Source organism: Bradyrhizobium sp. UFLA01-814 (assembly GCF_046718885.1).
In the GTDB taxonomy this organism is placed as follows: domain Bacteria; phylum Pseudomonadota; class Alphaproteobacteria; order Rhizobiales; family Xanthobacteraceae; genus Bradyrhizobium; species Bradyrhizobium elkanii.
Genome location: NZ_JAQOSR010000031.1, coordinates 1 through 56,541, shown reverse-complemented (window position 1 = coordinate 56,541; position 56,541 = coordinate 1). Strand labels below are relative to the sequence as shown.

At 65.1% G+C, this 56,541-nt stretch carries 52 protein-coding genes (1 of these 52 only partly in view); 18 read left to right on the top strand and 34 right to left on the bottom strand.

Annotated elements, in window-relative coordinates; genetic code table 11:
• A protein-coding gene (locus PMN64_RS12315; RefSeq protein ID WP_411780887.1) for a DUF6537 domain-containing protein crosses the window boundary here: on the bottom strand, positions 1–853 show its 5' portion. 50 nt of this gene lie to the left of the window's left edge; only the first 853 of its 903 coding nucleotides appear in the window; the start codon lies at positions 851–853; the stop codon falls past the left edge of the window.
• Positions 850–1,518, bottom strand: coding sequence for a Crp/Fnr family transcriptional regulator (locus tag PMN64_RS12310; RefSeq protein ID WP_028339105.1), 669 nt, complete (start codon positions 1,516–1,518; stop codon positions 850–852). The genes PMN64_RS12315 and PMN64_RS12310 overlap by 4 nt, the downstream gene beginning before the upstream one ends.
• A 319-nt stretch (positions 1,519–1,837) precedes the next feature.
• On the opposite strand from PMN64_RS12310, the gene PMN64_RS12305 reads away from it, so the two are divergent.
• Positions 1,838–2,950, top strand: a complete 1,113-nt coding sequence (locus PMN64_RS12305) for a cyclic nucleotide-gated ion channel (RefSeq protein WP_304497554.1) — start codon at positions 1,838–1,840, stop codon at positions 2,948–2,950.
• Between the two features lie 11 nt (positions 2,951–2,961).
• Positions 2,962–3,747 carry an enoyl-CoA hydratase/isomerase family protein gene (locus PMN64_RS12300; RefSeq protein ID WP_411780886.1) on the top strand — a complete coding sequence of 262 codons (786 nt, stop codon included), beginning with the start codon at positions 2,962–2,964 and terminating at the stop codon, positions 3,745–3,747.
• Between the two features lie 169 nt (positions 3,748–3,916).
• Here the strand turns inward: PMN64_RS12300 and PMN64_RS12295 are convergent, their stop codons facing one another.
• Both PMN64_RS12295 and PMN64_RS12290 read right to left on the bottom strand, forming a co-directional pair.
• Positions 3,917–4,351: a DUF6157 family protein gene (locus PMN64_RS12295; protein WP_411780885.1), complete on the bottom strand. Its 435-nt coding sequence runs from the start codon at positions 4,349–4,351 to the stop codon at positions 3,917–3,919.
• A gap of 14 nt (positions 4,352–4,365) precedes the next feature.
• Entirely contained in the window at positions 4,366–5,010 is a 645-nt protein-coding gene (locus PMN64_RS12290) for a glutathione S-transferase family protein (protein WP_411780884.1), read from the bottom strand.
• Between the two features lie 82 nt (positions 5,011–5,092).
• On the opposite strand from PMN64_RS12290, the gene PMN64_RS12285 reads away from it, so the two are divergent.
• Positions 5,093–6,100, top strand: coding sequence for a helix-turn-helix transcriptional regulator (locus PMN64_RS12285; protein ID WP_411780883.1), 1,008 nt, complete (start codon positions 5,093–5,095; stop codon positions 6,098–6,100).
• Positions 6,101–6,188: 88 nt separating this feature from the next.
• Here the strand turns inward: PMN64_RS12285 and PMN64_RS12280 are convergent, their stop codons facing one another.
• The 9 genes from PMN64_RS12280 to PMN64_RS12240 all read right to left on the bottom strand — a co-directional run bounded on the left by PMN64_RS12280 (position 6,189) and on the right by PMN64_RS12240 (position 15,932).
• Positions 6,189–6,599, bottom strand: coding sequence for a hypothetical protein (locus PMN64_RS12280; protein ID WP_028339111.1), 411 nt, complete (start codon positions 6,597–6,599; stop codon positions 6,189–6,191).
• A 75-nt stretch (positions 6,600–6,674) separates the two neighbouring features.
• Positions 6,675–7,388: a nitroreductase gene (locus tag PMN64_RS12275; protein ID WP_411780882.1), complete on the bottom strand. Its 714-nt coding sequence runs from the start codon at positions 7,386–7,388 to the stop codon at positions 6,675–6,677.
• Between the two features lie 98 nt (positions 7,389–7,486).
• Complete coding sequence (locus PMN64_RS12270; RefSeq protein WP_411780881.1) at positions 7,487–8,737, bottom strand: acyl-CoA dehydrogenase; 1,251 nt, start codon at positions 8,735–8,737, stop codon at positions 7,487–7,489.
• A gap of 116 nt (positions 8,738–8,853) precedes the next feature.
• Positions 8,854–10,101: an acyl-CoA dehydrogenase gene (locus tag PMN64_RS12265; RefSeq protein WP_411780880.1), complete on the bottom strand. Its 1,248-nt coding sequence runs from the start codon at positions 10,099–10,101 to the stop codon at positions 8,854–8,856.
• Positions 10,102–10,218: 117 nt separating this feature from the next.
• Positions 10,219–11,346: an acyl-CoA dehydrogenase family protein gene (locus PMN64_RS12260; protein ID WP_411780879.1), complete on the bottom strand. Its 1,128-nt coding sequence runs from the start codon at positions 11,344–11,346 to the stop codon at positions 10,219–10,221.
• 132 nt (positions 11,347–11,478) lie between these two features.
• A complete protein-coding gene (locus tag PMN64_RS12255; protein ID WP_411780878.1) occupies positions 11,479–13,347 on the bottom strand; it encodes an AMP-binding protein in 1,869 nt (622 codons plus the stop codon).
• 41 nt (positions 13,348–13,388) lie between these two features.
• Complete coding sequence (locus tag PMN64_RS12250; RefSeq protein ID WP_411780877.1) at positions 13,389–14,195, bottom strand: enoyl-CoA hydratase/isomerase family protein; 807 nt, start codon at positions 14,193–14,195, stop codon at positions 13,389–13,391.
• 203 nt (positions 14,196–14,398) lie between these two features.
• Positions 14,399–15,157, bottom strand: coding sequence for an SDR family NAD(P)-dependent oxidoreductase (locus tag PMN64_RS12245; protein ID WP_016847447.1), 759 nt, complete (start codon positions 15,155–15,157; stop codon positions 14,399–14,401).
• A 46-nt stretch (positions 15,158–15,203) separates the two neighbouring features.
• The gene (locus PMN64_RS12240) at positions 15,204–15,932 is read right to left on the bottom strand and encodes a TetR family transcriptional regulator (protein ID WP_035631022.1); all 729 of its coding nucleotides are present in this window, start codon (positions 15,930–15,932) and stop codon (positions 15,204–15,206) included.
• Between the two features lie 111 nt (positions 15,933–16,043).
• Here PMN64_RS12240 and PMN64_RS12235 point away from each other — a divergent pair, with 111 nt between their 5' ends.
• On the top strand, positions 16,044–17,216 hold the full coding sequence (locus PMN64_RS12235; RefSeq protein WP_411780876.1) for an acetyl-CoA C-acetyltransferase: 1,173 nt from the start codon (positions 16,044–16,046) through the stop codon (positions 17,214–17,216).
• Positions 17,217–17,404: 188 nt separating this feature from the next.
• Positions 17,405–18,949 (top strand): acyl-CoA synthetase, encoded by a 1,545-nt coding sequence (locus PMN64_RS12230; RefSeq protein ID WP_411780875.1) that lies wholly within the window; start codon positions 17,405–17,407, stop codon positions 18,947–18,949.
• Between the two features lie 85 nt (positions 18,950–19,034).
• Here the strand turns inward: PMN64_RS12230 and PMN64_RS12225 are convergent, their stop codons facing one another.
• Positions 19,035–19,541, bottom strand: coding sequence for a hypothetical protein (locus tag PMN64_RS12225; protein WP_411780874.1), 507 nt, complete (start codon positions 19,539–19,541; stop codon positions 19,035–19,037).
• 104 nt (positions 19,542–19,645) lie between these two features.
• Here PMN64_RS12225 and PMN64_RS12220 point away from each other — a divergent pair, with 104 nt between their 5' ends.
• From PMN64_RS12220 to PMN64_RS12205, 4 genes are all read left to right on the top strand, one after another.
• Entirely contained in the window at positions 19,646–20,800 is a 1,155-nt protein-coding gene (locus tag PMN64_RS12220; protein ID WP_411780873.1) for an alpha/beta fold hydrolase, read from the top strand.
• A 177-nt stretch (positions 20,801–20,977) separates the two neighbouring features.
• Positions 20,978–21,949: an iron exporter MbfA gene (mbfA, locus tag PMN64_RS12215; RefSeq protein WP_028339122.1), complete on the top strand. Its 972-nt coding sequence runs from the start codon at positions 20,978–20,980 to the stop codon at positions 21,947–21,949.
• A 99-nt stretch (positions 21,950–22,048) separates the two neighbouring features.
• On the top strand, positions 22,049–23,521 hold the full coding sequence (locus PMN64_RS12210; protein WP_411780872.1) for an amidase: 1,473 nt from the start codon (positions 22,049–22,051) through the stop codon (positions 23,519–23,521).
• Positions 23,522–23,641: 120 nt separating this feature from the next.
• Positions 23,642–23,995 carry a nuclear transport factor 2 family protein gene (locus tag PMN64_RS12205; RefSeq protein ID WP_411780871.1) on the top strand — a complete coding sequence of 118 codons (354 nt, stop codon included), beginning with the start codon at positions 23,642–23,644 and terminating at the stop codon, positions 23,993–23,995.
• A 156-nt stretch (positions 23,996–24,151) separates the two neighbouring features.
• Here the strand turns inward: PMN64_RS12205 and PMN64_RS12200 are convergent, their stop codons facing one another.
• The gene (locus PMN64_RS12200; RefSeq protein ID WP_018269116.1) at positions 24,152–25,240 is read right to left on the bottom strand and encodes a Zn-dependent alcohol dehydrogenase; all 1,089 of its coding nucleotides are present in this window, start codon (positions 25,238–25,240) and stop codon (positions 24,152–24,154) included.
• A 53-nt stretch (positions 25,241–25,293) separates the two neighbouring features.
• Positions 25,294–27,078 carry an acyl-CoA dehydrogenase family protein gene (locus PMN64_RS12195; protein ID WP_411780889.1) on the bottom strand — a complete coding sequence of 595 codons (1,785 nt, stop codon included), beginning with the start codon at positions 27,076–27,078 and terminating at the stop codon, positions 25,294–25,296.
• Positions 27,079–27,149: 71 nt separating this feature from the next.
• Here PMN64_RS12195 and PMN64_RS12190 point away from each other — a divergent pair, with 71 nt between their 5' ends.
• Both PMN64_RS12190 and PMN64_RS12185 read left to right on the top strand, forming a co-directional pair.
• Entirely contained in the window at positions 27,150–27,851 is a 702-nt protein-coding gene (locus PMN64_RS12190; RefSeq protein WP_028339127.1) for an SDR family NAD(P)-dependent oxidoreductase, read from the top strand.
• 195 nt (positions 27,852–28,046) lie between these two features.
• Positions 28,047–28,877 (top strand): enoyl-CoA hydratase, encoded by an 831-nt coding sequence (locus PMN64_RS12185; protein ID WP_026191961.1) that lies wholly within the window; start codon positions 28,047–28,049, stop codon positions 28,875–28,877.
• Between the two features lie 294 nt (positions 28,878–29,171).
• On the opposite strand, the gene PMN64_RS12180 is transcribed toward PMN64_RS12185, so the two are convergent.
• Positions 29,172–29,795, bottom strand: a complete 624-nt coding sequence (locus tag PMN64_RS12180; protein WP_411780870.1) for an N-acetyltransferase family protein — start codon at positions 29,793–29,795, stop codon at positions 29,172–29,174.
• Positions 29,796–29,864: 69 nt separating this feature from the next.
• The gene (locus PMN64_RS12175) at positions 29,865–30,068 is read right to left on the bottom strand and encodes a DUF1127 domain-containing protein (protein WP_028339130.1); all 204 of its coding nucleotides are present in this window, start codon (positions 30,066–30,068) and stop codon (positions 29,865–29,867) included.
• Positions 30,069–30,186: 118 nt separating this feature from the next.
• Between PMN64_RS12175 and PMN64_RS12170 the strand changes: the two genes are divergently transcribed.
• The 4 genes from PMN64_RS12170 to tcuB all read left to right on the top strand — a co-directional run bounded on the left by PMN64_RS12170 (position 30,187) and on the right by tcuB (position 35,322).
• The gene (locus tag PMN64_RS12170; protein ID WP_411780869.1) at positions 30,187–31,086 is read left to right on the top strand and encodes a transcriptional regulator GcvA; all 900 of its coding nucleotides are present in this window, start codon (positions 30,187–30,189) and stop codon (positions 31,084–31,086) included.
• A 276-nt stretch (positions 31,087–31,362) separates the two neighbouring features.
• Positions 31,363–32,673: an MFS transporter gene (locus PMN64_RS12165; RefSeq protein ID WP_411780868.1), complete on the top strand. Its 1,311-nt coding sequence runs from the start codon at positions 31,363–31,365 to the stop codon at positions 32,671–32,673.
• Between the two features lie 128 nt (positions 32,674–32,801).
• Entirely contained in the window at positions 32,802–34,202 is a 1,401-nt protein-coding gene (tcuA, locus tag PMN64_RS12160) for an FAD-dependent tricarballylate dehydrogenase TcuA (protein WP_411780867.1), read from the top strand.
• Between the two features lie 16 nt (positions 34,203–34,218).
• A complete protein-coding gene (gene tcuB / locus PMN64_RS12155; RefSeq protein ID WP_411780866.1) occupies positions 34,219–35,322 on the top strand; it encodes a tricarballylate utilization 4Fe-4S protein TcuB in 1,104 nt (367 codons plus the stop codon).
• A 39-nt stretch (positions 35,323–35,361) separates the two neighbouring features.
• Here tcuB and PMN64_RS12150 read toward each other — a convergent pair whose 3' ends face one another.
• From PMN64_RS12150 to PMN64_RS12135, 4 genes are all read right to left on the bottom strand, one after another.
• Positions 35,362–35,874 carry a class I SAM-dependent methyltransferase gene (locus PMN64_RS12150; RefSeq protein ID WP_411780865.1) on the bottom strand — a complete coding sequence of 171 codons (513 nt, stop codon included), beginning with the start codon at positions 35,872–35,874 and terminating at the stop codon, positions 35,362–35,364.
• A gap of 114 nt (positions 35,875–35,988) precedes the next feature.
• Positions 35,989–36,402, bottom strand: coding sequence for a Rieske (2Fe-2S) protein (locus tag PMN64_RS12145; RefSeq protein ID WP_050403872.1), 414 nt, complete (start codon positions 36,400–36,402; stop codon positions 35,989–35,991).
• A 53-nt stretch (positions 36,403–36,455) separates the two neighbouring features.
• A complete protein-coding gene (locus PMN64_RS12140) occupies positions 36,456–37,565 on the bottom strand; it encodes an amidohydrolase family protein (protein ID WP_411780864.1) in 1,110 nt (369 codons plus the stop codon).
• Positions 37,562–38,638: an amidohydrolase family protein gene (locus tag PMN64_RS12135; RefSeq protein WP_411780863.1), complete on the bottom strand. Its 1,077-nt coding sequence runs from the start codon at positions 38,636–38,638 to the stop codon at positions 37,562–37,564. The genes PMN64_RS12140 and PMN64_RS12135 overlap by 4 nt, the downstream gene beginning before the upstream one ends.
• 173 nt (positions 38,639–38,811) lie before the next feature.
• Here PMN64_RS12135 and PMN64_RS12130 point away from each other — a divergent pair, with 173 nt between their 5' ends.
• Positions 38,812–39,294, top strand: a complete 483-nt coding sequence (locus tag PMN64_RS12130) for a CinA family protein (protein ID WP_028339138.1) — start codon at positions 38,812–38,814, stop codon at positions 39,292–39,294.
• 284 nt (positions 39,295–39,578) lie between these two features.
• On the opposite strand, the gene PMN64_RS12125 is transcribed toward PMN64_RS12130, so the two are convergent.
• The 3 genes from PMN64_RS12125 to PMN64_RS12115 all read right to left on the bottom strand — a co-directional run bounded on the left by PMN64_RS12125 (position 39,579) and on the right by PMN64_RS12115 (position 43,587).
• The gene (locus tag PMN64_RS12125; protein WP_411780862.1) at positions 39,579–40,889 is read right to left on the bottom strand and encodes an HlyD family type I secretion periplasmic adaptor subunit; all 1,311 of its coding nucleotides are present in this window, start codon (positions 40,887–40,889) and stop codon (positions 39,579–39,581) included.
• Positions 40,886–42,637: a type I secretion system permease/ATPase gene (locus PMN64_RS12120; protein ID WP_028339140.1), complete on the bottom strand. Its 1,752-nt coding sequence runs from the start codon at positions 42,635–42,637 to the stop codon at positions 40,886–40,888. The genes PMN64_RS12125 and PMN64_RS12120 overlap by 4 nt, the downstream gene beginning before the upstream one ends.
• Positions 42,638–42,786: 149 nt before the next feature.
• The gene (locus tag PMN64_RS12115; protein WP_028339141.1) at positions 42,787–43,587 is read right to left on the bottom strand and encodes an acyl-CoA thioesterase domain-containing protein; all 801 of its coding nucleotides are present in this window, start codon (positions 43,585–43,587) and stop codon (positions 42,787–42,789) included.
• 109 nt (positions 43,588–43,696) lie between these two features.
• Here PMN64_RS12115 and PMN64_RS12110 point away from each other — a divergent pair, with 109 nt between their 5' ends.
• Positions 43,697–44,605: a LysR substrate-binding domain-containing protein gene (locus PMN64_RS12110; protein ID WP_411780861.1), complete on the top strand. Its 909-nt coding sequence runs from the start codon at positions 43,697–43,699 to the stop codon at positions 44,603–44,605.
• A 1-nt stretch (position 44,606) separates the two neighbouring features.
• On the opposite strand, the gene PMN64_RS12105 is transcribed toward PMN64_RS12110, so the two are convergent.
• The 7 genes from PMN64_RS12105 to PMN64_RS12075 form a co-directional block, all read right to left on the bottom strand.
• Positions 44,607–45,584 (bottom strand): ABC transporter ATP-binding protein, encoded by a 978-nt coding sequence (locus tag PMN64_RS12105; protein WP_304497581.1) that lies wholly within the window; start codon positions 45,582–45,584, stop codon positions 44,607–44,609.
• The gene (locus PMN64_RS12100; RefSeq protein ID WP_411780860.1) at positions 45,581–46,993 is read right to left on the bottom strand and encodes an amidase; all 1,413 of its coding nucleotides are present in this window, start codon (positions 46,991–46,993) and stop codon (positions 45,581–45,583) included. The genes PMN64_RS12105 and PMN64_RS12100 overlap by 4 nt, the downstream gene beginning before the upstream one ends.
• Complete coding sequence (locus PMN64_RS12095) at positions 46,990–47,199, bottom strand: hypothetical protein (RefSeq protein ID WP_028339145.1); 210 nt, start codon at positions 47,197–47,199, stop codon at positions 46,990–46,992. Before PMN64_RS12095 ends, PMN64_RS12100 begins: the two co-directional genes overlap by 4 nt.
• Complete coding sequence (locus PMN64_RS12090; protein ID WP_411780859.1) at positions 47,196–48,269, bottom strand: ABC transporter ATP-binding protein; 1,074 nt, start codon at positions 48,267–48,269, stop codon at positions 47,196–47,198. The genes PMN64_RS12095 and PMN64_RS12090 overlap by 4 nt, the downstream gene beginning before the upstream one ends.
• Before the next feature lie 3 nt (positions 48,270–48,272).
• A complete protein-coding gene (locus tag PMN64_RS12085) occupies positions 48,273–49,160 on the bottom strand; it encodes an ABC transporter permease (RefSeq protein ID WP_193375416.1) in 888 nt (295 codons plus the stop codon).
• A gap of 2 nt (positions 49,161–49,162) precedes the next feature.
• A complete protein-coding gene (locus tag PMN64_RS12080) occupies positions 49,163–50,116 on the bottom strand; it encodes an ABC transporter permease (RefSeq protein ID WP_411780858.1) in 954 nt (317 codons plus the stop codon).
• 196 nt (positions 50,117–50,312) lie between these two features.
• Complete coding sequence (locus PMN64_RS12075) at positions 50,313–51,965, bottom strand: ABC transporter substrate-binding protein (RefSeq protein ID WP_411780857.1); 1,653 nt, start codon at positions 51,963–51,965, stop codon at positions 50,313–50,315.
• Between the two features lie 209 nt (positions 51,966–52,174).
• Between PMN64_RS12075 and PMN64_RS12070 the strand changes: the two genes are divergently transcribed.
• Positions 52,175–53,782 (top strand): ABC transporter substrate-binding protein, encoded by a 1,608-nt coding sequence (locus PMN64_RS12070; RefSeq protein WP_411780856.1) that lies wholly within the window; start codon positions 52,175–52,177, stop codon positions 53,780–53,782.
• 145 nt (positions 53,783–53,927) lie between these two features.
• Here the strand turns inward: PMN64_RS12070 and PMN64_RS12065 are convergent, their stop codons facing one another.
• On the bottom strand, positions 53,928–56,162 hold the full coding sequence (locus tag PMN64_RS12065) for a CHASE2 domain-containing protein (RefSeq protein WP_411780855.1): 2,235 nt from the start codon (positions 56,160–56,162) through the stop codon (positions 53,928–53,930).
• Positions 56,163–56,260: 98 nt separating this feature from the next.
• Positions 56,261–56,541 (bottom strand): type I secretion C-terminal target domain-containing protein (locus PMN64_RS12060; protein WP_411780854.1); only part of this gene is annotated, 281 nt, incomplete at its 5' end.

Genomic DNA, 56,541 nt, shown 5'->3' with positions numbered 1-56,541 from the left:
GCGCTGCCTGCCGCGGATCGGGCAGGATGGCGGCGCGCGCTTCCGCAATGGCGTTGGCAAGATCGGGAAGCACGAGCACGCCGTCGAAGGTCGGCTTGGCGAGCCCGTCGATGATCACGTGCCAGTCCGCGATGCCCTGGCGGTAGGGATCGCCGTAACCCTGGATCATGGTCGCGGTCTGCACGACCGCCGGGGCGGCGCCCGGCTGCTTGGTCAGGCTGCGGTCGATCATGTGCAGCCAGCGCTCGACCCAGACGCGCTCCCTGGCATAGCGTCCCGAGAACAGCCGCCAGCGTTTCAGGCCCGCCTCGATCCTGAGCCGGCGAACGCTGAAGCGGTTGTTGGCGCTGAAGCGGATCGAGACCCGGCGACGCCGCCAGCCGAATTGATCCAGCACGCCGAGCACCGGATCGGCGACCACCGCCGGCAAGGCGTCGATCAACTCGTCAAGGCGAAACTTCTTGACGTCGTCGGCCGAGCGCGCCGCAAGGCCGCCCACCGCATTGACTTCGCCAAGCTTGAGCTGCGCGATGCGGATCGCGTCCTCATAGGCCATGCGCTCCGCCATCAGGCGGGCGATCTCGGCAAGCAGGGCGTCGTCGACGCCGCGGCGGCCGGCGAAGCGCTTGAGCCGGTCGATATAGAGCTGGGCGTAGCTCGTACTCTGATAGGCGATCAACCGATCGATGGCCTTGGTGACCGCGGGCCCGAGATGGTCCGGGCAGGCGTCGGGCAGCACCGGCGGCCCCTCGTCCTCATCGCCGATGATGTCGGCAAAGAGGTAACGGAGCGAAGCCAGGAGACCGTCGTCATCCGGCACTGCGGCGCCTCCAGAACTCGTCACGGGGCTCATGCAGGTTTTGGCTCCGCAACCTGTGGGGTCGTGTGCTGCGCAAGTTGCTGCTCGAGCGTCGAGATATTCTGGAACAGACGGGCGCTGGCGAGGCGCAGAAAGTAGAAGCCGAAGGCCGGGTTCTGGACGTAAAGCTGTTCGACCTGATCATAGGTCACTGACAGCACCATGCCGGTCTCGACGCACTCCAGCGTCTGGGTTCGCGTGTTCGACGGCGACAGCATGCCGAACTCGCCGACGAGGGCGCCGACCGGCAGCTCGATGCCCGATTCGACCAGGCGGAAGCGGCCGCTGACGATGTAGAACATGCTGTCGGCCTTCTCGTCCTTGTAGAACAGGACTTCGCCCGCGGTGCATTTGCGTTCCGTCGTGAACGGCTTCAGCCATTCCATCGACAGATCGCTGTTGACCGATTTCTTCACGTTGCGGACCAGTTGCAGCATCTGGTGCAGCCGATAGGTGTTCACCGGCAGCAGCACGGCATGCAGAATCAGCGTCGCATAATTGTGCGTCGGGATCGCGGTCGCGATCAGGATGATGTTGGTCAGGATGGCGAAGACGCGCAACGGGATCATGGTGCGCATTGACAGCGTGGCGACCACGAAGATCGAAGCGAAGAGACTGCCGGCAGCGCCGGCGTGCTGCGCGAGATGTGAGGTATCCATCGGAAACCAGCCAATGCTCAAGAAGTGAATAAGATCGTCTTATTAGTCGCTTCATTCCGGCCCGGGTCGCATCAGCGACCAGCATCCCTGATATACGGGAAAAAGCGACGATTTGTCCGATTTCTCACATTCGCGGGCGCAAAATCGGGCCAACATGGTTAGGCCTTTCGTCCAACAGATGCGGTCGTCTTCCCCAGCGATCATGCCGCCACGGCCTGCGCGTTGACGGCCTCAACCGGGAGAGGCACGTTGTGCCATCGGCTCCGCCGTTCGCAGGGCCTCAATTCCAGCAGTTCACCGACAGGCAAGCTCCGTTCCGATGTCCAAGCGGCTCGTCCTTCCGGCCTTGACGCGCTTCGTTTCCGCCACCGCCGGCCGCAACATGACCACGGCAGCCTATGTCGCGGTCGCGGCCGGCGTCGCCACGATGACGCTGCTGACGGTCGCGCCGGCCCATGACGCGGCGCCGCGCTGGGTCGATGCGCTGCTGTGGGCCTGCCTTGCCTATTTCGTGTTCGAATGGCTGGTGCGGCTGCGCCACATGGGCCGGCAGGGCAAGTTCTGGTTCTACGCGCTGTCGAGCGCCGGCGTGGTCGATGCGATCGGCGCGCTGGCCGTGCCGGTGGCCTTGCTGTCCGGCGTCGAGCCGAAAACCGCCTGGCTGCTCGGCGTGCTCTGGGTGCTCAAGGTGGTGCCGGGCATTCCCGGCCTGCGCCAGCTCCGGCGCGTGCTGGTGGTGGAGTCCGGGCCGCTGCTCAGCGTGCTCGTGATCTTCCTGATGGTGGTGTTCCTGGCCTCCGTCGCGGAATATTTCCTGGAGCGGGACGTCCAGCCGCAGACCTTCGGCAGTGTGCCGGCGGCGCTGTGGTGGGCGGTGGTGACGCTGACCACGACCGGCTATGGCGACGTGGTGCCGATCACCCCGCTCGGCCGCGTGGTCGCCGCCATGGTGATGATCTCGGGTCTCGGCGTGTTCGGGCTGTGGACCGGTATTCTGGCGACCGGCTTTGCCGCCGAAACCCGCCGCGACAATTTCTTGCGAACCTGGGAGACCGTCAGCAAGGTGCCGTTCTTCGCGCATCTCGGCCCGGCCGCGATCGCCGACGTCACCCAGATGCTGCGGACCATGGACCTGCCGCCGCGCACCATGATCATCCGCAAGGACACCAATGGCGACTGCATGTATTTCGTCGCCGCCGGCGAGGTCGAGGTCGACTTGCCCGGGCGCAAGGTGAAGCTCGGCGAAGGCGAGTTCTTCGGCGAGATGGCGTTGCTCGGTAACGCCAAGCGCGGCGCCAGCGTCGCGACCAGCAAGGTGACCAGGCTGTTGGTGCTTGACCTGGTCGATTTCCGCCTGTTGATGGCAAGGCATCCCGATCTCGCCGAGACCATCGATGCCGAGGCCAAGCGGCGCGAACGTGAGAATCAATGATGGAGACCAAGATGGCTGACGCGGCCGACACCGCCAGCGGACCCGTGCTCGAAATCGCGGGCGCGCGCGCAACGATCCGCCTCAACCGGCCGAAGCATCTCAACCGCCTGCAGGCCGAGGACCTCGGCGAGCTGCTGAAATTGTTCGACCGGATCGAGGCCGATCCTGCGATCCGCGTGCTGGTGCTGACCGGAACCGGCCGCGCGTTTTCCGCCGGCTACGACCTCAACTCGGTGGCCGAGCGCGCGGTGAGCGCGAGCGAGCAGCAGAGCGCGGGCTCGGCGTTCGAGGTCGTGGTCAACCGCCTCGAGGATTTGAGCATGCCGACGATCTGCCGGCTCAATGGCGGCGTCTATGGCGGCTCGACCGACCTCGCGCTCGCCTGCGACTTTCGCATCGGCGTCGATAGCGCCGAGATGTTCATGCCGGCGGCGCGGCTCGGGCTGCACTATTACAAGAGCGGCATCCAGCGCTACGTCACGCGGCTCGGCGTCGACAACGCCAAGATGCTGTTCCTGACCGCGCAAAGGATCACGGCACCGGAGATGCTGCGGATCGGCTACCTCACCGCGATGGTGCCGCTCGACCTGCTCGACGAGGAGGTCGACAAGCTCGCGACGATCCTGGCCGGCAACGCGCCCAAGGCGATGGCCGGCATGAAGCGCGCGATCAACGAGTTCGCCCGCGGCGAGCTGGACGAGGCCGCCGCCGATGCCCGTCACCGCGACAGCATGCGCGGCAACGAGATCAAGGAAGGCATCAAGGCATTCGCCGAGAAGCGTGCGCCGAGGTTTTGACCGAACGGATCACACTATCAGTCCCGTCACCCTGAGGAGCGCGGAACGCGCGTCTCGAAGGGTCGATGGCCCGGCTGGTGGCCGATTCATCCTTCGAGACGCGCTACGCGCTCCTCAGGATGACGGGTTCAACAGTGCGCGTTTGATCGCAAACTCTCGCTGCAGCCCGCTACGCCCGCTTGCTCCGCATCGCGCGGACCTGCGCGACCTCCGGGTCCGCCGCGAGTGCCTGGTAGCGCTTGCTGTCGACGGCGTAGAGCGCGATGCGGCCCTCGGCGTCGGCATGGACACCCCAGCCGAAACGCTTGCCGAGCGGCGAGGCGCGCATGCAGGCCTGGCCGCGCGAGAAGAACGTCTCGCGGGCGAGGCTGCGCGCCTTCTTCGCCGCTTTCGCATCGAGCGCGCGGCCGGCCGCCGACGTCGCGAACACCACGTCGTCGGAGGTGTACTTGTAGGGCGCGCCCGCGATCATCCGGTATTGCAGCACGGCAACCGTCGGCTGGCCGCCGCGCGGCTGCGGCTCCTCGCCGCGCTCCGCCGGGCAGTCCTCCGCGACGCGGATCAGGGTGTTGAAGCAGTTGGTGCTGTGCAGGACTTTCGTCATCGGGCCGATCCGTATCACACTCCGGCGGCCGCCGCATGCTGCGCCGCCATCTCGTCGTCGGCCTTCGATATCCGCTGGAAGGCCGGGCGCGCGGCGATGCGTTCGGCATGGCGGACGAACACGTCAGTTTTCGGCACGATGCCGAACATCATGGTCCAAGAGAGCGCGATGCCCCAGAGGATGTCGGCCGCCGTGATCTCTTCGCCGAGCAGATAGGGCCCCTTTGCCAGCTGCGTCTCCAGCGCGCCCAGCATGGTGTCGTAATCGGCGTAAGGCGACTGCGTGATCGGCGCGGGCTCGCGCTTCATGAAATGGTCGATCACGGCCGGCTCGAACGAGGACCCGTAATAGGTGATCCAGCGCAGATACGGGCCGCGACGCGGGTCGGTCAGCGCCGGCGTCAGGCCGGCCTGCGGAAACAGATCGGCGAGATAGATGAAGATCGCGACCTGTTCGGTCACCGGCGCGTCGCCATGGCGGATCGCCGGCACCTTGCCGAGCGGATTGATGGCGAGATAGGCGTCCTTGCGCTGCTCGCCCGCCTTCATGTTGAGAACGTGCAGATCGTAGGGCGCGCCGAGTTCCTCCAGCAGCACGCGGGTGCCGGTGGCGCGGCTCTGCGGCGAATAATACAGCGTGACGCGGTCGGTGGTGGTCATGGGCGGGTCTCCTTGCGCCGTCAGGGGCATGGCTCCTTATGTCCGCCTATACCTGACATCTTGTGTCAGGTATGATCTGGCCATGCGCGCGAGCCGGCTGTTTTCCATCCTCACCACCCTGCAGGCGCGGGGGCAGGTCACCGCGCCTGAGCTGGCGGAAGCCTGCGAGGTCTCGGTACGCACGATCTATCGTGACATCGACGCGCTCGCCGCCGCCGGCGTTCCCGTCTATGCCGACCGCGGCGCCGAGGGCGGCTATCGCCTGCTCGACGGCTATCGCGTGCGGCTCAACGGGCTGTCGCAGGGCGAGGCCGAGGCGCTGTTCATGGCCGGACTTCCGGGGCCCGCCGCCGCGCTCGGCCTCGATGCCGCGATGGCGGCGGCGCAGACCAAGCTGATGGCGGCGCTGCCGGAGAACCTGCGGCCCAACGCGAGAGGAATGCAGCAGCGCTTCCATCTCGACGCGCCCGGCTGGTTCGGCGAGACCGAGGAGCCGAGGCATCTGCGCGCTATCGCCGGCGCCGTGCTGCGCGAGACCATGCTCGAGATCCGCTACCAGAGCTGGAAGGCCGAGAAGCGGCGGCGCGTGGCACCGCTCGGCCTCGTGCTGAAGGGCGGCAGCTGGTATCTCGCCGGCCTTGTCGACGGCAATGTGCGCACCTATCGCGTCGCACGCGTGCTGGACTGCGCGACGCTGGAGACGCCGTTCGCGCGGCCCGCGGAGTTCGACCTCGCCGCCTATTGGGGCGCCTCGATCGAGCGGCTGGAGGCCGAGCTGCATCCGAACAAGGCCACGGTGCGGCTGTCGCCGCTCGGGCTGAAACTGTTCGACGCGCTTGCGCACCCTTACGTCAAGGCGCGGATGCGGCTCACTGATGGTACCGACGCCGACGGCTGGCGGCTCGCCACCATGCCGGTCGGCAAGACGGTTTGGCATGCGGCGACCGAGTTGCTGCGGCTCGGCGCCGAGGCCGAAGTGATCGCGCCGGGGGAGTTGCGCGAGAAGATGGCCGAGCTGACCGGCGCGATGGCCGCGCGCTATGCCGAGGCGCCGCCACGCCGCGCGGTGGCGGGCGCTAAAGCGCGATGAGACTGGGTTGAATGGAGCCGCAGGAGCAGCGCTCCCTCGCCCCGTTCTTACGGGGCGAGGTGGAGCAGAGTCTGCGGTTCGCTGCTTGCTAGTAGCGGCTGTCGGAGCTGATGACGAAGCGGTCGAAAAAATTCACCGGCAGGATCTCGAACCGGTCCAGCGTCAGCGTAATCCCGGTCACGAAGTCGACACCCTTGATCGTGCCCTCAAGATCGATCCGGCGGCCGCGACGCAGGCCGCGCGTTTCCGGATGTTGCTCGATGTCGAGATAGGCATAGATCGGATTGTCGAGCCGCGAATGGCGATGCCAGCCGCGCTGCAGGAAACTGAATTGCAGCACCGAGCCTGCGCCCCAGTCGATCGCGTCGAAGAAGCGGGTCTTCCAGGCGACCTGCTGGCCCAGATAATGCGCGGCGATGAACGCGTCACGCTCAAGCGCAGGCAGACGGTGCAGCTGCCAGCTGATCTCAGCCGGCGTCAGGGAGGCGTTATTCGCCATTTTTGTTCTTGTCGTTTCTTTGTAGCTTTTCTTGTCCTCGGCGGGGGGTGAACCGACCTTCCCGCCTTCAGGAAACTATACATCGACGAATGTGACAGTGTCTTCCACGGTTGCACGCGACGTGCGGTAGCTGTTCACCTTTTGCTCATGATCGGCATAGCCGAACGAGATACCGCAGACAACCCGGCGATCGTCGGCCAGGTTAAAATGACGGCGGATCAGCCCGGAATGGCGCGCGATCGCCGCCTGCGGGATGGTGCCGAGCCCGAGCGCCTGCGCCGCCAGCATGAAATTCGAGACATAGCCGCCGCAGTCGATCGCACCATAGATGCCGAGCGGCTCATTGGTGTGGATCACGGCAATGTGCGGCGCACCGAAGAAATTGTAGTTCTCCAGCGCCTGCTTTGCGTAGGCTGCCTTGTCGCCGCGCGCGATGCCGAGCGTGTTGTAGAGCTGGAAGCCGCTCTCGCGGCGACGCTCCAGGTAGACCCCGGCATATTCGCGAGGCGGCGTGAAGTCGTAGTCCTCGGCGAGGCCGCGCGAGGCCTCGGCATAGATCGCCTTGCGAAACCGCTCTTTGGCCTCGCCGGAGACGATCAGCACCTGCCAGGGCTGGCTGTTGCACCAGGACGCGGTGCGCTGCGCGGTCGACAGAATGTGCTCGATGACCTCGCGCGACACTTCGCGCGGCTGAAACGCGCGCACCGAGTAGCGCTCGTTGAGCAATTCCTCGAGCGCGCCGATGCGGTCCTCGGTCGCGTAACGCGGGTTCGGTGTCTTCGCGTCCATGATATATCCTCTTTTTTCGTCATTCCGGGGCACGCGAAGCGTGAACCCGGAATCTCGAGATTCCGGGTTCGATGCTTCGCATCGCCCCGGAATGACGACTAACCACCCCGCCCCTTGGTCGGGATCTTGTTGTAGGGCACGTCCTTGTCGACGCGGATGTCGCCGGGCAGGCCCAGCACGCGCTCGGCGATGATGTTGCGCAGGATCTCGTCGGTGCCGCCGGCGATGCGCATCGAGGGTGACGACAGTAGCATCTGCTGGAACTGGCCGTTGGCCTGCTCCTCATCGGTGCCGGTGAGGCTGCCCGCCGCGCCCTCGAGGTCCATCGCATAGGTCGCGATATCCTGCAGCATCAGGCCGGAGACGAGCTTGCCGATGGAGTTTTCCGGCCCCGGTCGCTCGCCCTTCGACAGCGCCGAGATGGCGCGGTAGCTGGTGTATTTCAGCCCGCTCGCCTTCACCGCCCAGCTCGCAAGCTTGGAGCGCACCGCCGGATCGTCGATCGCAAGACCGTCCTCCAGCATCAAATTGGAGCAGAATTCGAACATCTCGGGCACGCCGGTGGCGAGCCGCGCGCCGATCGACATGCGCTCGTTCATCAGCGTGGTCAGCGAGACGCTCCAGCCCTCGCCGACCGCCCCCAGCCGCTGGCTGTCCGGGATCACGACGTCGGTGAAATAGACCTCGTTGAACTCCTGCATGCCGTTGGCCTGCTTGATCGGCCTGACCTCGACGCCGGGGCTCTTCATGTCGAGGAAGAACATGGTGAGGCCCTTGTGCTTTGGCACATTCGGATCGGTGCGCGCGATCAACAGGCCGTAGTCGGAGTAATGCGCGCCTGAGGTCCAGATCTTCTGGCCGTTGACGACCCAGTTGTCGCCCTTCTTCTCGGCGCGGGTGCGCAGCCCCGCGACGTCGGAGCCGGCCGACGGCTCGGAGAACAGCTGGCACCAGATCTCCTCGCCCGAAGCGAGCTTGGGCAGATAGCGGCGTTTTGCGTCTTCGTTGCCCCAGGCCATCACGGTCGGGCCGCACATGCCCTCGCCGATCTGGAACGGCTGGGTCAGCTTGCCGTAGACGCCTTCTTCCTGCTGCCAGATCACGCGTTCGATCGGGGTGGCGCCGCGGCCGCCATATTCCTTCGGCCAATGCAGGCAGGCCCAGCCGCCCTCCGCCTTCTTCTTCTGCCAGGCCTTGCCGACCTCGACCATGTCGTGCTTCGCAAGCCTGATGCGGCCGAGCGACGACTTCGAGAGCTCCTCCTCGAACTCCTTCGGCGCGTTGGCCGCGATCCACTTGCGGGCGATGGCGCGGAACTCGGCTTCCTGCGGCGTGTCATCGAAATTCATGGCGGCTCCTTTTTCTTGTCATTCCGGGGCGCGCACAGCGCGAACCCGGAATCTGGAGATGAGCGGTGCGGCTCGAGGTTCCGGGTTCGCCGCTTCGCGCCGCCCCGGAACGACGGTTATGCTCTTCCCTTGGTCGGGATCTTGTTGAAGGGAACGTCCTTGTCGACCCTGATGTCGCCGGGCAGGCCCAGCACGCGCTCGGCGATGATGTTGCGCATGATCTCGTCGGTGCCGCCCTCGACGCGGGTGCCCGGCGCACGCAGCAGCATCGCCTGGAATTTGCCGGCGACCTCGGCATCCTCGGGTCCGCTCAAGGCACCCGCGGCGCCCTGCAGGTCGAGCGCGTAGGTCGCGACGTCCTGGATCATCGAACCGGCGACCAGCTTGCCGATCGAATTCTCCGGTCCCGGACGCTCGCCCTTCGACAGCGCCGAGACCGCGCGCATGCTGGTGTATTTCAGCCCGCTCGCCTTCACCGCCCAGTTCGCAAGTTTGGAGCGCACCGCGCGATTCTCGATCGCGGGGCCATCCTCCAGCATCAGGCTGCCGCAATAGTCGAACAGCTCGGGGAAGCCGGTGGCGACGCCGGCGCCGATCGACATCCGCTCATTCATCAGCGTCGTCAGCGACACGTTCCAGCCGTCATTGACATTGCCGAGCCGCTGCGAGTCCGGAATGCGCACGTCGGTGAAATAGACCTCGTTGAAGTCGGAGGCGCCGCTCGCCTGCTTGATCGGCCGGACCTCAACGCCCGGGCTCTTCATGTCCAGGAAGAACATGGTGAGGCCCTTGTGCTTGGGCACGGTCGGATCGGTGCGGGTGAGCAAGATGCCGTAGTCGGAATAATGCGCGCCTGAGGTCCAGATCTTCTGGCCGTTGATCACCCATTCGTCGCCGTGCTTCTCGGCGCGGGTGCGCAGGCCGGCGACGTCGGAGCCGCCGGCCGGCTCGGAGAACAGCTGGCACCAGATTTTCTCGCCGGAGGCGAGCGGCGGCAGATAGTTGCGCTTCTGCTCCTCGCCGGCGAACGCCATCATGGTCGGGCCGCACATGCCGTGGCCTATGATGAACATCGAGCTGAGGCGGCCGAACGGCCCCTCCTCCTGCTGCCAGATCACGCGCTCGATCGGCGAGGCGCCGCGACCGCCATACTCCTTCGGCCAGTGCAGGCAGGCCCAGCCGGCGTCGGCCTTTTTCTTCTGCCAGGCCTTTGCGACCTCGAGAATGTTGGCGCCCTTGAGCGCAACGCGGCCGAGCGAGGCCTTGCGCAGCTCGTCCTCATATTGCTTGGGCGCATTGGCCGCGATCCAGGCTTTCGCCTCGGCGCGGAATGCGGCCTCCTGCGGGGTGTCGTCGAAATTCATGGTGGCTTTCTTTCCGTCATTCCGGGGCGATGCGGAGCCTCGAACCCGGAATCTCGATTCCCAACCTCTGGATTCCGGGTTCGCGCGACGCGCGCCCCGGAATGACGAATCGTAGCGTTACGCCGCGTTCTTCTTGCGCATGCGATCGATCAGCGCGTCTTCCCAATAGGACAGGCTGCCGAGGCCAAGCGCCACCGCATTGGCGCGGCGATAGTACATGTGGCAGTCGAACTCCCAGGTGAAGCCCATGCCGCCATGGACCTGGATATTGTTCTTGGCGCAGTGCTGGAACGCCTGCGTCGCGCTGATGCGTGCGGCGGCGGCGGCTTCCGGCAATTCGCCGGCATTGGTCGAGAGCGCCCAGGCGCCGTAGTAGCAATTCGAGCGCGCCAGGGTCGCCGACACATACATATCGGCCAGCATGTGCTTGACTGCCTGGAACGAGCCGATCGGACGGCCGAACGCGATACGGTCGAGCGCATAGTCGCGGCCCATCTCCAGCGCGCGGTCGGCACCGCCGACCTGCTCGAACGCCATCAGCACGGCGGCGCGATCCAGCACCTGGGTGATCACGCTCCAGCCTTCGCCGGTGGCGCCGAGCGGCTCGGCCTTGGCGTCCTTGAAGGTGATCTCGGCCTGACCGCGGGTGAGGTCGATGTTGGTCAGCGACTTGACCTCGACATCGCTGCCCTTGAGGTCAACGATGAACAACGAGATGTCGGACTCGCGTCCGCTCGAGCCGGTGCGCGCGGCGACCACGGCGAAATCGGCGATCGCACCATCCGGCACCGGCTTCTTGACGCCGTTGAGCACGCCGCCATTGGCCGTCACGTTGATCGCCTTCGGCGACGGGTTACCCTTGCCCTCGAACAGCGCCAGCGTGCCGATGGCTTCACCCGCGGCGATCTTCGGCAGCCACTTCTGCTTCTGCACGTCACTGCCTGCGATCAGGATCGCTTCGGCGGCGAGATAGACCGTGGAGGAGAACGGCACCGGCGCCAGCGCGCGGCCCATTTCCTCCGCAATCACGCAGAGCTCGAGATGGCCGGCACCCGCGCCGCCGAACTGTTCCGGAATCGCGACGCCGAGGAAGCCCATCTCGGCGAGACCCTTCCACAGCGCCTTGTCGTAAGGCGCCTTGCCGTCGAGCACCTCGCGCACGGCCTTCGGCGGGCACTGTTCGCTGAGGAACTTCCGCGCCTCGTCGCGCATCTGCTTCTGTTCGTCGGAGAAATCGAAGTTCATGGCGCTTACCTTTTTCTTGCTGTCATTCCGGGGCGATGCGCAGCATCGAACCCGGAATCTCGACGTAAGGAACCTCTGGATTCCGGGTTCACGCTTCGCGTGCCCCGGAATGACGCGTTTGCTTTCGTAGGATCAGTTCAAGATGATCACGTCGTCGCCGGGCTTGCCGGCATACAGCTTCTCGACCAGTGCGGCGCGGCGTTCGAGGCCGGCGCGCTGGTTGATGTAGCCCTTGTCGGTGAGTTCGTTGCCGTCGATCGACGGCGGCTCGACCATCAGCATCGCACGCGCGATGCGCATGCTGCTGCCGGTGGTGGACGCATTGTGCGCCTGCAAGCCCTTCTTGAGGCACGCGACCACCTCGGGATGCCGGATCACGTCCTCATAGCTCGCATCCGCATTGCCGACGAGCTGGCGGCAGGCATGCAGGTTCGGCCAGCACAGCAGGCCGATGAACTCACGGTCCTGCCCCGCAACCAGCGCGTCATGCACGACCGGCGTCGCGGCCGCGATCGCATCGGTGCGCAACGAGCCGACATGCACGAACGTTCCGGTGGTCAGCTTGAAATCCTCGACCACGCGGCCGGCAAAGATGATGCCCTGCAGCGGGTCTTCGGGGTCCACGAACACGCCGGCATCGCCGATGCAGTAGAAGCCTTCCTCGTCGAACATCTTTGCCGTGAGGTCCGGCTGGCCGAAATAGCCGGGCGTGACGTTGACGCCGCGCAGCCGCAATTCGTATTTCGAGCCGCACGGCACCATCTTCAGCTCGACGCCGGGGAACGGCAGGCCGATCAGGCCGACACGCTCGGTGTCCCAATAGGTGCCGGTCGAGGTCGGCGCGGTCTCGGTCGAGCCCCAGCCGGTGTAGAACACGATCCGCTCGCCCGTGGTCTTCACCGCCAGCGCCTGCATACGGTCATAGAGATCGTCGGGCAGCCGGGCGCCGCCATAGGCCATGATCGAGAGGTTCTTGAAGAAGCTCGCGCACAGCGCCGCGTCCTTCTCCATCGCGGCGGCGAGCGCGGCATAGCCGGCCGGCACGTTGGCGTAATAGGTCGGCGACACCTCGCGCAGGTTCCTGATGGTCTCCTCGAGCTGGCCCGGCATCGGCCGGCCGTCGTCGATATAGAGCGTGCCGCCGTCGACCAGCACCGGATTGAACGCGGCGTTGCCGCCCATGGTGTGATTCCACGGCATCCAGTCGAGCACCGTCGGGATCGGTCCCTCCGTTTCACGCGGGCGCACCTGCATCATCATCGCCGCATTGGCACACATCATCTCCTGGGTGTTGATGACGGCCTTGGGCATGCCGGTCGAGCCCGAGGTGAACAGCAGCTTGCCGACGGTCTTGGGCGTGATCTTCGCGATGGACTCGCCGACCGCAGCCGTCACCGGCGTTGCCGCGAGGTCGGCAAAGGCCGCGCTCTTGATCCCCTCGCAGGGACGCAGGACGTGGACGACCGTGATGCCCGTGAGATCGATCGCCTTCAGCGCCTTCTCGAAGGTCGGGCCGTCCTGCACCATCACGACGGCTGGCTTGATCAGGTTGAACAGGTATTTGAGCTTGAGATGATCCTGGCTCATCAGCGAATAGGCCGGCGACACCGGCGCGGCCGGCAGCCGCGCCTGCATCGCAGCCTGCGTCATCAGCGCGTGCTCGATCGAATTGCCAGAGAGGATCGCGACGGGCCGGCCGTCGCCAACGCCGAGATCGAGCAGGCCTTGCGTCAGCGCATCGACAGTGCGCTTGGCTTCACCATAGGAGACCTTGCGCCACTGCCGGTCGGGACCGCCGCGTTGCGCGAGCCAGATCCGCTCCGGCGCCTGCGCCGCCCATTTGGCGAGATAGGCCGGAATATGCGTCTCGTAGGCCTGGAGCGGAATCCGCGACTTCAGGACGACGGTACCGTCACCGCGCCGCTCGACCGCGATGTCACGTGCGAGCCAATCCACCTTGCGAAAGGCAGGTTTCGTCAGCATCGCCGCGTCTCCATCCATTTTGCGTCTCCCGGAATTCTTGTCCTTTAGAGGATCTGTTCTCAGCGCCTGATATAGACAGGCTTTCGTTTCTCGAGAAAGGCCCTGATGCCTTCCTGGAAATCTTCCGAGCGGCTGCACAGCACCTGATTGCGATCTTCCATCGCAATCACGGCCTCGATCGAGCCGGCATCGACGCTCATGTTGATGCACTCCTTCGAGAGGCGGAGACCGACCGGCGAGGCCGTCATCATCGCCTCGACATAAGGATTGGCCGCAGCATCGAGATCGCCGGCCTCGACCACCTCGGACACCAGGCCGACCGCAAGCGCGCGGTCGGCATGGATGAATCGCCCGGTCAGGATCAGTTCGGAAGCAACCGACACGCCGACGAGGCGCGGCAGGAAATAGCTGGTGCCGATATCGCAGCCGCCGAGACCGAGCTTGATGAAGGCGCAATTCATCCGCGCGTTCGTCGCCGCGATGCGGATGTCGGCCGCGAGCGCCAGCGCGAAGCCGCCGCCGGCGGCCGCGCCCTGCACCAGCGCGATGATCGGCTGCGGAGCGCGCCGCATCAGCATCACGATGTCGGCAATGCGGCGCTGCGAGTCCAGCGACTCCGTGACGCCGGGCGGCTCGGCCTGCCCGCCGCGGCGCGCCATCGCGTGCTTGAGGTCGAGCCCGGCGCAAAAATTCGCACCGGCGCCCTTCAGCACCACGACGCGGGTGTCGCGATTGCGCTGCAGGCCCTGGAAATAGACGTTGAGCGCGTCGATCAGCGAAGGATCGAGTGCGTTGAGGCTTTCCGGGCGATTGAGCGTGACCCAATCTGTTCCGTCGTGATGTTCGATCAGCAGCGGCTGAGACACGCGCATGGTCCTCCCGACCGTTCAGCGAACGCGATGCTCGTTGCTGTGCCCTCTCCCCTTGTGGGAGAGGGCATGTTCGCTATTGCCTTGCATTCGGTTGGGTGAGGGGTCTGTCTCCGCGGAGAGAACCCCTCATCCGTCGCGGACTGCGTCCGCGCCACCTTCTCCCACAAGGGGAGAAGGGAAGTACGGCAGAGCCAGCGTTAGCGCGGCGCCATGCGGATGGCGCCGTCGAGGCGGATGGTTTCGCCGTTGAGCATCGGGTTCTCGACGATGTGGACGGCGAGGTTGCCGTACTCCGAGGCATCGCCGAGGCGGGCCGGATGCGGCACCTGGGCGCCGAGACTCTTGCGCGCCTCCTCGTTGAGACCCATCAGCAGCGGCGTCAGGAACAGGCCGGGCGCGATGGTGTTGACGCGGATCTTCAGGCTGGCGAGGTCACGTGCGGCCGGCAGCGTGAGGCCGACGACGCCGCCCTTCGAGGCGGAATAGGCGATCTGGCCGATCTGGCCTTCATAGGCCGCGACCGACGCGGTGTTGATCGCGACGCCGCGCTCTTCGCCGATCGGGGCTTCGGTCGCCAGCCGCTCGGCGAACAGCCGCAGCACGTTGAAGGTGCCGATCAAATTGACGTTGATGATGCGGACGAACTTCGCCAGCGGATAGACGCCGTCCTTGCCGACGATGCGCTGCGAGCCGCCGATGCCGGCGCAGTTCATCAGCACGCGCGCGATGCCGTGCGCGGCCTCGGCCTTGGCGATCGCCGCCTTGATCGCGTCCTCGTCGGTGACGTCGGCATGCAGCGCGACGCCCTTCACCTCGGCGGCGACCTTCTCGGCGTTTTCCTTGTTCTGGTCGATCACGCCGATCTTGGCGCCCTTGGCGGCCATGGCGCGCGCGGTTGCGGCACCAAGGCCGGAGCCACCGCCGGTGATGAGAACGGCAACGTCTTTCAACTGCATGGATACAACCTTTCCTTGGGCGTTTCTTCTCTAGACTTCGAACTTGTTATCCGGCGGCAACCGCTGCCGTTTCCTTGTCGGGATTGAGCACGCCGCCGAAGATCAAGGCTTCCATATGCTTGATGTACTCGCGGCAGACCTCGTCGGTGACCGGACCGACGCCGACCGCGCGCGACATCGCGTGGCGGCCGAAGAACAGATGATCGCAGGCGCCGATCAGGCTGGTGTAGAACAGCACCGGATCGATCTTGCGGAATTCGCCGGCCTTGATGCCTTCGGCGAGCAGCCGGCGGTGAAAATCCAACAGCGGCGCGACGAAGAATTTCGACACCTCGTTCGCGGCGGCAGGCGAGCTTTCGTGCAGGAGATAATGGATCAGCCGGTTCATATAGGGGAACTGGTGATACGCGCGGATGATGCCGCCGATATGCAGCCGCAGTTTCGCGGACGGCGTGATCGGCTGGCTGATGAGATATTCGAGCTGCGATATCTCGGTGGCGGCGTCGCGCGCCAGCAGCGCCAGCAACAGCCCGTCCTTGTTGCCGAAATGATATTTCACCAGCGCGGCGTTGACGCCCGACTTCTGCGCGATGTCGGACAGCGAGACCTCGATGGAGGCGCGTTCGATCATCAGCTCGCTGGCTGCGACCAATAGCTTGTCGGCGGTGGCATTTTTGCCGGCCGGAAGTTTCGTCGGTACGCTGGTATTCAACTGCGCTCTGGTCCCGCTCAGTGTCAGGGTTCGACGGTAAATCGAGGCCGCACATAAGCCCATGGCGGGGTCGCACTCAAGAGTTAATTGATTGATTGACTAAATGCTGAGCCGCCCCTTAAATCCGGCCCAACTTTCAGACCGCCCAATCCGGAAACATCAGGGAGATCAGACATGGCCGAGGCATATATCGTCGCCGCCGCTCGCACCGCGGGCGGCCGCAAGGGAGGGCGTCTCGCCGGCTGGCATCCGGCCGATCTGGCCGCGACCGTGCTCGATGCGCTGGTCGAGCGCACCGGTGCCGATCCCGCGCAGGTCGAGGACGTGATCATGGGCTGCGTGATGCAGACCGGCGAGCAGTCCACCAACATCGCGCGCAACGCGGTGATGGCCTCGAAGCTGCCGGAGAGCGTGCCCGCGACCTCGATCGACCGCCAGTGCGGTTCCTCGCAGCAGGCGCTGCACTTCGCGGCGCAGGCCGTGATGTCTGGCACGATGGACTGCGTGATCGCCGCCGGCGTGGAATCGATGACCCGCGTGCCGATGGGCCTCGCCTCTTCGCTGCCCGCCAAGAACGGCTTCGGCCACTACAAGAGCCCGGGCATCGAGGCGAAGTATCCCAACATCGTCTTCAGCCAGTTCACCGGCGCGGAGATGATGGCCGAGAAGTACGGCCTGTCGAAGGACGAGCTCGACGAATACTCCTATAACAGCCATCAGCGCGCGATCGCGGCAACGCAGGCCGGCTATTTCAAGGACGAGATCGTGCCGGTGACAATCACCCGCGCCGACGGCTCGACCGACACCCACCACATCGACGAAGGCATCCGCTTCGACGCCAGCCTCGACGGCATCAAGGGCGTCAAGCTGATCGCCGAGAACGGCAAGCTCACCGCCGCGAGCGCCAGCCAGATCTGCGACGGCGCCTCCGGCGTCATGGTCGTCAACGAGAAGGGCCTGAAGGCGCTCGGCGTCAAGCCGATGGCGCGCATCCATCACCTCACCATGATGGGCGGCGACCCCGTGATCATGCTGGAAGCGCCGCTGCCGGCAACCCAGCGCGCGCTGCAGAAGGCCAGCATGAAGATCGACGACATTGATCTCTTCGAGGTCAACGAGGCCTTCGCCTCGGTGCCGACCGCGTGGCTGAAGACCACCGGTGCCGATCCGGCCCGGCTCAACGTCAATGGCGGCGCGATCGCGCTCGGCCATCCGCTTGGCGGCAGCGGCACCAAGCTGATGACGACGTTGCTGCATGCCCTCAAGCAGCGCAACAAGCGCTACGGCCTGCAGACCATGTGCGAAGGCGGCGGCATGGCGAACGTGACGATTGTCGAGCGGCTGTAACGCCGCGAGATACGAGGCACGCAGCCTCCACATATTAGATGTCGTCCCTGCGAAAGCAGGGACCCATAACCACAAATGCCCGTGGTTAGGCGCGGCTGGGGCCACAACTCAGTCCAACAAGAAAAATTGGTGGTTATGGGTCCCCGCGTTCGCGGGGACGACCACTTTTGATGCCCTGAGGAAACACAATGACCCATCCGTCGATACACGCGCGTACCCATCCGAACAAGATCGCCTACCAGATGGCGGGTAGCGGCAAGGCGATCACCTACCGCGAGCTCGACGAGCTCTCGAACCAGGGCGCGCATCTGTTCCGCTCGCTCGGCCTGAAGGCCGGCGACCACATCGCGCTGCTGATGGAAAACCGCCTCGCCTTCATGGAGATCTGCTGGGCCGCGCAGCGCTCGGGTCTCTATTACACGGCGATCAGCCGCTACCTGACGGAAGAAGAGATCGCCTACATCATCAAGGACTGCGGCGCGAAGGTGTTCATCACCACCCCGCAATGCGCCGACAAGGTGAAAGGCTTGATCAAGGGCGAGGTGGGCGAGCCGCTGTTCTACATGATGGACGAGCCCGCACCGGGCTTCCGCTCCTATGACAAGGAGGCCGGCGCGCAGCCGACCACGCCGGTTGCCGACGAGGTCGCGGGCTACGACATGCTGTACTCCTCCGGCACGACCGGCCGGCCCAAGGGCATCAAGAAGGAGTTCGAAGGCAACCGGATCGACGTGCCGAACCCGTTCCTGCGGATTCTCACCGCCGACATGTGCGGCATGAATGCCGACTCTATCTACCTATCACCGGCGCCGCTCTATCACGCGGCCCCGCTGCGCTTCAACATGATGGCGGCTGTGCTCGGGGGTACCTCCGTCATCATGGAGCATTTCGACGCCGAGGAATTTCTGAAGCAGGTCGAGAAGCACAAGGTGACGCAGTCGCAGCTGGTGCCGACCATGTTCGTGCGCATGCTGAAGCTGCCTGACGAGGTGCGGAGCCGCTACAAGGTCTCGTCGCTGAAGGGCGCGATCCACGCCGCGGCGCCCTGCCCGGTCGACGTCAAGGCGAAGATGATCGAATGGTGGGGACCGATCCTGATCGAGTATTACGCCGGCTCCGAAGGCAATGGCGTCACGGTCTCGACCTCGCAGCAATGGCTGACCCACCGCGGCACGGTCGGCCGCGCCGTGGTCGGCAAGGTCAAGATCCTCGACGAGAACGACGAGGAGGCGCCGACCGGCCAGATCGGTCAGGTCTTCTTTGCCGACGCCCCGGCGTTCTCCTATCACAACGATCCCGAGAAGACGAAGAAGGCCTACAACGCCAAGGGCTGGTCGACGCTCGGCGATGTCGGTTACCTCGACGAAGAGGGCTTCCTCTATCTCACCGACCGCAAGAGCTACATGATCATCTCCGGCGGCGTGAACATCTACCCGCAGGAGACCGAGGACGTGCTGATCACGCATCCCGCGGTGTCCGACGTCGCGGTGTTCGGCGTGCCGAACGAGGAGATGGGCGAAGAGGTCAAGGCCGTGGTGCAGCCGCACGACATCACCAGGGCCGGCAAGGACCTCGAGGCCGAGCTGATCGCGTTCTGCCGGCAACATCTGTCGCCGATCAAATGCCCGAAGAGCATCGACTTCGAGCAAGAGCTGCCGCGCACGCCGACCGGAAAACTGGTGAAGCGGCATTTGCGCGACCGCTATTGGCCGAAGGCTCCAGTCAAGGCATAGCCGCGCTTCACCCTCCCCTGGAGGCCCCTCCAGGGGAGGATGAAGAGCGCACGCAGCCCAGCCCGCCGGCGCTGCTGACCCACTCCTACAACTCCGCCGCTGGCTCACACGCAGCAGACACCACGGCACGCAGATGCAGCTGGCCGTGTTTGCCTGTCGCTGTGGTGGTCCACTGCGCATCGATCTGCTGAAAATCCTCCGACAGCTTGCCGCGATGGCTGCCGTCGGTTTCGAACGCCCCGTTGCCGTCAGGGGACCGTTCGAATATCTCGACCTCGAGATCGGACAGCCGGATGAACATCTGCACGCCGATCTTGGTCACGCGACGGCCGACCTCGTATGAACCGCAGCCGAGCGCTTCCGCGTTCTGCTCGTTCAAGGCCTTCACCTTGTCGAAAGTGATGACGATGTTCTGCACCGTGTTGTCGCCGTCCCACAGGAATTCGCCGATATAAGCGTGCGGCAGCTTTTCGGTCAGCTGCTTGATATCGGCGGCACGCACCGCCGAGATCAGCAGCAGGCTTGCGGCCACAATCATGAGACCCAGAAGCGACGTCCAGCCGGGCTGCTCTGCAATCTTCGCGTGGCGCATGCGGTATGCATCCCCTGGGCAATATTGCTATCGTTCAACAATGACCGTCAGCATACAGTGAAATGCGCTGGTTCTGCGGCGATGCCCAACAGGTGATCTGCACAATGGAAGCCCTCCCCGACGTTCCGCTCCCCTCCACCATCCGCTCGCGTTATGTCGACGGGATCAACGGCCTGCGCATGCATGTGCTGGAAGCGGGCTTTGAAACATCCGGCCGGCCCTGCCTGTTGCTGCTGCACGGCTTTCCGGAGCTGGCGTTTTCCTGGCGCAAGGTGATGCCGAAGCTCGCCGATGCCGGCTATCACGTCATCGCACCGGACCAGCGCGGCTATGGCCGCACGTCAGGCTGGAGCGCGGATTATGACGGCGACCTCGCGTCATTCCGCCTGCCCAATCTGGTGCGCGACGCGCTCGGGCTGGTTGCGGCGTTCGGGTACAAGCACGTCGATGCCGTGATCGGGCATGATTTCGGTTCGTCGGTCGCGGCGTGGTGCGCGCTGATCCGGCCCGACGTGTTCCGTGCGGTCGTGATGATGAGCGCGCCGTTTTCGGGGCCGCCGTCGCTGCCGTTCAACACCGCGAGCGCGCCGGCGAAGCCCGCGACCGAAGACCCCGTGCATCGCGAGCTCGCCGCGGCGCCGCGGCCGCGCAAGCATTACCAATGGTACTATTCGACGCGTCCGGCCAATGACGACATGCATCGCGCGCCGCAAGGCGTGCACGACTTCCTGCGCGCCTATTACCACCACAAGAGCGCGGACTGGAAAGACAACAAGCCGTATCCGCTGCAATCCTGGTCGGCGGGCGAATTGGCAAAACTGCCGACCTATTACGTGATGGATCTCGCCAAGGACATGGCCGCGACCGTCGCCGAGGAAATGCCGTCACGCGAGGCGATCGCCGCCAACACATGGCTGCCGGATAGCGAGCTCGCCTATTACAGCGCCGAATATCAACGGACCGGATTCCAGGGCGGGCTGCAATGGTATCGCTGCGGCACCTCGGGCGCGTTCGTCCCGGAACTGCAGACCTGGAGCGGCCGCACGATCGACCAGCCGTCGGCCTTCATTTCCGGCAAGCAGGATTGGGGCACCTACCAGCGGCCCGGCGTGTTCGAGGCGATGCGGACGAAAGCCTGCACCAACATGATCGGCTGCCATCTGGTCGACAGCGCCGGCCATTGGGTGCAGCAGGAACAGCCCGATGAGGTGAGCCGGCTGCTGCTCACATTCCTGCGAGAGGCGGGCGCGCAGCGCTAAGCGCCCGTTCGGCCGTCGCATCGCATCCCGTTGATCTCACGCGTTTTCTTCGCCCAGCCCGCGCGGCTTGCCGGTGCTGCGGCAGCGAACCCGGCCGATCCGGATTTGACCCGGCGCCAGTGCAACTCTATAGTTTAGAACTATTCTAATTCTAAACTCAGTGAACAAGGCGTCGCCGTGAAGAATTTCGCCGATCTGACCGAGCGCGAGGTGCTGGCGGTCGCGATCGCCTCCGAGGAGGAGGACAGCCGCATCTACATGACGTTCGCGGAAGATCTCGCCGAGCGCTATCCCGACACCGCCAAGATTTTCGAGGAGATGGCCGATGAGGAACGCGGCCATCGCCACCGGCTGCTGGAAACCTACGAGCAGCGCTTCGGGGCGCATCTGCCGCCGATCCGGCGCGAGGACGTCAAAGGCTTTTTGCGCCGGCGCCCGATCTGGCTCACCAAGAACCTGCCGCTCGACACCATCCGCAAGGAAGTCGAGACCATGGAATTGGAGGCCGAGCGCTTCTATGCCAAAGCCGCCGAGAAGGCCGAGGATGTCGGCGTGCGCCGCCTGCTCGGCGATCTCGCCGAGGAGGAGAAGGGCCACGAGAAGCTCGCGGTGAAGCTGACCGGCGAGATCCTCAAGCCCGACGTGCGCGCGGAGGAAGACCGCACGCGTCGGCGGATGTTCGTGCTGCAATATGTGCAGCCGGGCCTTGCCGGATTGATGGACGGCTCGGTCTCGACCCTGGCGCCGCTGTTCGCCGCCGCTTTCGCCACGCATCATAACTGGCAAACATTCCTGGTCGGGCTTGCCGCCTCGATCGGCGCCGGTATCAGCATGGGCTTTGCCGAGGCGCTGTCCGATGACGGCTCGCTGACCGGGCGCGGCTCGCCCTGGCTGCGCGGCCTGACCTGCGGCTTGATGACGACGCTCGGCGGGCTCGGCCACACCATTCCCTATCTGGTGCCCGACGCCTGGCCGAACGCATTCTGGATCGCGACCGCGATCGCCGGGATCGTGGTGTTCTTCGAATTGTGGGCGATCGCCTTCATCCGCGCGCGCTACATGGACACGCCGTTCCTGCAGGCGGTGTTCCAGATCGTGCTCGGCGGCGCGATCGTGCTCGCGGTCGGCATCCTGATCGGCGCGGCATAGCAATTCCGATCAAACACGGCGACGACGTCACGGCTACAGCGCTTGCGGGCGGCAGCCAAACTGCCGATCATTGCGCCAACAACAAACCGGGAGCACGCCGTGGCCAAATCGCAATACAGTTTCAAGACCGCCGTCGACCTGTCGGAAGCGCTGCGCAACAAAGAGGTCTCGGCGGTCGAGCTCGCACAGGACGCGATCGGCCGCATCGAGCGCCACGACGGCAGGGTCAACGCGGTCTGCGTGCGCGACTTCGAGCGCGGTCTCGCCGCTGCCCGCGCCGCGGATGCCGCGATCGCGCGCGGCGAGCACAGGCCGCTGCTCGGCATTCCCATGACGGTGAAGGAATCCTTCAACGTCGCGGGATTGCCGACCACCTGGGGCTTCCTGCCGCAAAAGGATTTTGTCCCGACCGAGGACGCGCTGTCGATTCAGCGGGTGAAGGACGCCGGCGGCGTCATCCTCGGCAAGACCAATGTGCCGGTCGGGCTTGCCGACTGGCAGAGCTACAACGAGATCTACGGCACCACCAACAACCCCTACGACCTCGGCCGCACGCCGGGAGGCTCGTCCGGCGGATCGTCGGCGGCGCTCGCCGCGGGCTATGGCGCGCTGTCGCTCGGCTCCGACATCGGCGGCTCGCTCCGCGTGCCGGCGTTTCATTGCGGCATCTATGCGCACAAGCCGACCTTCGCGCTGCTGCCGTCGCGCGGCCACACCGCGCCGCCGGCGCCGCCCATCATCTATGAGCGCGACCTTGCGGTGACCGGCCCGATGGCGCGCGGCGCGGCCGACCTGTCGCTGCTGCTCGACGTGATCGCCGCGCCCGATCCGCTCGATGCCGGCAAGGCCTATCGCCTCGACCTGCCGGCGGCGCGCCACGCCAGCCTGAAGGATTTCCGGATCCTCGTGATCGACACCGATCCGGTGCTGCCGACCGACAAGGCGGTTCGCGGCAGCATCGACAAGCTCGCGAGCCACCTCGACAAGGCCGGCGCGAAAATATCGCGTTCGAGCCCGCTGCTGCCGGATTTCGCGGCGTCCTCGCGGCTCTATATGCGGATGCTGCTGTCGTTCCTCGCCGCGACCTTCCCGCCGGAGGTCTATGCCGGCGCCTGCGCGGCGGCGGCCGCGCTGCCGGCCAGCAACAACAGCCTGCAGGCCGAGCGGCTGCGCGGCATCGCGCTCAGCCACCGCGACTGGGTGCAGGCGACGGTCGCCCGCTCGCGGCTGCGCGCGCAATGGCGCGAGCTGTTCAAGTCGTTCGACGCGGTGATCTGCCCGATCATGCCGACGCCGGCCTATCCGCACGATCATGCGCCCGACCAGGAGCAGCGGCGGATTTTGATCGACGGTCTGCCGCACATCTACACCGACCAGCTCGCCTGGCCCGGCATCGCGACCCTGCCCGGCCTGCCTTCGACTGCGATCCCGACCGGCTTTGCTCCGGATGGATTGCCGGTCGGCGTGCAGATCGTCGGCCCATGGCTCGAGGATCGCACGCCGCTCAAGCTCGCCGAGCTGATCGAGCGCGAATTCGGCGGCTTCGTGCCGCCGAAGATGTTCGATGATTGATACTTGCCATCGTCATTGCGAGCGAAGCGAAGCAGTCCATATGTCGGTCTGCGCGGAGGGCGTGGATTGCGTCGTCGCTTCGCTCCTCGCAATGACGAGGGGAAACCGGGAGGAAGACCAATGAGCAACGATCTCGAGGAGCTGACAAAGCTCAACAACGATTACGTTGATTCAGTTCAGAACTGCGACGTCAAGCGCTTCGACGAAATCCTGGCGCAGGACTTCTACTGCACCAATCCCGACAAGAGCCTGGTCGACCGCGCTGCCTTCCTGAAGCAGACGGCGATCCCGGTGAAGATCAAGGGGCTGAAGGCCGAAGACGTCAAAATCCGCATCCTCGGCGATTTCGCCATCATCCACGCCCAGACCAGTTACACCAACGCGGATGGTGAGCCGGCGCGCGGCCGCTACACCGATTGCTGGGCGCGGCAGAACGGAAAATGGCTCGCGGTATCTGCGCACGTCGCGCGGTGAGGCTGACAACAATCTCAACCGTCGTCCCGGCGAAGGCCGGGACCCATAACCACTGCTATTTGTGGTGAGTAAAGAAAGTCGTCCACCTCCGCGCCCAAAGCGGGGCCGCGGCGTATGGGTCCCGGCTCGCGCTTCGCTTGGCCGGGACGACACAGCTCAACTGTCGAACATGATCACGCTGCGCAGCGTCTTGCCGGCTTTCATGTTGGCGAAGCCCTCGTTGATCTCGGAAAGCTTCAGCTTGGCCGAGATCCAGTCCTCCAGATGCAGCTTGCCGCGCATGTAGAAGTCGACGAGGCGCGGCATGTCGACGCGGAAGTGGTTGGAGCCCATCGACGAGCCCTGGATGCGGCGCTCGCGCAGGAAGTCGAAGCCGTGCAGCTCGATCTTCTGACCGAACGGGATCATGCCGACGATGGTCGCGGTGCCGCCCGCCGCCAGCATGGCGAAGGCCTGCTCGGCGGTGTCCTTGCGGCCGAGCACCTCGAACGAATGCTGCACGCCGCCGCCGGTGAGTTCGCGTACCTGCTGGACCACGTCGCCGCGGGCCGGATCGACGATGTCGGTAGCGCCGAGCTTGGTCGCAAGCTGCAGCTTGGCCGGATTGGTGTCGATCGCGATGATACGGCCGGCGCCCGCGATCTGCGCGCCGTTGATCGCGGCCATGCCGACGCCGCCGCAACCGATCACAGCCACGGTCTCGCCGGCGGTCACCTTCGCGGTGTTCACCACGGCGCCGTAGCCGGTGATGACGCCGCAGCCGATCAGCGCGGCGAGATCGAGCGGCATCTCCTTCTTGATCTTCACGATGGCGTTCTCGTGCACCAGCATCTGCTCGGCGAACGACGACAGATTGAGAAACTGATTCAGCTTCTCCTTCCTGCCCCATGACAGGCGGTTGGAGGCGCCGGGCAGCATCTTCACGGTGGTGTCGGTGCACAGCACGGTGCGGCCGGTCGTGCAGTTGTCGCAGGTGCCGCAGAACACCGACAGGCAGGTGACGACGTGATCGCCGGGCTTCACGTAATTGACGTCGGAGCCGACCTTCTCGACCACGCCGGCCGATTCATGCCCGAGCACCGCCGGCAGCGGGTGCGGATACAAGCCTTCCATGAAGTGCAGGTCGGAATGGCACAGGCCCGCAACCGCGGTGCGGATCAGGACCTCGCGCGGCCCCGGATTGGGCACGCTGACATCCTCGATCACCAGCGGCTGATTGACTTCATGCAGAACGGCGGCCTTCATCGGGGTCTCCCTTGACGTTTTTGATTGTTTGAAAAGTTCGCTCGCGCGGCAGCCTACGCTGCGTCAAGCAATTCGCCAACCTCGGCCATGCCGACCGCGCGATCGCCGAGCAGGTGCTCGGTCATCCTGCGCTGAGCGGTATTTTCCGTTAGCCGGAACGGATCGCCCGGCAGCACGCGATGATCGACCACCATCCGCGACAGCAACAGCCGGCGCGCATCGCCGCGCATCTCGTGGATGCGTCCGCCCTCCCATGCCAGCGCCACTGCGCTTGCAACGTGATAGAGCAGGCTGGTGGCACGCCGCGCGTCGCCCTCGTTGTCGACGCGGCTCGCCACCTCGCGCGCAAACGCGACCGCACGGTCGCTGAGATCGCGCAGCCGGTTGCGCCAGGCCTGCGGCACATTCGCGCTGTCATCGAGCCGCGCATGCAGATCGGCGGCGAGCGCATTGTCGGCGCCATGGCGGCCGACCGCGCGCTTCAGCGCATCGATCGCGACGATGTTGCCGGTGCCCTCCCAGATCGAGCCGAGATGCGCATCGCGCAGCAGCCGCGGCGTGACGAATTCCTCGATGTAGCCGATGCCGCCGCGCATCTCCATCGCATCGCCGCAGACCTTGCGGGCGTCGCGGGTAGCACGGAATTTTAGCGTCGGCGTCAGGATGCGGAGCAGCGCCGCGGCGTCCTGGCTGCCGGCCTCGGCGCGGTCGAGCGCGTCAGCGGTCAAAAAGCTCATCGACAGCGCCTGCTCGGTGCGCAGCATGATCTTCATCAACTGCCGCCGCGCCAGCGGCAGGTCGATGATGCGCTGGCCGAACACCACGCGGCCCTTCGCCACGGTTATCGCGTCGTGCCAGGCTCGCCGCATCAGCGCGGTCGATTTCACGCCATTGGAGAGCCGCGACGAGTTCACCATCTCGGCCATCTGCACGAAGCCGCGGTCGAGCTTGCCGACGGCGTAGGCAATCGCGCCATCGAGCTTGATCTCGCCCGAGGCCATCGAGCGGGTGCCGAGCTTGTCCTTCAGCCGCACGATCCGGTAGTGGTTCTGCGAACCGTCATCGAGGAAACGCGGCATCAGGAACAGGCCGACGCCGCGGGTGCCCGGCCCCGCGCCTTCCGGCCGCGCCAGCAGCATCACCACCTTGGCATCGGCGTTGGAGCAGAACCATTTCTCGCCATAGAGCCGCCAGTGATCGCCCTCCTGCACGGCGCGCGTGGTCAGCGTGCCGACATCGGAGCCGCCCTCCTTCTCGGTCATGAACTGGCCGCCCTGCGTCAGCTTGCTCATGTCGGTCTGGGTCAGGCCGTCGAGATATTTCGCCTTCAACGCCTCGCTGCCGAAATTCGCCAGCAGCTTTGCACACCCGTCGGTAACGTTGATCGGGCAGCCCATGCCGAATTCGGTCTGGTTGAACAGGAAGGTGAAGGCGTGCTTGGCCACCACAGGGTATTTATCGGGCCAACCCATGATGCCCTTGCGGAGCGACAGCGCATGGATGCCGAACTCGCCGAACGCAGCCTTCTCGATCTCGCGATAGGCCGGATGATATTCGATGTGCTGCACGTCGCGGCCGAACTTGTCACGCTGATGCAACACCGGCGTATGCCGGTCGGCAAGTCGCGCGCATTCGTCGAGATAGCCTCCGGCTAACCTACCGAGGCGGTCGAGATGCGGCTCGATATGGCGGAACAATGCCTCGGGCAGATGCAGCTTCAGAAGATCGGTCAGCGCCGGATCGGCCCGGTAGAAATTCATTCCCGTCGTGTCGGGCGCCAGCAGCCCCGGCTGGTTGGTGGCGGCTGACGTTTTCGGATCCTGCTTGTGCGGCTGCATTGAATTCCCGGCTGCGGTGCTCATTTGTTTGGGCACGACTATCCTCCTCCGGCCGAGCAAAGGAAAGCCCAATGGATATTCCAAAGTACAAGATCGCCCTGATCGTCGGTGCCGGCGCGGGCCTCAGCGCCTCCTTGACGCGGCTATTTTCGCGAGAGGGAATTCGCGTGGCACTGGGCGCCCGCAGCATCGAGAAACTCGGCGCGCTCTGCACCGAAACCGGCGCACGCGCCTATGCCTGCGATACCACCAAGGCCGAGGATGTCGAACGGCTTTTTGGTCTGGTCGAGCGCGAGATCGGAACACCTGATCTCGTGGTCTACAACGCCAGCGGCCGCTCGCGCGGGCCGTTCGTTGAACTCGTGCCCTCAGAGGTCGAACAGGCGATCGCAGTCTCCGCGTTCGGCGGCTTCCTGGTAGCGCAGGAGGCGGCGAAGCGCATGCTGCCCAGCAAGAAAGGCGCGATCCTGTTCACCGGCGCCTCTGCCAGCGTGAAGGGCTATGCGCAGTCGGCGCCGTTCGCGATGGGCAAGTTCGCGTTGCGCGGCCTCGCGCAGAGCATGGCACGCGAATTGTCGCCGCAGGGCATCCACGTCGCGCATTTCGTGATCGACGGCGGCATCCGCAGCGCCGCCCGCACCGAGCCCGCCGACCGGCCGGACTCGATGCTCGATCCCGACGCGATTGCACTGAGCTACTGGAACGTGCTGCAACAGCCGCGCAGCGCCTGGACCTGGGAGCTGGAATTGCGGCCCTGGGTTGAGAAGTTTTGAGATGACGTAGATCATGCAAGCAGCGTAGGCTGGACGCAAACCGCCACCATATTCGTCATTGCGAGGAGCGAAGCGACGAAGCAATCCATTCCACCACTAGCGGCGGCATGGATTGCTTCGCGGAGCCTGTCATCCGGCGGCGCTGCGCGCCGACCGGGTGGCTCGCAATGACGGATGGAACTGGGGAAGGAAAACATGTCGAACGAAATCAAGATCGAGACCGGCACCGACGAACTGCTCTGCGTGATCCGCGATCGCGTCGCCGTCATCACGCTGAACCGCCCGGATGCCCGCAACTCGCTGTCGGATACCTTGACGCCGGCGCTGCGCACCATGATCCGGACCTGCGGAGAGAATCCCGAGGTCGGCGTGCTGCTCGTCACCGGCGCCGGCAAGGCGTTCTGCGCCGGCGGCAATGTCAAGGGCATGGGCGCGCATCGCGACAAGAAGAAGCTCGAAATGTCCTATGAGGACAAGGTCGCGGATTTGCAGGAGCGTCAGCGCCTGCTCACCGGCGCGCTCGCCTCGGTGCGCAAGCCGACGATTGCCGCCCTTCCCGGCCCCGCGGTCGGCGCCGGCCTTGCGATCGCGATGGCCTGCGATATCCGGATCGCCGCACAATCCGCTTTCATCTCGACCGGTTACTTACGCGTGGCGCTGAGCGGCGATTACGGCATGGCCTGGCTGTTGACGCGCCTGGTCGGCACCTCGCGCGCCCGCGAATTGATGTTCACTTCGGAGAAGGTTGACGCCGCGAGGTGCGAGCAGATCGGCCTCGTCAACCGCGTGGTGCCGGACGAAACGCTGCAGGACGAAGCCTTCGCGCTGGCAAAGTCGATCGCCGAGGGCCCGACGCTCGCGCTTCGCTACATGAAGGACAATCTCGACGAGGCGCTGCAATTCGACTTCGCCACCGCGCGCGACCACGAGGCCGAGCGGCTGATCCGGCTCACCACGACGGCCGATCACAAGGAGGCGGTGCAGGCCTTCATCGAGAAGAGGAAGCCGGTGTTCCGGGGGAGTTGAGCGCGATCTCTTCTCCTTCCCCCTGAAGGGGGAAAGGTCGGGATGGGGGTCAGCCACACGCGCCATTGCCGGGGAGAGAGAAGATCCCCACCCGCTTTGCTCTGAGGAGCAAAGCGACCTCCCCTTTTCAAGGGGAGGTGAGAACTCGTAGCCCGGATGAAGCGAAGCGAAATCCGGGACAAGCCTCGCGGCGGTACGACCCCGGATTGCGCTGCGCTTCATCCGGGCTATGGAGTCGGAGCAATCAAAAAGAAAAGGGCCCGGTTCTGGAGGGGCCAGAACCGGGCCAGTCAGTCAAACCGCAAGCGAGGACATCGCGGCCAAGCGGGAAGTGGCGGCAAGCCGCCAGCTGGCACAGGGAATGTCTTGCGGTTCGACGTGGATCTCTTTCACGAAGCGCACCAGCTTCCAGTCGCCGGGGCTCTGGGTGAAGGCGTAGCCCGACTTGCGGGCTAGGCCGATCATCGTCGCATTGGAACGCAGCGTGTCGCCGAAGATGCGCTCGGCTCCGAAGGACGCCGCGCGGCATTCGAGATTCTTCAGCAACGCCTTGCCAATGCCGTGGCCCTGCCACCGGTCATCGATCGACAGGCCGAACTCGACGCTCGACGTATCGGCATGGAAGGCGTAGCGGGCTTCGCCGACGATGGTCTCAAAGCCATCGACCAGCATCGTCGCGACCACCGTGAACCGGTCAGCCTCGCCGACATGGATGAAACGCTCGAGCTCCGTCTTCGGCAGCTCACTCAACGCGCCCAGGAAGCGGTTGTAACGGGACCCCGCGGAGAGCGAGCGGATGTAGCTCTGCAGCTCTTCGCGGTCGCGCGGCTCGACGAAGCGCACCTTGATCTCGCTGCCGTTCTTGGCGCGCAGCACGTCAGAGTATTGCTTGAGATCGTCGAGATGCAGCGCAACCATGACACGCTCCTCGGGTGAAGAAATCAGCCGGCGCCCCTCATCGAGGCGGCGCCAGCGGTGGCGCCCTTCTCAGGCCCGCCAGAACGGCTTCTCGGTCTCGAACACGATGTCGCTGCGGGACATGCCGATGTCGTGCAGATCGCGCTCGGTCCACTGCGACAGCTCGCGGCGGCGCTCGTAGCGCTCCCACCAGACATGCAGCGTCTCGCCGACCTGGTTCAGCAATCCGGGAGTATGATGATTTGTCATCGATTCATGGGTGAAAATGGACATCTGCGGCTCCTGTCGGTAACCTGTTGGCAGTAACATCGGAGCTATTTGGTCCGCTCACAAACGACACTTTGTACCGTTTCGCATGAATTAAAGTCATGCATTTGGAGACGCACAAGAGATGACCAGCCGCCTGCCTTCGCTGAATGGCCTGAGGGCGTTCGAGGCCGCCGCACGGCATATGAGCTTCACGCTGGCGGCGTCCGAACTGAACGTGACGCAGACGGCGATCAGCCATCAGATCCGGCGGCTCGAGGAGGAGCTCGGCGTCCGCCTGTTTATCCGCCAGAACCGCTCGCTGAGCCTGACGCCGGAGGCTACCGAATACCTTCCCGGCGTCCGCGCCGCCTTCAATGACCTCAGGCTCGCAACTGATCGCCTATTGCGCCGGGACGACGATCACGTGCTGACCGTCTCGACGCTGGCATCCCTTGCCGCCAAATGGCTACTGCCGCGGCTGTCGGCCTTCCAAGAGGCGCATTCCGGCATCGACGTTCGCATCACCACCTCGACCAGCCTGGTCGACTTCCAGCGCGACAAGGTCGACGCGGCGATCCGCTATGGCCGCGGCCAATGGGCGGGCTTGCGTGCGGACTGGCTGATGGCGGATGAGCTGTTTCCGGTGTGCAGCCCGTCGCTGCTGCAGGGAACCAAGCCGCTGAAATGCCCTGAAGACCTCAGGGATCACACGCTCCTGCACACCAGCAACGCCAACAGCGACGACTGGCGGCTGTGGCTGACCGCGGCGGGGCTGCCGACCGATATTTCCAAGCAGCCCGGCGTCACCTTCGACCTGCTGTTCGTGACGATCCAGGCCGCGATCGACGGCATCGGCGTCGCGATGGGCCGCACCTCCTATGTGCAGGACGACATCGCCAAGGGCCGCCTCGTGGTTCCCTTCAAGATCGCGCTGCCAGCCGACGCCGGCTTCTACCTGGTTTCGCCGCAGGGACGCGCCGATACGCCAAAGCTCTCCGCGTTCCGGAACTGGCTCGGCACAACGGCACACGCCGCGCCTTGATGCGGCGCACACGACGGCCGGAGCTTCGATTCTGATTGAACCAGAGCCGAAGCGCTAGCGCGTTGTTTTGACGAGGTTTATTCGCGCGAACCGGTATCCTTTTCGCTCGAAAACGCTCCTGCGATGTCCGCCTACGGCTTTTTTCCATAGCCCCCCGCGTGATTTCGGGTTGGTCGCGCCAGACAGGCGTGCCAAATTGCCGCACATGGCAGTTAACTGCTTTGGCCGGCGAAACAATTTGCGCCGGCCGTTTCGTCACGGGGAGGAAAGGGCGTTATGTCGCAGTCGAGTTCATCGCAAGTCCCGCAGATCAAATCGCGTCTTGGCGCCATCCTGCGCGCGACCAGCGGCAATTTCCTCGAGCAGTTCGATTTCTTCCTGTTCGGCTTCTATGCGCAGGCGATTGCGAAGGCGTTCTTCCCCTCCGAGAACGAGACCGCGGCGCTGCTCAACGCGTTCGGCGTGTTCTGGCTCGGCGCCCTGATGCGCCCGGTCGGCGCCGTCGTGCTCGGCGCCTATATCGACCGCATCGGCCGCCGCAAGGGCCTGATCGTGACGCTGTCGATCATGGCTATCGGCACCGTGGTGATCGCGCTCTGCCCGAGCTATGCGACCATCGGCATTGCGGCGCCGATCATCGTGCTGATCGCGCGCCTGCTGCAGGGCTTCTCCGCCGGCGTCGAGCTCGGCGGCGTCTCGGTCTATCTCGCGGAGATCGCCACGCCCGGCAATCGCGGCTTCTACACCTCGTTCCAGTCGGCGAGCCAGCAGGTCGCGATCTTCGTCGCCTCGATCCTCGGCTTCGTCCTCAGCGAGAGCATGCCGGCCGCGACCGTTGCCTCCTGGGGCTGGCGCATCCCGTTCTTCGTCGGCTGCCTGATCATCCCGGTGATCTTCTTCCTGCGCCGGACTCTGGAGGAGACCCCGGCGTTCCTCGCGATGAAGAAGCATCCGACCGCGAGCGAGGTGTTTGCCTCGGCGATCGCGAACTGGCGCATCGTCGTCCTCGGCATGATGATCGCGGTGCTGACCACCACCACTTTCTACTTCGTCACCGTCTATACGCCGACCTTCGGCAAGACCGTGCTGAAGCTCTCGACCCAGGACGCGCTGCTGGTGACGCTGCTGGTTGCGGTGACCAACTTCATCTGGAATCCGGTCGGCGGCGCGGTGTCCGACCGGATCGGCCGCAAGCCGGTGCTGCTGGCGATCGCCGGCCTGTCCCTCATCACGGCCTATCCGGCGCTGCACTGGCTGGTGACCAATCCGTCGTTCGGGAAGATGCTGGCGGTCGAGATGATGTTCTCGTTCTATTTCGGCGTCTACAGCGGCACCATGCTGGGCTGCCTGGTCGAGATCGTGCCGGCGCATGTCCGCACCACCTGCTTCTCGCTGGCCTTTGCGCTGGCGGCCGGGCTGTTCGGCACCTTCACGCCGTTCGCCTCGACCTGGCTGATCCAGCAGACCGGCGACAAGGCTTCGCCCGGCTACTGGCTGATGTGCGCCGCAGCTCTCGGCATCGTCGCCACACTGATCGTCTATCGTGACGGCCAGACCATCGAGCAGCGCGAGACGGTTGCGGCCTGATATTCCACTTCGCGGCCGGGCGGGCTCGCTGGGCATGACTTCTTTGGAAAATCGCGACACGCTTTTCCGGATTATGCTCATGCGCCCGGCCGTGTTGCTTTCCATGCCAACAACGATAACAAGAGCGCATGGTTGATCTGACGCGCAGGTTCGACGTCCTGGTGATCGGCGGCGGCAACGCCGCGCTGTGCGCTGCGATCAGCGCACGGCGCGCCGGCGCCTCGGTGCTGGTGCTGGAAGGCGCCCCGAAGTTCTATCGCGGCGGCAACACCCGCCACACCCGCAACATGCGCTGCGCCCATGACGCGGCGACCGAAATCCTCACCGGTCCCTACACCGAGGACGAGTTCTGGAACGATTTGCTGCTGGTGACCGGCGGCCAGACCGACGAGGAACTGGCCCGCTTCATGATCCACGAATCCAAGGACATCCTGAACTGGATCGTCGAACAGGGCGTGCGCTGGCAGCCGTCGCTCGGCGGCACGCTGAGTCTTGGCCGCACCAACTCGTTCTTCCTCGGCGGCGGCCGCGCGATGCTGAACGCGCTCTATCGCACTGCCGAGGAGCTCGGCGTCGACATCCTCTACGATGCCGAGGTCATCGACCTCACGGTCGAGGACGGCATGTTCCTTTCGGCGCAGCTGAAGCAACCGGTCGGCGGCAAGACCGAAGTCCGCGCCTCGACCCTGGTCGCGGCCGCCGGCGGCTTCGAGGCCAACATCGAATGGCTGAAGGAGTCTTGGGGCGATGCGGCCGACAATTTCCTGATCCGCGGCACGCCCTATAATCGCGGCGCGATCCTCAAGATGCTGCTCGCCAAGGGCGTGCAGGAGATCGGCGATCCGACGCAATGCCATGCGGTGGCGATCGATGCGCGCGCGCCGAAATTCGACGGCGGCATCATCACGCGCCACGACTCGGTCGTGTTCGGCATCGTCGTCAACAAGCATGCCGAACGGTTCTACGACGAGGGCGAGGACATCTGGCCGAAGCGCTATGCGATCTGGGGCCGGCTGGTCGCCGCGCAGCCGGACCAGATCGCCTACATCATCTTCGACTCGACTGTGGTGACGAGCTTCATGCCGACGCTGTTTCCGCCGATCGCGGGCGCGACGATTGCCGAGCTCGCCGGCAAGCTCGAGCTCGACGCGGCCGCGCTGGAAAAGACCATCACCGAGTTCAACGCCGCAGTGCCGCCCGGCACCTTCGACCACACCATCCTCGATGACTGCGCTACCCAAGGCATCACGCCGCCGAAGACGCATTGGGCGCGCCGGATCGAGACGCCGCCCTATCTCGCCTATCCGGTGCGGCCGGGCATCACCTTCACCTATCTCGGCACCCGCGTGAACAGAGAGGCGCGGATGCTGATGAAGGACGGCAAGCCGTCCGCCAACATGTTCGCCGCCGGCGAGATCATGGCCGGCAACGTGCTCGGCAAGGGCTATGCCGCCGGCATCGGCATGACCATCGGCAGCGTGTTCGGCCGCGTCGCTGGCCGGGAAGCAGCCAAGAATGCGCGGAACTGAAGGCGGGACTGACGCGATGCACGGGACGAGGATCTTGCAGGAAGCCGACCGTCTGATGACGGTGTGCAATTCCTGCCGCTATTGCGAGGGCCTGTGCGCGGTGTTTCCCGCGATGGAGATGCGCCGCGCCTTCTCCGACGGCGATCTCAACTACCTCGCCAACCTCTGCCATGGCTGCGGCGCCTGCTACACCGACTGCCAGTTCTCGCCGCCGCACGAATTCAACGTCAATGTACCGAAGACGCTTGCGGTCGCGCGCGCCGAATCCTATGCCGCCTATGCTTGGCCGCGCGCCTTTGCCGGCGCGTTCGCGCGCAACGGCCTCGTCATCAGCCTGATCGCAGCGCTCAGCGTCGCCGCCTTCATCTTCGGCTTCGCCGCGATCAATGATCGCGGCGTGCTCACCGGCATCCACACCGGTCCCGGCGCGTTCTATAAATTGATTCCGCACAACGCGATGGCGCTGCTGTTCGGCTTGGCCCTGCTCTACGCGATCCTGGCGCTGGTGATGGGCGTGCGCGCGTTCTGGCGCGACATCGGCGAGCCGGTCGGCATGACGACGGATGCGAAGGCGCTGTTGCAGGCGGTCCGCGACGCCGGCGAGCTGCGCTATCTCGACGGCGGCGGTGTCGGCTGCTTCAACGAGGACGACCAGCCGACCGACCGCCGCAAGCTGTATCACCACTTCACGTTCTACGGCTTCATCCTGTGCTTCGCCGCGACCTGCGTCGGCACGCTGTATCATTACCTCTTGGCGCGCGAGGCGCCCTATGCGTGGTGGGACCTGCCCGTCGTGCTCGGTACGCTCGGCGGAATCGGGCTCGTGGTCGGCCCACTCGGTCTGCTCAGCGAAAAATGGAAGCGCGACCGCGTGCTGGTCGACGAACAGCGCATGGGCATGGATACCGCGTTCATCCTGATGCTGTTCTTGACCAGCATCACCGGCCTCGCCCTGCTGCTGTGGCGCGAGACCGCCGCGATGGGCCCGCTGCTGGCGCTGCATCTCGGCGTGGTGTTCGCGCTGTTCATCACCATGCCCTACGGCAAATTCGTGCACGGCATCTACCGCTTCGTCGCGCTGGTGCGCTATGCGCGCGAACGGCAGACGATGGCCGAATGAATGGTGGTGGGTTAACGCAGCGTAGCCCGGCTTACGAATTCATCCTGCATCGGGCTTTGTCGCCAGAACACAGAACCACTCATTTGTCTCGACCAGCTGAGCCTGCGTGAAGCCGGCTGCTGTCATCTTTTCCGCGACCCCTTCCTTGGGCTGTCCGGAGTAGCGCGTAAAGCCGAGTGCGATCCTGCCGCTCGGCTTCATCACGCGCCGGACCTCCCGTAGCCCGGCGACGGCGTCCGGCCAGACTTGCATCGAGTTGATCGCCAGCACGCTGTCGAAGCTGTCCGCATCGAATGGCATGCGCTCCACGGAGCCAAGCCGAAGCTCGACACGACCATCCTCGATCGCGGCCGCGTTCCGGGCGCGAGCTTGCCCGACCATCTCCTGCGACGGATCAATGCCCGCGACGCGTGCCGCCGGCACCAATGTCGACAGGCGTTGAAGGACGACGCCCGGACCAAACCCGACCTCGAGCACGCTATCGTCCGGTCCGACCTCGAGGCGATCTGCGACCCACGCGCCGCAATCGGCATTGGTGCGCGCCATGATCATGCCGCCGAGCCTGCCCAGGAGACCCCGAGGACGGCCAAACGCACGCAAGAGGATGCTTTGCACGGCGCTCACCGATTGCCATCTCCGGTGAACAGGATTTCGGGACGGTCGCGGCTACAAATCCACCACCACGTAGTCGCTCTCTACCGCGACCTTGATGGTCTCGGCGACATACGGCCCCTTCACCACATTGGTGCCCGGCTCGACGCTGACCGGATAGGCGCGCACGCGGAAGCGGCGCGGGTCGCAATAGGACTGGCCTGTGCGGATGTCGAACTCCCAGCCGTGCCAGGGGCAGCGCAGGATCTCACCGAGCTTGGTGTATTCGATCTCGCCGGGATCGGACGATGAGGCGAGCCCGATCAGCGGCCCCTCGCACAGCGCCGCGCCCTGATGCGGGCAGCGGTTCAGCAGGCCGAAGAACTCGCCCTTGACGTTGAAGATCGCGATCGGCCGTCCGTCGATCTCGAGGAATTTTCGCGAACCCGGCGGCAGCTCGTCCACCGGGGCGATCACATGCCGCGCCATCAATCGTTCTCACGCATGATCTGATTCGAAAAACCGGTTCCCACTTTTTCGGATCATGCGATACCGTACAGCTGCCTGGCGTTGTCGAGATAGAACGCCTGGCGATTGGCATCGCTGACGCCGGCCGGCAGCACGCGCGACGGCTCGTCGTAATCCCAATGCGGGTAATCGGTCGCGAACAACAATCTGTCCCAGCCGATCCACTCGATGGTCTGGAACAAATGGTCGCGGCTCTCCGGATCCTCCATCGGCTGCGTCGTCCACCAGATGTGGTCGCGGATATATTCCGACGGCTTGCGCTTCAGATGCGGCACTTCGGTATGCAGCCGCGCAAACACCTTGTCGAGGCGCCAGGCCAGCGATGGGGCCCAGCCGAACCCGGCCTCGACCATCACCATCTTCAATTTCGGGAAACGCTCGAACACGCCTTCGAGCACGAGGCTCGCCAGCGCGGTCTGCTGGCACTGCGAATGCCCGACCATCTCCTCGATATAGTAGCTCGGCCATCCCGACGCGGTGATCGGGTTGCCGCCGAAGCCGAAGGCGTGCACGCCGATCGGAAGGCCGGCTTCCTGTGCCGCCTCATAGATCGGCCAGTAGCGACGCTGGCCGAGCGGCTCGACATTGCGGCTGAGCAGCAGCACCTGGACGAAATTTGTGTCGCCTGCGCGCTTGCGGATTTCGGCGGCGGCTGACACGCCATCCTCATTGGCGACGACGACCGAGCCTTTCAGTCGGGAATCCTTGCTGGTCCATTTCTCGATCTGCCAGTCGTTGATGGCCGAGCAGATCGCGCCGGCGAGATCCTGGTTGCGGATGCCCTGCCCGGTGTTGAGCGGGTTGAGCACGCCGAGCGCGACATTGTTGGGATCGAGGTGCTGCTTCTGCATGAAGGACAGCGACGAGCCCTGCGGGCCGCCTTCCGGCGGATAGGCATCGCGGCGCGACGCATTCGGCTGCGCCTTCGGATAGGGCGGGCCTTCCATCATGCCCTGATAGGCATGGACGCCGAAGGTCTCGAGATGCGCATGCCAGCGCTTTTCGAGATAAGGATACAGCTCGTCCTTGGTGGCGCGGGCCGGATGGATGTCGCAGTCGGCGATCGCGGTCTTGATGCTCGTCGGCGACGCGGTTTCGGGGCGCTCGCGAAGCTGGATGTTCATGGCGTCATCTCCTTCACCTTGAGCCGGCCATAGGTCGCATGCGGATTATCGATCATGATCTTGCGCACCAGATCCTGCGACAACCCCTGCGGCAGCACCTCGTCACCATCGAACTGCCAATGCGGATAGTCTGACGAGAATAGGATCAATTCGTCCGACTGCATATGGTCGAACAGGCGGTTCAGCGTGTCTCCGTCCGGCGGCGCATCGATCGGCTGCAGCGAGAAGCGGATGTTGCTGCGCACAATCTCCAGCGGCGCGCGGTCGACCCACGGGGTCTCCATGCGCACGCCGCGCCAGAACTTGTGCAGCCGCCACAGGAATGGCGGCAGCCAGGTGAAGCCGGACTCCAGCATCACCATCTTCAGGTTCGGATGGCGCGCGAACACGCCCTCGACGATCAGGCTGGTGAGCTGGGTCTGGAACGCCTGCGCCTGCGCGACATAATCCTCGATGTGATAGGAACCCCAGCCGACCGAGGTCGGCGGATTGTGATAGGCGCTGCCGGCATGGATGCCGACCGGCAGGCCGAGCCGTTCGGCCGCGGCGTAGATCGGCCAGTAGTGACGCTTGCCGAGCGGCATGTCGCCCATCACGAGCATCAGCACCTGCACGAAACGCCTGTCCTGCGCACAGCGCTCGATCTCGGCGACCGCCTTTTCGATGCTCTGCACCGGGATCACGATCGAGCCGCGCAGGCGATCGTCCTTGTCGAGCCATTCCTTGACCAGCCAGTCGTTCAGCGCGCGGCAGAACGCATCGGCCATGTCCTCGGAGAACACCATCTGCACGCCGTAAAGCGGATTGCAGATGCCGTAGGCCGTGCCGAACCGGTCGAGCGCCTGGCGCTGCATGTCCGCAAGGCTCGAGCCCGGCTTGCCTTGCGCGGGACGCCAGTCCGGCCGCGACGCGATCGGCGAATTGGTCGGATAGGATTGCGAGATCAGGTCGGTCATGCCGCGCGTCGTCACCTGGTCACGCCAGTAGTCGTTCATGTACGGCAGCAGGCTGGTGAGGTGAGGTACGGCGGGATGCAGATCGCAATCCACGCCGCCCGCGATCGGCGACGTCATGATGTTTCCTCCGCGCACGCTCTTACGACAAGCTTGTCGGGCGGCGCTTGGTTCTTGGCTCGCATTCAAGCAGGCCATGCCGCGGCCTGCAACTCGGCAAGGGCCTGCGTGCTGTGCTAGGAAGGCAGAACGCCCCACGGGATTTTCATGGCAAGCAACGAGGAAGAAGGCCGATGAACGCGCTCACATCCATCGCCGAACAGGTCGCCGCAAAGCTGATCGCGAACAAGCAGACGATTGCGGTCGCGGAATCCTCAACCGGCGGACTGATCTCCGCATCGCTGCTCGCGGTTCCCGGCGCGTCGGCCTATTTCCTCGGCGGCGGCGTGATCTACACGCGCGACGCGCGGCGCGCGCTGATGGATATTTCCGACGATGCCATGCGCGGGCTCCGTTCGTCGTCGGAACCCTACGCGCAATTGCTAGCGCGGCAGATTCGCGAGCGCCTCGCAACCGATTGGGGATTGTCGGAGACCGGTGCCGCCGGCCCGACCGGCAACCGCTACGGCGATGCCGCCGGTCACAGCTGCATGGCGGTCGCCGGCCCCCGGCAGCAGGTAATCACGCTGGAGACCGCCAGCAGCGACCGGCAGGCGAACATGCAGGCATTTGCGAAGGCGGCGCTGGAGCTGTTGTTGAAGAACTTGTCGCAATAAATCTCCGCTGTCGTCCCGGGCAAGCGAAGCGCGACCCGGGACCCATAACCACCGATGGCCATTGACGATGGTCCGCTCGAGCCACAGCCTGCTTCAACAACTCGATCCTGTGGTTATGGGTCCCTGCTTTCGCAGGGACGACGCAAGGAAAGAGCCTGCAACCTGACGAAGACGGCGTAGCCCGGATGAAGCGAAGCGCAATCCGGGGCGGCTATATCCGCAGCACGACTGTTCCCGGATTTCGCTTCGCTCCATCCGGGCTACGAAAGCGGTAACGCGAGAACCTACTTCTCGCGGAACGAGCGCATGAACTGGTCGCTCATCGGCTTCATCAGATAGGACAGCATGGTGCGGTCGCCGGTCTGGACGAAGGCTTCCACCGGCATACCCGGGATGATCTTCACCTCGCTGCCGAGGCGCGCGACTTCTTCCGGCGGCATCGAGACGCGGATGGTGTAGTAGCTCTGCCCGGTGCGCTGGTCGGTGGTGACGTCGGCGGAGACGCGGGTGACGACGCCGTTCAGCTCCGGCGTGGTGCGCTGGTTGAAGGCGGAGAGCCGCAGCACGGTCTTCTGTCCGACCTGCAGCTTGTCGATGTCCTGCGGATTGACCTTGGCCTCGACCGACAGATCATCGGCCTTCGGCACGATCATCATGATGGCGTCGCCCGCGGTAATGACGCCGCCGACGGTGTGCACGGTCGACTGCAGCACCACGCCGTCCTGTGGTGCGCGGATATCGATACGGCGGAGCTGGTCCTCGGCGGTCACCTTGCGCTCGACGAACTCGCCGATCTTGTCGTTGGCCTCGCGCAGGTCCTTCGAGACCTCCGAGACCATGTCCTTGTCGACCTGGATGATCTGCAACTCGGTCTCGGTGATCTTGCCCTTGGCCTGCGCGCGCGAGGCGATGTATTGCGCGCGCTCGCCGGCGAGCCGCGCCGCGTCGCGCTCCAGTGTGGTCAGGCGGGTGAGCTGCACCAGATGCTGCTCGTAAAGCTGGCGAACACCGACCAGTTCGGTCTTCACCAGCTCGATTTCCTTGTCCTTGGACTTCTCCTGCGCCTCAAGCCCCGAGATCTCCTCGTTAAGCTGGGTGACGCGCTCGCGCAGCTGCGCTTTTTGACCGGTGCGGCCATTGACCCGCACCTCGAACAGCTTGGTTTCGCTCGCCATGATGTCGCGAACGTCGGGATCCTTGGCCTGCTCGGTGAGCTGCGGCGGAAAGACGATCTTGTCGCGGCCCTGCTGCTCGGCCTCGAGTCGGGCCGCCCGCGCATAGAGCCCGTTCAGCGTCTTGACCACGATGGCAAGGCTGGCCTTCACGACGGTCTCGTCGAGGCGCACGACGATGTCGCCCGCCTTGACCACGTCGCCGTCACGCACCCGGACTTCGCCGACGACGCCGCCGGTCGGATGCTGCACCTTCTTGACGTTGGATTCGACCACCACGGAGCCCGGCGCGATCAGCGCGCCGGAGATCGGCACCGTCGCGGCCCAGCCGCCGACGCCGCCGCCCAGGACCAGAACCACGACGAGGCCGACGATCAGATGCTTGCGGATCGAGCGATGTGCGTTGCGCGGTTGATCGGTCATGACTTGGCGGCTCCCGCATCCGCGACGATCTTGATCGGCGTCGGCACCGGCGGCGCGGCGCGCTGCAGCACCTGCGCGAGCACGGCTTCCTTCGGCCCGAAGGTCTGCATGCGTCCGTCCTTCAGCACCAGCAGATGATCGACGCCCTCGATGCCGATCGGCCGGTGCGCAACCACAATGACGACCGCGCCGCGCTCACGGGCGCCGCGCACCGCGCGGGTCAGCGCCTCGTCGCCTTCGCTGTCGAGATTGGAGTTCGGCTCATCCAGCACGATCAGGAACGGATTGCCGTACAGCGCACGCGCCAGCGCCACGCGTTGCGCCTGGCCGGCGGAGAGCGCAGTGCCCTGTTCGCCGACCTGGGTGTCGTAGCCCTCGCGCATCTTGATGATCATCTCATGCACGCCGGCCTCCTTGGCCGCCGCGATGATGCCGTCGGACTTGGCGTCGGGATCGAACCGGCAGATGTTCTGCGCGACCGTACCGGCGAACAGTTCGACGTCCTGCGGCAAATAGCCGACATGACGGCCGAGCTGGTCCGACGACCACTGGTCGAGCGCGGCGCCGTCGAGCCGTACCTTGCCCCGCGCCGGCAGCCAGACGCCGACCAGCGCCCGGATCAGCGACGACTTGCCGGAGCCGCTCGGGCCAATCACGCCGACGCCGCTGCCGGCCTCGACGGCGAAGGTGATGTCCTGCACGATGGCGCGCTGATCGCCCGGCGCGACCATGGTCACGGCTTCGACCGAGAGCTTCTTCTCCGGCGCCTGCAACAGGGTCTGCTCGGGACGCGCCGGCATCTGCTGCAGCAGGCGGTTGAGCCGATGCCAGCTCTGCCGGGCGGCGACGAAGCCCTTCCAATGCGCGATCGCGAGATCGACCGGCGCCAGTGCCCGCGCGCTCAGGATCGAGCCGGCGATGATGATGCCGCCGGTGGCCTCCTGATGGATCACGAGATAGGCGCCGACCGCGAGCACGGCGGACTGCAGCATCATGCGCAGCACCTTGGCGACCGCACCGAGCCCGCCGGTGACGTCGCTCGCATGCTGGTTGCCGGACAGATATTCCTCGTTGGCCTCGTTCCAGCGCCTGTTCATGCGGCCGGCCATGCCCATCGCCACCAGCACCTCGGCATTGCGGCGGCTGGAGGCGGCGAGATCGTTGCGCCGCGCCGCGAGCGTCATCGCTTCCTTGGCCGGCGTGCGCGACAAATATTCGGTGATCAGCGTCAACGTCACCAGGATGATCGCGCCGACCAGCGCCGTGACGCCAAGCAGCCAATGGAAGGCAAAGCAGATCACCATGTAGAACGGCAGCCAGGGCAGATCGAAGAACGCGCCGGGACCCATGCTGCCGAGGAAGGAGCGCACATTGTCGAGGTCGCGCAGCGGCTGCAGGCCCTCGCTGCGATTGCCGGCCATCAGCGGCAGCCGCACGACGGTGTCGAACACCCGCGCGTTGAGCGCTTCGTCGAGTGAGGTGCCGACGCGGCCGAGGATCCGTCCGCGCAGCAGGTCGAGCACGCCCTGGGCGATGTAGAGGACCGCGGCGATGACCACGAGGCCGACCAGGGTGGGAACGCTGCGGCTCGGCAGCACCCGGTCGTAGACTTGCAGCATGAACATCGAACCTGTCAGGTAGAGCAGGTTGATCATGCAACTGATGAGGCCGACGCCGATAAAAGCGCTGCGGCAAGCGCGCAGCGCCTCAGCCAGTTCGGAACGCCGGACAGCGGGCGCGGCTGCCATAAAAACTGATCTCTGCAAAACAAAAGAGTTACGTGATCACCACGTTGTATAGACGTTTGCGACCACCGTCCATTTTAAGTCGCGTGAACCAAAGCATGGTTCGCGGCCTAATTTTGTGATCGCACCGACAGTTGACGGAATAATTAGGGTTAACCGGCCGCGGAACCCTGGCCCTGCGCGGGCGCGCTTCTCGGAAACGGCACGAGAATGACCGACATCGAGACCCGGCCGATCTCGCCATCCACGTCGAGCAATACCCCGCTGCCGACGCCGAGCCCGGCCTCCGGCCGCCAGCGGGCCTCGGCGCGAACGCCGATCCACGCGCCCCGCGGCGGCCTGAACAGCTGCACCGCGAGGTTCGGATTGGGGTCGGCCACCACGTTCTGGACCGGGCGCGCGATGCCGTGGGTCCAATCAGCCGGGCCGAGCACCCGCGCCAGCGGACCGGCGTCCGCAATTACGGCGTGATGCAAGCGAAACCAGGCGGTATCGCCGCCGGCGCGGGCTTCCATCGCATCCATGAACCAGCTGCGGCCATGGCCATGGCCGGCGCGCAGGTTGCGCAACGGAAATGCCGTGGGATCCACCGGATCGGCTGCGCTCCCGTAAAACCCCGGGACCTCGACGGCACGCTCGCGCGACAGCGTCACGCGCACCGTCGCGCAGGGTTGCTCCTCACCGGCCGGCCAGAGCGTGTTGTCGACCACGCTGACCCGGCCGCCTTCGGTCACCACGGTAACGTGCGTGCGCAGTTCCGCCATTGGCGTCGGCCGCAGGAACCAGGCCGCCGCCGAGATCGCGGTGCCCCAATTGCGCGCGGCGGCCATGGCCTCGACCTCGCCGGTCAGCAGGCTTGCGACCGCGCCGCCCTGAAGGCCGGTGAACGGCCCGGCCGCCAGCGCTGCCGGCTTCCAGTGGTGGGGCGTGGCGAGCGGTTCGAAGATGGCCAAGGCGAATGATCCCTGAGATGAGCAGGATTGAGCGTTCGGCCAATCTGATCCAAGAATAGCGGCTATGACAAAAGGCCATTCATCACTTCAGGTGAGCAGGATTCACCCATTGGATGCCCCCGATCCGCGGGCGATCCCGCCGCTGCCGGCGCTGCTCGCCTTCGAGCGCGCGGCCACGCAACTCAGCTTCCGGCGCGCCGCGCGCGACCTGTCGCTGAGCCCGTCGGCGATCAGCCATCAGATCCGCGGGCTGGAAGAGCAGTTCGGCACCAGGCTGTTCGTCCGCGGCGCGCGCCAGGTGCGATTGACCGACGACGGCGAGCGCTACCTTGCAAAAGTGTCGGCCGCGCTGGCGACGCTGCAGGAGGCGAGCCGTGACATGCTGCGGCAACGCGGCGAGGCCGGCGGCGAGCTCTGGATCAGCTCATTGCCGTTCTTCACCAGCGCCGTGCTGCTGCCGGCGCTGCCGGAGTTCAAGCGGCGCCATCCGCAACTGACGCTGCGGATCGAGGCCACCCACCAATATGCCGACTTCAACAGTTCGCGCGTTGATGTCGCGATCCGCTACGGACGGGAACACGCCGCCGGACTGAAGGTCGAGCCGCTGGTGCAGGTCAAAGGAATGCCGGTCTGTACGCCGGCACTGGTCAAGGCAGGTCTTCGGACCCCTGCAGACCTGTCGCGCGAGGTGCTGATCCATGTCACGACGCAGCCGCGGGCGTGGCCGGCCTGGCTGAAGGAGGCCGGGCTGCCGAATCTCGCTCCGCGCGGACATTTGTGGCTCGACAGCGTGCCGGCGATGCTGGAGGCCGCCGAACACGGGCTCGGCGTCGCGATTGCGATCGCGCCCCTGATCAAGGCGCGGCCGGGCTTCGGCAAGCGGCTGGTGGCGCCGTTTGCGTTCGAGGCCGCATACAGCGAGACGATCTACCTGGTCTCCCGCACCGAGCAGGCGCGGGACCGCCGCATCGCCGCGGTGCGGCGCTGGATCACGGACGCGGTCGCTCGCGCGAGCTAGACTAAACCGTGGCGGGCGCCGGCTCGGCCAGGATGCACCGTGCCAAACGGCCGGGCGCGACCTGCACGACCGGCGGCAAGCGCTCGCTGCAGCGCGGCTCGGCGAACTTGCAGCGCGGTGCGAAGGAGCAACTGGACGGCGCGTGATCGAGCGAAGGCGGCGTGCCCGGGATCGTCTCCAGCCGCTGGCCGCGCATCGCGCCGTGAATGGTCGAGGCCAGCAAACCCTTTGCATAGGGATGCACCGGCGAGCGCACGATGTCGCGCAGGGCGCCCTGCTCCACGATCTGGCCGGCATACATCACCGCGACGCGGTCGCAGATCTCGATCGCGACGCCAATGTCGTGGGTGACGAAGATCACCGACATGCCGAACTCGCGCTGCAACTCGCGCAGCAGCAGCAGGATCTGGATCTGCACGGTGGCATCGAGCGCCGTGGTCGGCTCGTCCGCGAGCAGGATCTTCGGCTTGCAGGCCAGCGCCAGCGCGATCATCGCACGCTGGCGCATGCCGCCCGACATCTCGTGCGGATAGGAGTCCAGCCGCCGCTTCGCGGAGGGGATCCGCACCACCTCGAGCATTTCAAGCGCGCGGGCCGTCGCCTCGCGCTCGCTCTTGCCCTCGTGGCGCATCACCGTCTCCGCGATCTGGCGGCCGATGGTGTAGACCGGATCGAGCGCCAGCGCCGGCTCCTGGAAGATCATCGAGACGGTCTGGCCGCGGAATGCGGACAGCGCCTCGTCGTCCATCGCCAGCACCTGCTGGCCCAGCACCTTGACGCTGCCGGAGATCTGTGTGCGCTTCTTCGGCAACAGCCGCATCAACGCGCGCAGCGTCACGCTCTTGCCCGAGCCGGACTCGCCGAGCAGCCCCAACACCTCGCCCTCGCCGAGCGACAGGCTGAGATCGTTCACGGCATGGACCGTGCGATCGCCGGTGAAGCGGATGTTGAGGTTGTTGATCTCGACGAGGTTGGTCATGCGAGCTTGGGCACCCTGGCGTGGAAATCGGTCGCGCGCTGGAAGGCGGCGCCGATCCGGAGCAGAACCGCTTCCTCGAAGGAGCGGCCGATCAGTTGCATGCCGACCGGCAGACCCGTCTTGGTGAAGCCGGAGGGAATCGAGAGCGACGGCAGGCCGAGATAGTTGACCGGGCGGGTGAAGCGCGTCAGCCGCTGCAGCACCGCGTCGGCGCCCGGACCATTGCCGACATCGCTCTCGGCAATCGTGGGCGCCGGCACCGGCGACGACGGCGCAATGACCGCATCGACCCCGTTGACCGCCGCGTTGTGCGCGGCGAGCGCGGGGCCGCGCCAGCGCATCGCCTCAAGATAGGTGACCGCCGGAACGGTCAGGCCGTTCTGCAGCCGCATCAAGACCTGCGCGCCGTAATCCTGCGGCCGCTCGATCATCCAGCGCTTGTGGAAGGCGGCAGCCTCGACCGCGAGCACCAGTTGCGATGCCGAGGAGAGCTGGCGCTGATCGGGCAACTCGACCTTGACGATCTCGGCGCCCTCTTTCTTCAAGGTGGCGATGGTCTCGTCGAGGATACGCGCCACCTCAGGGTCGAGGTCGTCGACATAGAACGACGTCGGGACGCCGATCTTCAGACCCTTCAGCGACTGCTTGGTCGCGGCCAAGTAGTCGGGCACCGGCTGCGTCGACGCTGTCAGGTCCTCCGGGTCCGCCCCAGCCATCAGGCCGAGCAGCAGCGCGCAGTCCTCCGCGGTCTGCGCCAGTGGGCCGACCGTATCGAGCGACTGCGACAGCGGCATCGCGCCGGCGCGGCTGACGCGGCCGACCGTCGTCTTCAGGCCGGTGACGCCGCAGAAATGCGCGGGCATGCGCACCGAACCGCCGGTGTCGGAGCCGAGCGCCGCGAAGGTGAGCCGCGCGGCGACCGCCGAGCCCGAGCCCGACGACGAGCCGCCGGTGATGTGCTCGGTGTTCCAGGGATTGCGCACCGCGCCGTAATGCACGTTGTGGCCGGTCGGCCCATAGGCGAACTCGACCATCTGCAACGAGCCGAGGCGGACCTGTCCGGCATCCTTGAGCCGCTGCAGGGCGGTCGCAGTCGTCTTCGGCACGAAGTCGCGACGAATCAGCGAGCCGCAGGTCACGACCTTGCCGGCGTCGTAATACATGTCCTTGTGCGCCAGCGGCACGCCATGCAGCGCACCGCGACTATTGCCCTTGGCGAGCGCGGCATCGGCCTCGGTGGCGGCGGCCAGCGCCTGCTCGGATTCAACAGCCATATAGGCGTTGAGGCGCGGCTGCCATTCCGCAATGCGATGCAGCACGGCGCGCGTCACCTCATGCGAGGAAACTTTCTTGTCGGCAATCGCCTTGGCGACCGCGGTCAGCGTCATCAGGGCCGGTTCAGAGCTCATTTCGACACCTTCTCGATCTTCTGCGCGATCTGCGCCAGCAGGAAGCTCGCGGGTTCGAGATCGAAGGGCAGCGTGCCGGAGATCGGTGCGAAGCCGTCGAATGCCGGCCCGATCGAATTGGCGATCCGGGTAGCGACGTCGTCGTCGGCGGGCACGTCGGCGACGTGCGCGATCACCTTGACGTCCTTGGGAGTGGGTCTGGTCATGCCGCGTTTTCTCCTTTTGCTTTTGCCGGCGCGCGGCTGTGCCCCGAGCCGGGAATGGCCATGTAGCACGCCGCTTGATGGCCCATTGTATCGAGATCGCTGAGTTTTGGCGTGTCGTTTGCGCAGAGCGGCTCCGCAAACGGGCAACGGGTGTGAAACCGGCAGCCCGACGGCGGATCGATCGGATTGGGCGGATCGCCCGAGATCGGCGGCACCTCGGTGCGCTTGTCGGGATCGGATGACGGCATCGCTGCCAGCAGCGCGCGGGTATAGGGATGCGCCGGCGCGTCCCAGACCGCATCGACCGGGCCCAGTTCGACGACCTCGCCGAGATACATCACCAGCACGCGGTCGGAGATGTAGCGGACGACGTTGAGATCGTGGCTGATGAACAGGTACGTGAGGCCGAATTCGCGTTTGAGGTCGGCGAGCAGATTGAGCACCTGCGCCTCGACCGATTTGTCGAGCGCGGAAACCGCTTCATCGAGGATCACGAGCCGCGGCGACAGCGCGAGCGCGCGCGCGATATTGACGCGCTGGCGCTGGCCGCCGGACACCTCGTGCGGATAGCGGTTGGCAAAAATCTCCGGCCGCAAGCCGACCTTGCCGAGCAGCTCGCGCGCCAGCGTCCGCGCCGTGTCGTCGGCCATGCCGTGGACCTTTGGCCCGAAGGCGATCGATTCCTCGATGGTGAGGCGCGGGTTGAGCGAGGCGTAGCTGTCCTGGAACACCATCTGCACCCCGCGCCGCAGATCGCGCAGCGAGAGCGACGGGCCGACCTGCCGCCCGTCATAGATGATATCGCCGGCATCGCGCGCCATCAGATGCATCAACAGCCGCGCGGTGGTCGATTTGCCGCAGCCGGATTCGCCGACGATGCCGACGGTCTCACCCTTCATGACCGCGAAGGTAACGTCGTCGACGGCGCGCACGGTCTTGCGCGGACTGAACAGGCCGCCGCGCACCGGGAAGTGCTTGGTCAGTCCCTTGACCTGCAGCAGCGGCTGCGCGGCGCCGCCGAGGTCGGCGACCGGCTCCAGCATATCGACGGAGAGATTGGCGTCGCTCATGCTCTAATTCCTGATGTCCATGGCGCTGCGCATGCCGTCGCTGAGCAGGTTGAAGCAGATCGAGACCGCGAAGATCATCGCACCCGGCAACGCCGCGACCCACGGATTGACATAGATCGCGGTGCGCAGCGTGTTCAGCATCAAGCCCCATTCCGGCTCCGGCGGCTTGGTGCCGAGCCCAAGGAACGAGAGACCGGCCGCAAGGATCATCGACACCGAGATCAGGCCGGTGGCGTAGACGAAGATCGGGCCCAGCACATTGCCGAGCATGTGCACGCGCATGATGGTGAAGGGGCCGGCGCCGGACGCGCGCGCCGCCTCGACGAAATCCATGTTGCGGACGCCGGTGGTGACGCTTTCGGCGACGCGGGTGATCTGCGGCACGAACACGATGGTCAGCGACACGATCGAATTGGTGATGCCGGCGCCGAGCGCACCCGAGATCGCGATCGCCAGCAGCACCGAGGGAAAGGCGTAGAACACGTCGACCGTGCGCATGATCGCGGTGTTGAGCTTGCCGCCGACATAGCCGGCGACGAGGCCGAGCGAAGTGCCGATCACGAACGCGAAGATCACCGGCAGGATGCCAATGACCAGCGACAGCCGCCCGCCATAGATCAGCCGCGCCAGCATGTCGCGGCCGAGCTCGTCGGTGCCGAGCGGATAGCCCGGCGTGCCGATATGGCGGAGACGGCGGATCATCGACCCCTGATAGGGATCGGCGAGATGCAGCCACGGCGCCAGCAGCGCCGAGGCAAAGATCAGCACCAGGATGATGGCACAGGCCATGCTGACCTTGTCGCGCCTGATGCGGCGGGCAACCGTCGCCCAATAGCCGCGCGCCTTGCTCGCGGGAGCGGCCTGTAATGCAGTATCTGACATCGCACTCATGGTTAGCTCCGCTTGATGCGCGGATCGATCGCGGCCTGCGCGATGTCGACCAGGAGATTGAGCAGCACAAAGAACAGCGCCAGCACCAGGATCGTGCCCTGCAGTAACGGCAGATCGCGCTGGAAGATCGCCGAGTTCAGGAGCAGACCTGACCCCGGCCAGGAGAACACGGTCTCGATCAGGATCGAGCCGCCCAGCATATGGCCGAGCTGCAGACCCATCACCGCGAGCGCGGTCGGCGCCGCATTCTTGACGACGTGGCGGAACACCTCGGTCTCGCGCAGGCCCTTGGCGCGCAGCGCCTCGACAAAGTCCTGGCTCAGGATGTCGCCGGTCAGCGCGCGCACCGTGCGGGTGACGATACCCATCGGGATCACCGAGGTCGTGATCGCCGGCAGCACCAGATAGCGCAGATGCTCCCAGTCCCACGCCCAGGCGCCGGATCCGCCGGGACCTGCGCCGACCGCTGGCAGCCAGTTGAGCTGCACCGAGAAGATGATGACCAGCACCATGCCGAGCCAGTAATGCGGCAGCGACACGCCGGCTATCGCAACCGAGGTCGCGACCTTGTCGACCCAGGTGTCGCGGAAATAGCCGGCGATCAGGCCGAACAGCAGGCCGAGCGTAAAGCCGATCATCGCGGCCGCGATCGCCAGCATCACGGTGTTGCCGACGGCGCGCATCACCTCGGTCAGTACGGGCCGCCCGGTCGCGATCGAATTGCCGAGATCGCCATGGATCGCGCGCCACAGCCACAGGCCGAATTGCACCGGCAACGGACGATCGAAGCCGTAGGCCGTGCGCAACTGCGCGGCAAGCTCCTGCGAGGCATCGGCCGGCAGCACCGCGACCAGGGGGTCGCCGGGCGTGATGTGCACCAGGAGGAAGCACACCAGCGCCACGCTGAGCACGATCGGAATAACGTAGACGATCCGTCTGGACGTATAGGCGAACACGTTGCGTTCTTTCTTCCTTCTCCGTTGTGGGAGAAGGTGGCGCGCGGAGCGCGCCGGATGAGGGTTTCTATCCGCGGATACAATCATTTCATCTCAGGGAGGCGTGTCCGCGGAGACAACCCCTCACCCGGCTTCGCTCCCGCGAAGCCACCCTCTCCCACAGGGGAGAGGGTGCACCTGTTGCGCGACTAGCGCCTCACGGCGCGACCGTGACCGGCGAGAAGTCGACGAACCAGCTCTTCGGCTGCACAAAGCCCTTGATCTTCGGGCTCATCGCGCGCGGTGCGACGTCGTGGGCGACATAAAGGAAGGCCGCGTCGTCAACCGAGGCCGCATGCAGCTCGGCGAGCGCGGCGTCGCGCGCCGCCGGCTCGAAGGTCTGGCGGGCCTTCTTCACCAGCTCGTCGAACTTCGGGTTGTTGTTGAAACCCCAATTGTTCGACACCGGCGGCGCCATGCCCGACTGCAGGAAACGCACCAGCGCGAAGAACGGATCCATCGCCGCATAGGTGACGTTGATGGCGTTCGACCCGTTGGCGGTCGGATCCTTGGTGCCGCGCCGCCAGTTGGTGAACAGCGTATTCCACTCGATGACGTCGAGCTGCACATCGAAGTAGCACTCGGCCAACGCCTGTTGCAGATACTCGTTCATCGGCAGCGGCAGCATCTGGCCGGAGCCGGACGCCGATGTCTGGATCTTGACCGTCAGCTTCTTGTTCGGACCGAAGCCCGCCTCCTGCATCAGCTTCTGCGCGGCCGGCTTGTCGTATTTGATCTGGAAGGTCGGGTTGCCGCGCCAGGGGTGGCCGGGCTCGAACGTGCCGGTCGCCGGAACCATCAGGCCGGCAAGCAGGCCGTCGCGCAGCCCTTCGCGATCGACGCAGAGATTGGCAGCTTTGCGGACGCGGATGTCGTTCCACGGCGAGCCCTCGACGCGCGAGAACTGCCACGGCCAGACATGCGGCTCCTCGTTGGAATAGAGGTTGAAACCCCGCTGCTTGATCTCGGGCAGCGCGTCCGGCGCCGGCGCCTCGATCCAGTTGACCTGCCCCGACAGCAGCGCCGCGGTGCGGGCATTGGCCTCCGGCATCGGCAACAGCACCATCTTGTCGACCTTCGGTACCCGCGCCTTGTCCCAGTAATTCTCGTTCTTCACCAGCTCGAGCCGCTCGCGCGGGGTGAAGCTCGACATCTTCCAGGGCCCGGTGCCCGACGCGTCCTTGGCGAACGCGGCCCAAGCGGCCTGCGACTTCGCCTTGGCGTCGGCGCCTTCGGCCTTGTCGTAGAATTTCTGCCACTTGGCCGGGCTCGCCATGAACAAATTGGTGAGGTTGATGGGCAGGAAGCTGTCCGGCTCCTTGGTGGTCAACTCCACCGTCATGTCGTCGATCTTGCGCGCGGAGACCAGCGTCGGCATGCGCGAGGCGGTGACGCCGACCTGGCTCGCATCGTATTGCGGCGCGTCCTGCTTCAAGACCTTGTCGACATTCCAGACCACGGCGTCGGCGTTGAACGGCGAGCCGTCGTGAAAGGTGACGCCGGGGCGCAGCTTGAAAATCCACTTGGTCTTGTCGGCATCGTCGACCTTCCACTCGGTCGCGAGGCCGGGGATCATCGCGCTCGCCTTGTCCGACGAGGACAGGTCCCACATCGTCAGCGCGTCATACATCGTAAGCCCGGTGAAGCGATTGCCCTCAAACCCCTGGTCGGGCTGACCGAGCGTGCGCGGAATATCGGCAGCAGTCATGCCAATGCGCAGCACGCTCTCCGCGCTGGCGATCGCCGGCACGCCTGTGGCTATCGCAAGCGCCAGCATGATCGCCGTCGCATTGGTTTTCCTGTTACGCATCTGAGCAGCCCCTTCGAGTCTGGTGACGTTTTGGTGATTATTTCTTGGGCAAGCGTATGCAATGCCTGTGCCAAGGGGAATAGTTCATCAGCAAATAACCGCCGGGCGCGTCATTTCTTCCCACCTCGCGCCTGAACGGAGCGAAGATGCCTATTCTGGCATCATGCTTGCAGGATTTGGCTCCGACATCTTTCCAACGGAGCCTTCATATGCGTGCGCGCAATTCGATCCTGATGGCGGCAATGGCGCTTGCCCTGACCGCGTGCTGGCCGGGGAAATCCGCGCAAGCAGAGTCCATTGTGCGCTACGGCATCTCGATGGCCGACATCCCGCTGACCACCGGCCAGCCCGATCGCGGCGCCGGCGCCTATCAGTTCACCGCCTACACGATCTACGATCCGCTGGTGGCCTGGGAGATGGACGTTGCCGACCGGCCGGGCAAACTGGTGCCCGGGCTTGCGACCGAATGGAAGGTCGACGACAACGACAAGACCAAATGGCGCTTCGCGCTGCGCAAGGGCGTCAAGTTCCACGACGGCAGCGACTTCAATGCCGACGCGGTGATCTGGAATCTCGACAAGGTGCTGAACGACAAGGCACTTCAATTCGACAAGCGGCAGAGCGCGCAGGTCAAGACCCGCCTGCCCTCGGTCGCGAGCTACGCCAAGATCGACGATTTCACCATCGAGATCACCACCAAGACGGTCGACTCCTTCTTCCCCTATCAGATGCTCTGGTTCCTGGTCTCGAGCCCCGCGCAATATGAAAAGCTCGGCAAGGACTGGGACAAGTTCGCCACTCAGCCCTCCGGCACCGGTCCGTTCAAGCTGACCAAGCTGGTGCCGCGCGAGCTCGCCGAGCTGACGAAGAACCCGGACTATTGGGACAAGAAGCGGCTTGCGAAGGTCGACAAGATGATCCTGATTCCGATGCCGGAAGCGCTGACCCGCACCAACGCGCTGCTGGCCGGCCAGGTCGACCTGATCGAAACGCCGGCGCCCGACGCCGTGCCGCAGCTCAAGGCCGCCGGCATGAGGATCGTCGACAACGTGACGCCGCATGTGTGGAACTATCACTTAAGCGTGCTGCCGGGCTCGCCATGGAACGACATCCGCCTGCGCAAGGCGCTCAACCTCGCGATCGACCGCGATGCGGTGGTTGGCCTGATGAACGGCCTCGCCAAGCCCGCCAAGGGCCAGGTCGACCCGTCGAGCCCGTGGTTCGGCAAGCCGGCCTTTGAACTGAAATACGACCTCGCAGCCGCCAGGAAGCTGGTGGAGGAAGCCGGCTATTCAAAGGACAAGCCGCTGAAGGCGACCTTCATCATCGCCCAGGGCGGCACCGGGCAGATGCTGTCGCTGCCGATGAACGAATTCCTGCAGCAGAGCTTCAAGGAGATCGGCATCGACATCGACTTCAAGGTGGTCGAGCTCGAGACATTATATACGCACTGGCGCAAGGGCGCGGCGGACGAGATGAACGCCGGCATCACCGCCAACAACATCGCCTATGTCACCTCGGATCCGCTCTACGCCATCGTGCGGTTCTTCCATTCCGGCCAGGTGGCGCCGGTCGGCGTCAACTGGGGCGGCTACAAGAACCCGAAGGTCGATGCGCTGATCGACGAGGCCAAGCAGACCTTCGATACCGCCAAACAGGATGAACTGCTGGCGCAGGCCCATGCGCTGATCGTCGACGACGCCGCGCTGGTGTGGGTGGTGCACGATACCAATCCGCACGCGCTGTCGCCGAAGGTGAAAACCTTCGTGCAGGCGCAGCACTGGTTCCAGGATCTGACTCAGATCGGGCTGGAGTAAATCTCTGGACCGTCGTCCCGGCGAAGGCCGGGACCCATACGCCGCGGCCGGCGCAATAGGCAAGCGGCCAGACGGCTTTCTAACAACACCCATCTGTGGTTATGGGTCCCGGCCTTCGCCGGGACGACATCGGGTTTGCGTCGCCTTATTTCGTCGTCAACGCAAACGCGCCGTCCCAGTCTTGCGGCGGCGGCTCTTTCTGGAACGCGCGAATGCGCGCCTCGTAGAGTCGGTAGAGATATTGCAGCGTCTGCGCCTCGTCCGTCTTGCGGCCGCGTTCGATCGCGGCGAGCGCACCGTCCCAGTCGCGGCCGCGGTAGCAGGCGAGCATCTCGATGGTCAGGTTGCGCAGCCGCTGGAAGCGGCCGGAGTTCGCGACATCCTCGCGGCCGGCAATCGCGTAGATCACCTCGGGCTCCTTCTTGCCCTTGACCATGATGAAGTCGAGCTCGAGGATCGCGAACTTCTCCTTCACCGCGAGCGCGGTCTTCGATCCCACGATGATCGGGAAGCCGTACTCCTTGGACTGCCCCTCGAGCCGGGAGGCCAGATTGACGCTGTCGCCGAACACCGAATAGTCGAAGCGCACATCGGAGCCCATATTGCCGACCACGCAGGAGCCAGTGTTGAGACCGACACCGATGTTGAGCGGCACATAGACATGGCCACCGTCCTTCGCCTCCTGCTCGCGCTCACGGTTGAGGTCGTCGACGCGCTCCAGCATGTCGAGCGCCGCATCGCAGGCGTTGAGCTGGTGCTGCTTGTCGTCGAGCGGCGCATTCCAGAACGCCATGATGGCGTCGCCCATATATTTGTCGATGGTGCCCTTGCGGGCGAGGATCGCGTTGGAAAGCGGGGTAAGGAAGCGGTTCATCAGCGCCGTGAGGCCCTGCGGATTGCTCTTATAGGTTTCCGAGATCGAGGTGAAACCGCGCATGTCCGAGAACATGATGGTCATCTCGCGTTCCTCGCCGCCGAGCACCAGCCGCTCCGGCGACTGCGCCAGCTGCTCGACCAGCGCGGGCGACATGTACTGCACGAATTGCGACCTGATCTGTCGGCGCTGCTGCTGCTCGCGCACGAAGGCGGAGAAGATCAGCGTGAGATAGATCGCCGTGGTCGACATCAGCGGATAGGTGAAGTCGATCAGCAGCCGGTGCTGGGAATAGAAATACCAGGATGTGCCGATCAGCACCGAGGCGAACATCCCGCCGACGGCGACCAGTGTGATCGGACCGAATTTCGGCGCGAAGGCGATGACAAGGAGCCCCATGATCAGCGCGGCGAAGAACTCGATGCCGATGCCGTAATTCGGTTGCGAAACGACATCGCCAGTCAGCGCGCTCTCCAGCACCTGGGCATGAACCTCGACACCGGGCATCGCCGGCGTCACCGGTGTCGTCTTGATGTCGTTCAGCCCGATCGCCGAGGTGCCGATCACGATCAGCTTGCCGGCAATTCGGTCCGGTGAGACGCGCCCGTCCAGCACATCGACGGCCGAGACATAGATCGAGGGATCGCGGCGGGCGTAGTGGATCCAGAGTTGGCCGTGGAGATCGGTCGGGATCGCAAAGCCCTTGAGACCCAGGCTCTTGATACCGGCCTTGTCGGCCTTGATCAGGATCGTGCCCGAGCCGCTCGCCACCCGCAGCATCTCGAAGCTCAGCGACGGCATGGTGATGCCCTGCGCCACCATGATCATCGGCACGCGCCTGACGATGCCGTCGCGCTCCGGCCTGATCGTGAACAGGCCGCGCCCGGCAGCCGCCTCCTCGAGCACCGGCATGTTGCGCAGCAACCCCGGGAACATGTACATGAAAGGCTGCGGCTCCTCGCCGAGCATCGCAAGTCCGGTGACCGGAAGCTTTTCGTTGAGGTCGGCGCGCACGTTGGGTCCGCCGGATTCGCCGAGCACCACGCGCGAGTTCTTGATGGCTTCGGCCATGATGCTGTCGTTGCTCGGCAGCTGCCGGAGCCTGGCGCGCATCTCCTCATCAAGGCTGCTGAAGGTATCGGCGGCGATATCGGGGTTGAGACGGTCCGGTTCGGAGAACACCGCGTCGAACGCGATCACCACGGCGCCGAGCCGGGTGAGATTGGTGACGATATCGGCGAGCCGCGTCCGTGGCCACGGCCACTGTCCGAGCCGGGGATCGGCGAGGCTCTTCTCGTCGATGTCGACGATGGTGACGGGCCGCGCGGTCTTCTGGCGCGGTTGCAGCGCCTGGAATGTGTCAAACGTCCTGACGCGAAGCTCCTGGACCGGAGCCGGATCCACGATCCGCAGCGCGGCAATGCCGATCAACAGCGCCACGCAGACCAGCCGCGCATAGCCGAAGCGCCGTGCGAACCACCTGCGTATCGCCTTCAGCCGTTTCATGCCATCTGGATATCACGCGCGCAGGATTGTTCCAATCGAGCAAGCACGCAGTGCACAATCAGCCGGACCAGACCCGCGGCGGCACGGCCGCGCGTTTGTCACGTAAAATGAATGATGAAGTCGTTCTGGGACAGGCTCGCCTTGGCGACATTGTGCAATGTGATCGTGTCTGCGCCGTCGACCGTGATCAGCGTATCCGCCGAGTTCGTCGGCGATGTCGCAACATGCTGATCGAACCAGGTACTGAAGGTGCTTGCCGAGACGACCGTGGACAGGTCGATCTGGTCCTGGCCTGGCGTGAAGTTCAGGATCGTGTCGTGGTTGAAGTTCGGCGCAAACACGAACTTGTCCTGATAGTCCGACCCAAAGAATATGTCCT

Coding starts and splice junctions, on each gene's coding strand:
- PMN64_RS12070 (WP_411780856.1), top strand. CDS start 52,175: ATGCGTGCGCGCAATTCGATCCTGATGGCGGCAATGGCGCTTGCCCTG.
- PMN64_RS12090 (WP_411780859.1), bottom strand. CDS start 48,269: ATGAGCGACGCCAATCTCTCCGTCGATATGCTGGAGCCGGTCGCCGAC.
- PMN64_RS12245 (WP_016847447.1), bottom strand. CDS start 15,157: ATGCAGTTGAAAGACGTTGCCGTTCTCATCACCGGCGGTGGCTCCGGC.
- PMN64_RS12280 (WP_028339111.1), bottom strand. CDS start 6,599: ATGGCGAATAACGCCTCCCTGACGCCGGCTGAGATCAGCTGGCAGCTG.
- PMN64_RS12075 (WP_411780857.1), bottom strand. CDS start 51,965: ATGCGTAACAGGAAAACCAATGCGACGGCGATCATGCTGGCGCTTGCG.
- PMN64_RS12260 (WP_411780879.1), bottom strand. CDS start 11,346: ATGAACTTCGATTTCTCCGACGAACAGAAGCAGATGCGCGACGAGGCG.
- PMN64_RS12140 (WP_411780864.1), bottom strand. CDS start 37,565: ATGAACATCCAGCTTCGCGAGCGCCCCGAAACCGCGTCGCCGACGAGC.
- PMN64_RS12065 (WP_411780855.1), bottom strand. CDS start 56,162: ATGAAACGGCTGAAGGCGATACGCAGGTGGTTCGCACGGCGCTTCGGC.
- PMN64_RS12310 (WP_028339105.1), bottom strand. CDS start 1,518: ATGGATACCTCACATCTCGCGCAGCACGCCGGCGCTGCCGGCAGTCTC.
- PMN64_RS12180 (WP_411780870.1), bottom strand. CDS start 29,795: ATGGTTGCGCTGCATCTCGACGATCTCAAGCAATACTCTGACGTGCTG.
- PMN64_RS12255 (WP_411780878.1), bottom strand. CDS start 13,347: ATGGATGGAGACGCGGCGATGCTGACGAAACCTGCCTTTCGCAAGGTG.
- PMN64_RS12295 (WP_411780885.1), bottom strand. CDS start 4,351: ATGACGAAAGTCCTGCACAGCACCAACTGCTTCAACACCCTGATCCGC.
- PMN64_RS12085 (WP_193375416.1), bottom strand. CDS start 49,160: ATGAGTGCGATGTCAGATACTGCATTACAGGCCGCTCCCGCGAGCAAG.
- PMN64_RS12290 (WP_411780884.1), bottom strand. CDS start 5,010: ATGACCACCACCGACCGCGTCACGCTGTATTATTCGCCGCAGAGCCGC.
- PMN64_RS12195 (WP_411780889.1), bottom strand. CDS start 27,078: ATGCAGCCGCACAAGCAGGATCCGAAAACGTCAGCCGCCACCAACCAG.
- PMN64_RS12120 (WP_028339140.1), bottom strand. CDS start 42,637: ATGGCAGCCGCGCCCGCTGTCCGGCGTTCCGAACTGGCTGAGGCGCTG.
- PMN64_RS12095 (WP_028339145.1), bottom strand. CDS start 47,199: ATGACCAGACCCACTCCCAAGGACGTCAAGGTGATCGCGCACGTCGCC.
- PMN64_RS12135 (WP_411780863.1), bottom strand. CDS start 38,638: ATGACGTCGCCGATCGCGGGCGGCGTGGATTGCGATCTGCATCCCGCC.
- PMN64_RS12275 (WP_411780882.1), bottom strand. CDS start 7,388: ATGGACGCGAAGACACCGAACCCGCGTTACGCGACCGAGGACCGCATC.
- PMN64_RS12125 (WP_411780862.1), bottom strand. CDS start 40,889: ATGACCGATCAACCGCGCAACGCACATCGCTCGATCCGCAAGCATCTG.
- tcuA (WP_411780867.1), top strand. CDS start 32,802: ATGGTTGATCTGACGCGCAGGTTCGACGTCCTGGTGATCGGCGGCGGC.
- PMN64_RS12105 (WP_304497581.1), bottom strand. CDS start 45,584: ATGACCAACCTCGTCGAGATCAACAACCTCAACATCCGCTTCACCGGC.
- PMN64_RS12150 (WP_411780865.1), bottom strand. CDS start 35,874: ATGATCATGGCGCGCACCAATGCCGATTGCGGCGCGTGGGTCGCAGAT.
- tcuB (WP_411780866.1), top strand. CDS start 34,219: ATGCACGGGACGAGGATCTTGCAGGAAGCCGACCGTCTGATGACGGTG.
- PMN64_RS12240 (WP_035631022.1), bottom strand. CDS start 15,932: ATGGGCTTATGTGCGGCCTCGATTTACCGTCGAACCCTGACACTGAGC.
- PMN64_RS12100 (WP_411780860.1), bottom strand. CDS start 46,993: ATGAGCTCTGAACCGGCCCTGATGACGCTGACCGCGGTCGCCAAGGCG.
- PMN64_RS12175 (WP_028339130.1), bottom strand. CDS start 30,068: ATGTCCATTTTCACCCATGAATCGATGACAAATCATCATACTCCCGGA.
- PMN64_RS12235 (WP_411780876.1), top strand. CDS start 16,044: ATGGCCGAGGCATATATCGTCGCCGCCGCTCGCACCGCGGGCGGCCGC.
- PMN64_RS12130 (WP_028339138.1), top strand. CDS start 38,812: ATGAACGCGCTCACATCCATCGCCGAACAGGTCGCCGCAAAGCTGATC.
- PMN64_RS12170 (WP_411780869.1), top strand. CDS start 30,187: ATGACCAGCCGCCTGCCTTCGCTGAATGGCCTGAGGGCGTTCGAGGCC.
- PMN64_RS12265 (WP_411780880.1), bottom strand. CDS start 10,101: ATGAATTTCGACGACACCCCGCAGGAGGCCGCATTCCGCGCCGAGGCG.
- PMN64_RS12165 (WP_411780868.1), top strand. CDS start 31,363: ATGTCGCAGTCGAGTTCATCGCAAGTCCCGCAGATCAAATCGCGTCTT.
- PMN64_RS12300 (WP_411780886.1), top strand. CDS start 2,962: ATGGCTGACGCGGCCGACACCGCCAGCGGACCCGTGCTCGAAATCGCG.
- PMN64_RS12270 (WP_411780881.1), bottom strand. CDS start 8,737: ATGAATTTCGATGACACGCCGCAGGAAGCCGAGTTCCGCGCCATCGCC.
- PMN64_RS12145 (WP_050403872.1), bottom strand. CDS start 36,402: ATGGCGCGGCATGTGATCGCCCCGGTGGACGAGCTGCCGCCGGGTTCG.
- PMN64_RS12220 (WP_411780873.1), top strand. CDS start 19,646: ATGGAAGCCCTCCCCGACGTTCCGCTCCCCTCCACCATCCGCTCGCGT.
- PMN64_RS12285 (WP_411780883.1), top strand. CDS start 5,093: ATGCGCGCGAGCCGGCTGTTTTCCATCCTCACCACCCTGCAGGCGCGG.
- PMN64_RS12230 (WP_411780875.1), top strand. CDS start 17,405: ATGACCCATCCGTCGATACACGCGCGTACCCATCCGAACAAGATCGCC.
- PMN64_RS12305 (WP_304497554.1), top strand. CDS start 1,838: ATGTCCAAGCGGCTCGTCCTTCCGGCCTTGACGCGCTTCGTTTCCGCC.
- PMN64_RS12200 (WP_018269116.1), bottom strand. CDS start 25,240: ATGAAGGCCGCCGTTCTGCATGAAGTCAATCAGCCGCTGGTGATCGAG.
- PMN64_RS12190 (WP_028339127.1), top strand. CDS start 27,150: ATGGATATTCCAAAGTACAAGATCGCCCTGATCGTCGGTGCCGGCGCG.
- PMN64_RS12225 (WP_411780874.1), bottom strand. CDS start 19,541: ATGCGCCACGCGAAGATTGCAGAGCAGCCCGGCTGGACGTCGCTTCTG.
- PMN64_RS12205 (WP_411780871.1), top strand. CDS start 23,642: ATGAGCAACGATCTCGAGGAGCTGACAAAGCTCAACAACGATTACGTT.
- PMN64_RS12185 (WP_026191961.1), top strand. CDS start 28,047: ATGTCGAACGAAATCAAGATCGAGACCGGCACCGACGAACTGCTCTGC.